At 39.2% G+C, this 57,671-nt stretch carries 53 protein-coding genes (2 of these 53 only partly in view); 7 read left to right on the top strand and 46 right to left on the bottom strand.

Annotation, left to right across the window (positions count from 1 at the left end):
* The 10 genes from hisH to hprK form a co-directional block, all read right to left on the bottom strand.
* Window positions 1-42, bottom strand: partial view of an imidazole glycerol phosphate synthase subunit HisH gene (hisH, locus tag F4694_RS02025; RefSeq protein ID WP_179595227.1) — the start only. 585 nt of this gene lie to the left of the window's left edge; only the first 42 of its 627 coding nucleotides appear in the window; the start codon lies at window positions 40-42; its stop codon lies beyond the left edge, outside the window.
* Window positions 43-630, bottom strand: a complete 588-nt coding sequence (gene hisB, locus F4694_RS02020; protein WP_179595226.1) for an imidazoleglycerol-phosphate dehydratase HisB — start codon at window positions 628-630, stop codon at window positions 43-45.
* A gap of 22 nt (window positions 631-652) precedes the next feature.
* Window positions 653-1,924, bottom strand: a complete 1,272-nt coding sequence (gene hisD, locus F4694_RS02015; RefSeq protein ID WP_179595225.1) for a histidinol dehydrogenase — start codon at window positions 1,922-1,924, stop codon at window positions 653-655.
* Window position 1,925: 1 nt separating this feature from the next.
* Window positions 1,926-2,564, bottom strand: coding sequence for an ATP phosphoribosyltransferase (gene hisG / locus F4694_RS02010; protein WP_179595224.1), 639 nt, complete (start codon window positions 2,562-2,564; stop codon window positions 1,926-1,928).
* 1 nt (window position 2,565) lies between these two features.
* A complete protein-coding gene (locus F4694_RS02005; protein ID WP_179595223.1) occupies window positions 2,566-3,729 on the bottom strand; it encodes an ATP phosphoribosyltransferase regulatory subunit in 1,164 nt (387 codons plus the stop codon).
* Window positions 3,730-3,953: 224 nt separating this feature from the next.
* Complete coding sequence (locus tag F4694_RS02000) at window positions 3,954-4,490, bottom strand: acyltransferase (RefSeq protein ID WP_179595222.1); 537 nt, start codon at window positions 4,488-4,490, stop codon at window positions 3,954-3,956.
* A gap of 2 nt (window positions 4,491-4,492) precedes the next feature.
* Window positions 4,493-5,140 carry a pyrophosphatase PpaX gene (gene ppaX, locus F4694_RS01995; RefSeq protein WP_179595221.1) on the bottom strand — a complete coding sequence of 216 codons (648 nt, stop codon included), beginning with the start codon at window positions 5,138-5,140 and terminating at the stop codon, window positions 4,493-4,495.
* Entirely contained in the window at window positions 5,130-6,083 is a 954-nt protein-coding gene (locus tag F4694_RS01990; protein ID WP_179595220.1) for a nucleoside recognition domain-containing protein, read from the bottom strand. Before F4694_RS01990 ends, ppaX begins: the two co-directional genes overlap by 11 nt.
* 20 nt (window positions 6,084-6,103) lie before the next feature.
* On the bottom strand, window positions 6,104-6,934 hold the full coding sequence (gene lgt / locus F4694_RS01985; RefSeq protein WP_179595219.1) for a prolipoprotein diacylglyceryl transferase: 831 nt from the start codon (window positions 6,932-6,934) through the stop codon (window positions 6,104-6,106).
* A gap of 20 nt (window positions 6,935-6,954) precedes the next feature.
* Window positions 6,955-7,887 carry an HPr(Ser) kinase/phosphatase gene (hprK, locus tag F4694_RS01980; RefSeq protein WP_179595218.1) on the bottom strand — a complete coding sequence of 311 codons (933 nt, stop codon included), beginning with the start codon at window positions 7,885-7,887 and terminating at the stop codon, window positions 6,955-6,957.
* 251 nt (window positions 7,888-8,138) lie between these two features.
* Between hprK and nagA the strand changes: the two genes are divergently transcribed.
* Genes nagA through F4694_RS01965 form a run of 3 tightly spaced genes read left to right on the top strand, consistent with a single transcriptional unit; the run spans window position 8,139 to window position 10,808 of the window.
* Window positions 8,139-9,332, top strand: a complete 1,194-nt coding sequence (gene nagA / locus F4694_RS01975; RefSeq protein ID WP_257029080.1) for an N-acetylglucosamine-6-phosphate deacetylase — start codon at window positions 8,139-8,141, stop codon at window positions 9,330-9,332.
* Window positions 9,333-9,336: 4 nt separating this feature from the next.
* Window positions 9,337-10,062 carry a glucosamine-6-phosphate deaminase gene (gene nagB, locus F4694_RS01970; protein WP_179595216.1) on the top strand — a complete coding sequence of 242 codons (726 nt, stop codon included), beginning with the start codon at window positions 9,337-9,339 and terminating at the stop codon, window positions 10,060-10,062.
* Between the two features lie 23 nt (window positions 10,063-10,085).
* Window positions 10,086-10,808, top strand: coding sequence for a GntR family transcriptional regulator (locus tag F4694_RS01965; RefSeq protein ID WP_179595215.1), 723 nt, complete (start codon window positions 10,086-10,088; stop codon window positions 10,806-10,808).
* Window positions 10,809-10,837: 29 nt separating this feature from the next.
* Here F4694_RS01965 and F4694_RS01960 read toward each other — a convergent pair whose 3' ends face one another.
* The 24 genes from F4694_RS01960 to F4694_RS01845 all read right to left on the bottom strand — a co-directional run bounded on the left by F4694_RS01960 (window position 10,838) and on the right by F4694_RS01845 (window position 38,594).
* Window positions 10,838-11,197 (bottom strand): phage holin family protein, encoded by a 360-nt coding sequence (locus F4694_RS01960; protein ID WP_179595214.1) that lies wholly within the window; start codon window positions 11,195-11,197, stop codon window positions 10,838-10,840.
* 15 nt (window positions 11,198-11,212) lie between these two features.
* Window positions 11,213-12,328 carry a DUF4097 family beta strand repeat-containing protein gene (locus F4694_RS01955; RefSeq protein ID WP_179595213.1) on the bottom strand — a complete coding sequence of 372 codons (1,116 nt, stop codon included), beginning with the start codon at window positions 12,326-12,328 and terminating at the stop codon, window positions 11,213-11,215.
* 35 nt (window positions 12,329-12,363) lie between these two features.
* A complete protein-coding gene (locus tag F4694_RS01950) occupies window positions 12,364-12,684 on the bottom strand; it encodes a DUF4870 domain-containing protein (protein WP_257029079.1) in 321 nt (106 codons plus the stop codon).
* 88 nt (window positions 12,685-12,772) lie between these two features.
* Complete coding sequence (uvrA, locus tag F4694_RS01945; protein WP_179595211.1) at window positions 12,773-15,649, bottom strand: excinuclease ABC subunit UvrA; 2,877 nt, start codon at window positions 15,647-15,649, stop codon at window positions 12,773-12,775.
* A gap of 7 nt (window positions 15,650-15,656) precedes the next feature.
* Complete coding sequence (uvrB, locus tag F4694_RS01940; protein ID WP_179595210.1) at window positions 15,657-17,636, bottom strand: excinuclease ABC subunit UvrB; 1,980 nt, start codon at window positions 17,634-17,636, stop codon at window positions 15,657-15,659.
* 257 nt (window positions 17,637-17,893) lie between these two features.
* The gene (locus F4694_RS01935; RefSeq protein WP_179595209.1) at window positions 17,894-18,127 is read right to left on the bottom strand and encodes a CsbA family protein; all 234 of its coding nucleotides are present in this window, start codon (window positions 18,125-18,127) and stop codon (window positions 17,894-17,896) included.
* An 83-nt stretch (window positions 18,128-18,210) separates the two neighbouring features.
* Window positions 18,211-19,152: a cation diffusion facilitator family transporter gene (locus tag F4694_RS01930; RefSeq protein WP_179595208.1), complete on the bottom strand. Its 942-nt coding sequence runs from the start codon at window positions 19,150-19,152 to the stop codon at window positions 18,211-18,213.
* 71 nt (window positions 19,153-19,223) lie between these two features.
* Window positions 19,224-19,592 carry an ArsR/SmtB family transcription factor gene (locus F4694_RS01925; protein ID WP_179595207.1) on the bottom strand — a complete coding sequence of 123 codons (369 nt, stop codon included), beginning with the start codon at window positions 19,590-19,592 and terminating at the stop codon, window positions 19,224-19,226.
* A 128-nt stretch (window positions 19,593-19,720) separates the two neighbouring features.
* Complete coding sequence (locus F4694_RS01920; protein WP_179595206.1) at window positions 19,721-20,302, bottom strand: putative ABC transporter permease; 582 nt, start codon at window positions 20,300-20,302, stop codon at window positions 19,721-19,723.
* A 139-nt stretch (window positions 20,303-20,441) separates the two neighbouring features.
* Complete coding sequence (locus F4694_RS01915; protein WP_179595205.1) at window positions 20,442-21,635, bottom strand: PDZ domain-containing protein; 1,194 nt, start codon at window positions 21,633-21,635, stop codon at window positions 20,442-20,444.
* Window positions 21,636-21,911: 276 nt separating this feature from the next.
* Window positions 21,912-23,366, bottom strand: coding sequence for a S41 family peptidase (locus F4694_RS01910; protein WP_179595204.1), 1,455 nt, complete (start codon window positions 23,364-23,366; stop codon window positions 21,912-21,914).
* Between the two features lie 170 nt (window positions 23,367-23,536).
* The gene (locus tag F4694_RS01905) at window positions 23,537-24,814 is read right to left on the bottom strand and encodes a murein hydrolase activator EnvC family protein (protein WP_179595203.1); all 1,278 of its coding nucleotides are present in this window, start codon (window positions 24,812-24,814) and stop codon (window positions 23,537-23,539) included.
* Window positions 24,815-24,910: 96 nt separating this feature from the next.
* Window positions 24,911-25,804, bottom strand: a complete 894-nt coding sequence (gene ftsX / locus F4694_RS01900) for a permease-like cell division protein FtsX (RefSeq protein WP_179595202.1) — start codon at window positions 25,802-25,804, stop codon at window positions 24,911-24,913.
* Entirely contained in the window at window positions 25,794-26,480 is a 687-nt protein-coding gene (gene ftsE, locus F4694_RS01895) for a cell division ATP-binding protein FtsE (RefSeq protein WP_179595201.1), read from the bottom strand. The genes ftsX and ftsE overlap by 11 nt, the downstream gene beginning before the upstream one ends.
* 294 nt (window positions 26,481-26,774) lie before the next feature.
* Window positions 26,775-27,098 carry a cytochrome c551 gene (gene cccB / locus F4694_RS01890; protein ID WP_179595200.1) on the bottom strand — a complete coding sequence of 108 codons (324 nt, stop codon included), beginning with the start codon at window positions 27,096-27,098 and terminating at the stop codon, window positions 26,775-26,777.
* Between the two features lie 51 nt (window positions 27,099-27,149).
* Window positions 27,150-28,013, bottom strand: coding sequence for a YitT family protein (locus tag F4694_RS01885; protein ID WP_179595199.1), 864 nt, complete (start codon window positions 28,011-28,013; stop codon window positions 27,150-27,152).
* 218 nt (window positions 28,014-28,231) lie between these two features.
* Window positions 28,232-29,333, bottom strand: a protein-coding gene (gene prfB, locus F4694_RS01880) for a peptide chain release factor 2 (protein WP_179595198.1) whose coding sequence is annotated in 2 segments (ribosomal slippage) — window positions 28,232-29,260 and window positions 29,262-29,333 — 1,101 coding nt in all. Because the reading frame shifts where the segments join, the coding sequence is not laid out codon by codon here.
* Between the two features lie 360 nt (window positions 29,334-29,693).
* On the bottom strand, window positions 29,694-31,472 hold the full coding sequence (locus tag F4694_RS01875; protein ID WP_179595197.1) for a multiheme c-type cytochrome: 1,779 nt from the start codon (window positions 31,470-31,472) through the stop codon (window positions 29,694-29,696).
* Window positions 31,473-31,697: 225 nt separating this feature from the next.
* The gene (locus F4694_RS01870) at window positions 31,698-32,726 is read right to left on the bottom strand and encodes a cytochrome c3 family protein (RefSeq protein WP_179595196.1); all 1,029 of its coding nucleotides are present in this window, start codon (window positions 32,724-32,726) and stop codon (window positions 31,698-31,700) included.
* Window positions 32,727-32,884: 158 nt separating this feature from the next.
* A complete protein-coding gene (locus tag F4694_RS01865; protein ID WP_179595195.1) occupies window positions 32,885-33,979 on the bottom strand; it encodes a cytochrome c3 family protein in 1,095 nt (364 codons plus the stop codon).
* A gap of 212 nt (window positions 33,980-34,191) precedes the next feature.
* Window positions 34,192-35,157 (bottom strand): 6-bladed beta-propeller, encoded by a 966-nt coding sequence (locus tag F4694_RS01860; protein WP_179595194.1) that lies wholly within the window; start codon window positions 35,155-35,157, stop codon window positions 34,192-34,194.
* 16 nt (window positions 35,158-35,173) lie between these two features.
* A complete protein-coding gene (locus F4694_RS01855; RefSeq protein WP_179595193.1) occupies window positions 35,174-35,881 on the bottom strand; it encodes a tetratricopeptide repeat protein in 708 nt (235 codons plus the stop codon).
* A 133-nt stretch (window positions 35,882-36,014) separates the two neighbouring features.
* Complete coding sequence (locus F4694_RS01850) at window positions 36,015-37,166, bottom strand: NapC/NirT family cytochrome c (RefSeq protein WP_179595192.1); 1,152 nt, start codon at window positions 37,164-37,166, stop codon at window positions 36,015-36,017.
* Between the two features lie 24 nt (window positions 37,167-37,190).
* Window positions 37,191-38,594, bottom strand: a complete 1,404-nt coding sequence (locus F4694_RS01845; protein ID WP_218895482.1) for a NapC/NirT family cytochrome c — start codon at window positions 38,592-38,594, stop codon at window positions 37,191-37,193.
* 497 nt (window positions 38,595-39,091) lie between these two features.
* Between F4694_RS01845 and secA the strand changes: the two genes are divergently transcribed.
* On the top strand, window positions 39,092-41,605 hold the full coding sequence (secA, locus tag F4694_RS01840; RefSeq protein WP_179595191.1) for a preprotein translocase subunit SecA: 2,514 nt from the start codon (window positions 39,092-39,094) through the stop codon (window positions 41,603-41,605).
* Between the two features lie 114 nt (window positions 41,606-41,719).
* Here the strand turns inward: secA and F4694_RS01835 are convergent, their stop codons facing one another.
* The 4 genes from F4694_RS01835 to hpf form a co-directional block, all read right to left on the bottom strand.
* On the bottom strand, window positions 41,720-43,672 hold the full coding sequence (locus F4694_RS01835) for an SEC-C metal-binding domain-containing protein (protein WP_179595190.1): 1,953 nt from the start codon (window positions 43,670-43,672) through the stop codon (window positions 41,720-41,722).
* 173 nt (window positions 43,673-43,845) lie between these two features.
* A complete protein-coding gene (locus tag F4694_RS01830; RefSeq protein WP_179595189.1) occupies window positions 43,846-44,247 on the bottom strand; it encodes a cbb3-type cytochrome c oxidase subunit I in 402 nt (133 codons plus the stop codon).
* 414 nt (window positions 44,248-44,661) lie between these two features.
* Window positions 44,662-45,504: a DUF1028 domain-containing protein gene (locus F4694_RS01825; protein ID WP_179595188.1), complete on the bottom strand. Its 843-nt coding sequence runs from the start codon at window positions 45,502-45,504 to the stop codon at window positions 44,662-44,664.
* Between the two features lie 137 nt (window positions 45,505-45,641).
* Entirely contained in the window at window positions 45,642-46,190 is a 549-nt protein-coding gene (hpf, locus tag F4694_RS01820) for a ribosome hibernation-promoting factor, HPF/YfiA family (protein WP_179595187.1), read from the bottom strand.
* Between the two features lie 254 nt (window positions 46,191-46,444).
* Here hpf and F4694_RS01815 point away from each other — a divergent pair, with 254 nt between their 5' ends.
* Window positions 46,445-46,948: a spore coat protein gene (locus F4694_RS01815; protein ID WP_179595186.1), complete on the top strand. Its 504-nt coding sequence runs from the start codon at window positions 46,445-46,447 to the stop codon at window positions 46,946-46,948.
* Window positions 46,949-46,951: 3 nt separating this feature from the next.
* Here the strand turns inward: F4694_RS01815 and F4694_RS01810 are convergent, their stop codons facing one another.
* From F4694_RS01810 to F4694_RS01790, 5 genes are all read right to left on the bottom strand, one after another.
* Window positions 46,952-47,668: a ComF family protein gene (locus F4694_RS01810; RefSeq protein WP_179595185.1), complete on the bottom strand. Its 717-nt coding sequence runs from the start codon at window positions 47,666-47,668 to the stop codon at window positions 46,952-46,954.
* A complete protein-coding gene (locus tag F4694_RS01805; RefSeq protein WP_308806243.1) occupies window positions 47,665-49,152 on the bottom strand; it encodes a DEAD/DEAH box helicase in 1,488 nt (495 codons plus the stop codon). The genes F4694_RS01810 and F4694_RS01805 overlap by 4 nt, the downstream gene beginning before the upstream one ends.
* A gap of 153 nt (window positions 49,153-49,305) precedes the next feature.
* Entirely contained in the window at window positions 49,306-50,145 is an 840-nt protein-coding gene (locus F4694_RS01800; protein ID WP_179595184.1) for a DegV family protein, read from the bottom strand.
* A 103-nt stretch (window positions 50,146-50,248) separates the two neighbouring features.
* Window positions 50,249-50,929: a response regulator gene (locus F4694_RS01795; RefSeq protein ID WP_179595460.1), complete on the bottom strand. Its 681-nt coding sequence runs from the start codon at window positions 50,927-50,929 to the stop codon at window positions 50,249-50,251.
* A 43-nt stretch (window positions 50,930-50,972) separates the two neighbouring features.
* On the bottom strand, window positions 50,973-52,118 hold the full coding sequence (locus F4694_RS01790; RefSeq protein WP_179595183.1) for a sensor histidine kinase: 1,146 nt from the start codon (window positions 52,116-52,118) through the stop codon (window positions 50,973-50,975).
* 261 nt (window positions 52,119-52,379) lie between these two features.
* Here F4694_RS01790 and F4694_RS01785 point away from each other — a divergent pair, with 261 nt between their 5' ends.
* Window positions 52,380-53,024, top strand: a complete 645-nt coding sequence (locus F4694_RS01785; RefSeq protein WP_179595182.1) for a YigZ family protein — start codon at window positions 52,380-52,382, stop codon at window positions 53,022-53,024.
* A gap of 126 nt (window positions 53,025-53,150) precedes the next feature.
* Window positions 53,151-54,203, top strand: a complete 1,053-nt coding sequence (locus tag F4694_RS01780; RefSeq protein WP_179595181.1) for an LCP family protein — start codon at window positions 53,151-53,153, stop codon at window positions 54,201-54,203.
* Between the two features lie 110 nt (window positions 54,204-54,313).
* Here F4694_RS01780 and F4694_RS01775 read toward each other — a convergent pair whose 3' ends face one another.
* The 3 genes from F4694_RS01775 to F4694_RS01765 form a co-directional block, all read right to left on the bottom strand.
* On the bottom strand, window positions 54,314-55,384 hold the full coding sequence (locus F4694_RS01775; protein WP_179595180.1) for a glycosyltransferase family 4 protein: 1,071 nt from the start codon (window positions 55,382-55,384) through the stop codon (window positions 54,314-54,316).
* 154 nt (window positions 55,385-55,538) lie between these two features.
* Window positions 55,539-56,600, bottom strand: coding sequence for a glycosyltransferase family 4 protein (locus F4694_RS01770; protein WP_179595179.1), 1,062 nt, complete (start codon window positions 56,598-56,600; stop codon window positions 55,539-55,541).
* Window positions 56,601-56,703: 103 nt separating this feature from the next.
* On the bottom strand, window positions 56,704-57,671 hold the 3' portion of the coding sequence (locus F4694_RS01765; protein WP_179595178.1) for a glycosyltransferase family 4 protein. It continues 136 nt past the right edge of the window; 968 of the gene's 1,104 nt are visible here — the last part of the coding sequence; the start codon falls outside the window, past its right edge; its stop codon occupies window positions 56,704-56,706.

Genomic DNA, 57,671 nt, shown 5'->3' with positions numbered 1-57,671 from the left:
GCTAAACAGATTGCCCATCCCATAATCGACAATACCAATCATCTATAACATCCCTTTCGTTGACGGAACTCCTTTGATGCGAGGGTCAATCGTTGTCGCTTCGTCAAGTGCTCGGCCAAGTGCTTTAAAAACAGCCTCAATCATGTGGTGTGTATTGTGTCCGTAATGAACAATGACATGCAGGTTCATACGTGCCTCGAGGGCAAGCTTCCATAAAAATTCATGAACGAGCTCGGTATCAAATGTGCCCACCTTAGCGCTTGGGAATTCTGCTCTCATTTCAAGGTGCGGTCGATTGCTTAAGTCGACAACTACCTGTGCTAATGCTTCATCCATTGGTACGAAGGCATTACCATAGCGTTTAATCCCTCTTTTATCACCAAGTGCTTCTCTTAATGCCTGTCCTAAAACAATCCCGATATCCTCAGTGGTATGATGGTCGTCTACCTCAATATCCCCTTTTGCATCAACGGTGAGGTTAAATTGTCCATGTTTCGTGAATAAATCGAGCATATGGCTCATGAATGGAACCCCTGTTTCAAGTTCTGACTTTCCTTCTCCATCTATATCTAGTGATAAACTGATTTGGGTTTCATTTGTTTTTCGTTCAATACTTGCATATCTTTCCACGGAAGGGCCCCCTAGCAATAAATTATCGATTTTTAAGCCTTAACTCTACAGCACGCGCATGGGCTTCAAGACCTTCCATGCGGGCAAATTTTGCGATTTTTTCTCCATTATCTTTTAACGCTTTTTCACTGTATATAATAACGCTTGATTTCTTTTGAAAATCATCGACATTCAACGGACTTGAAAATCGAGCAGTCCCATTGGTTGGCAAGACATGATTAGGTCCGGCAAAATAATCACCAACTGGCTCTGAACTATAACGTCCGATAAATATAGCACCAGCATGTCGGATTTTCCCAAGCAGTTCTATACCATTCTCAGTCAAGATTTCAAGGTGCTCAGGTGCCAGCTGATTAACGGTTTCCACTGCTTCTTCAATAGAAGAAGTCACGTAGATAACGCCAAAATCCTCAATCGACCGAGAGGCTATATCCTTTCGCGGCAGTATAGCCAGTTGCTTTTCGACTTCACCAGCCACTTCTTCTGCTAATTTCATAGAAGGGGTAACTAGCACACTGCACGCACGCGGATCATGTTCTGCCTGTGATAACAAATCGGCTGCAATCTCATCCGGGCGGGCTGTATCATCAGCAATGATTGCTATTTCACTTGGACCTGCAATCATATCAATATCCACATCACCAAAGACCTCACGCTTTGCCAATGCTACAAAGATATTGCCTGGACCAGTAATTTTATCAACTGGTTTAATCGATTCTGTTCCATAGGCTAAGGCACCAATGGCCTGTGCTCCGCCCACTTTATAGATTTCTTCCACTCCAGCTTCTTTAGCCGCAACCAGTACGGCAGCTGGAAGTATTCCCTCACTGTCTGGTGGTGATACCATCACAATTCTTTTCACACCTGCCACTTTTGCAGGGATGACATTCATAAGAACTGATGAAGGATAAGCCGCTGTTCCTCCAGGGACATACACACCTACGGAATCAAGCGGTGTTATTTTTTGCCCGAGTATACTGCCATTTTCCTCGGTCGTCATCCATGAAGGACGCAATTGTTTTTCATGAAAGCTTTTAATATTTTCAGCTGCTTCCCGAACGATCGAGATAAACTCAGAGTCAACTTTCCGATAGGCTTCATTTATTTCACTTTCTGTAACCAAAAACGAATCTAACTTTACACGATCAAATTTTTCCGTGTAATCTCGTAAGGCGTTGTCTCCCGAGCTTCGAATGTCCGAAATGATATTTTTAACGACGGCTAACTGTTCCGTTGTACCAGACTCAATTGACCGCTTTATAGAAATAAGGTCGTTCACTTTTACGATTTTCATACTATTTTACCTCCAATGAGACAACGGTACTTAACCTTGTAACCAATTCATTAATGCGCTCGTCTTTAATCCGGTAACTAACGGGGTTAACAATAAGTCTGGATGTCACATCTTTGATTCGTTCATATTCAACAAGCCCATTTTCAACCAGTGTTCTCCCCGTCGAAACAATGTCAACAATCCGATCAGCTAACCCAATTAATGGCGCAAGCTCAATTGAACCATTTAATTTAATAATTTCAACTTGTTCACCTTGCTCACGGAAATAAGCTGCTGCCACATTCGGATATTTCGTTGCCACTTTTGGCGCGACATCGTTCATCGCTGTCCCAGGCAGACCGGCAACAGCCAAATAGCAGGCACTGATTCTTAAATCTAGTAGTTCATATACATCTCGTTCTTCTTCAAGTAGTACGTCCTTACCAGCAATTCCGACATCCGCAACCCCATGCTCAACGTATGTAGCGACATCCATAGGCTTTGCTAGTATGAAACGCATGTCCTCCGCTTCCACATCAAGAATTAATTTACGCGAATCATCGAATTCAGGAGGAAGGTTATAGCCAGCTTTCAGGAGCAGCTCTAGAGCTTCTTCAAAAATTCTCCCCTTTGGCATCGCAATCGTTAATTTCGTATTCATCTTAAGCTCCCCCGATTAAAAAGGTGGTATTGGCAAACTTCTTTGTAAAAGCATCAAGATTCTTCACACCATTAATATCTTGCAGCACGGTTTGCTTTCCTTCACCCTTCATGGTTTCAGCCAGTTGAAAGGCTTCCTTTCTTCGTTCCTGACTGAAAAAAATACATTCTACAGTATTTGTCACTTCTAGTGAACCCATTGCCTCAAGCAGTTTATCCAGCCTTACCGCGAAACCAGTGGCACTGGCCTTTTTCCCAAACTTTTCGATTAATCCGTAACGGCCGCCATTCCCAATCGGAAAGCCGACATTCCCGGCATAGGCCTCAAATAAAATTCCAGAATAATAACTCATATGGCTGACAATCGTAAAATCAAATTTCACGTAGTCCTTGAGGCCGTAGTCTGAAATCACATCCCACAATTCCTTCAGCTGAATAAGCGATTCTTTTCCATAGCCATCCTCAACGATATCAAGAGCTTTTCCAATTACCTCTTCGCCGCCTCTTAATTCAAGCAGCTGTAATAGCCTTTTTTTATCGATTGAGGATAGGGAATAAGAGTTCACTTGCTCACGATAACCAACAAAGTTTTTTTCATATAAAAACCGTCTAAGAGCGTTCGCACGTCCATTGGTTCCTAAGATTTGCTTAAATAATTCTTGTGCAAAGCCGATATGTCCTACCGATACTTGAAATTGGCTCAACCCGGCTTTTTTTAACGATGAGACCAGCAGAGCGATTACCTCTCCATCGCTTGAAACTGTATCGTCATTAATATACTCCACACCGATCTGCTCAAACTCTGCAGGTCTGCCGCCTTCCCGCTGCTGTGCACGGTATACATTTCCTGCATAGGCTAAGCGAAGCGGAAGATCATTTTCTAATAAACGTGATGCTGCCACCCTGGCAATCGGTGAAGTCATATCCGGCCGAAGTACGAGGGTATGCCCATCTTTATCGAGTAATTTGAAAAGCTCCGAGTCAAGTATCGCGGAGGCTGTTCCAACGGTTTCATAGTATTCTAGGGTAGGTGTATCAATGAATTGATATCCCCATTGTTTAATGGCATCTTCCATCAAAGTACGGACACGATGCTTTTTTTCATATAGTTCCGGAAGTGTATCTCTCATGCCTAAAGGCTTTTCAAACATAAATAAACGGCTCATTTAAATCATCCTTTATTTTCAGAATCCTTTAGTTCGCTAATGTGATAATAAATTAAAGTTTACCTTTTTGGAGAATTTTCGTCAACTGAAAACTGATAATTCCGCGAGTTTTGTGATTTTATGCGTGTACGTGAATGAATCCACGAGAATTGGTTACAAAACTCGCGTTTTGGCAATACATCATTATGTAAAAAAAGCCAGGTTTAAAAGCCCAGCTTCCGTTATTAAATATTTTCTTTTCCATATATCGGGTCTTCTGCCCATCGCTTTCCCATTTCTTCTTTGGAATAGATCACCCGCATAGGGTTGCCGCCGACGAATGCACCGGCAGGGACATCTTTATGGACCAATGTTCCAGCAGAAACGATGGCTCCGTCACCAATCGTTACACCAGGAAGGATGGTTGAATTCGCACCAATCATCACTTCACTGCCAATATGAACTGGACCAAGGCGATACTCTTTTATTAAGTATTCATGAGCAAGGATTGTTGTGTTATAGCCAATAACTGTGTTCCGTCCGACACTGATCTTCTCAGGAAACATTACATCGAGCATGACCATTAAGGCAAAAGAAGTATGTTCACCGACCTTTAACCCTAAAAACGTACGATAAAGCCAATTTTTCATTCCAAGAAATGGAGTGTAACGGGCCAGTTGAATGACAATAAAATTCTTTACAACCTTCCAAAAGGGAACAGTTTTATAGACATGCCACAAGGAATTTGCCCCTTCAACAGGGTAGCGGGTAGTCTTCCTCATCCTTATCTCTCTCCGAGAATACTTAATAAATCCGTCATGTTTTCTAACATGAAATCCGGTTCATATTTTGCTAGATAATCTCTTCCCTTGATCGTCCAAGCAACACCTGCAGTTTTCGTACCTGCATTTTTCCCGGCTAGTACATCGTGAAAATTATCGCCTACCATCAAGGTTTCCTCTGGCTTTGAATCTAACTTTTCAAGCGCCAAAAAAATGGGCTCGGGGTCTGGCTTCACTTTTTTCACATGATCGTAAGCAATCATGACATCAAAAAACGAATCTAGTTTCATCAAGCGAAGTCCTTTAAAAGCCACATCCTCACGCTTCGTTGTCACAATGGCAAGTTTATAGCCTTTTTTCTTTAATGTCTCAATTGTTTCCATCACACCGACAAATTCTTTTACCAATGCGTCGTGATTCGCAAGATTGTAGGTACGATATTCTAACACCATTTCCTCCACTCTCTCGGGGTCCATTGCTCCAAAAACTTCATGAAGAGTTGGACCTAAAAATGGCAGGACATCCTGTCGCTTATACTTGCCTGGAAAGTATTTTTCAAGTGTGTGTAAATAAGTAGAGATGATAAGTTCATTTGTATCGATTAACGTTCCATCTAAATCAAATAAAATGGTATTTATATTATTTTTCATATGTTGGTTCTGCTCCCTTTCTGCTCATGATGCCTGACCGTTTCCAAATGAACCCGACGATCAAAGTTAATATAATGGCTACACCCAGCCGTATTAAAAAGAGCGGCCAGACCGGAATACCCAGTGGGATAAAAATAAGTGTATCCTCCACTACCGCATGGCAGGACATAAGAAAAAGAAAAGCGAGTGTTATATCCTTTTTACTCACTCCATCTTCCTCCACTGCCTGGATGACAACTCCCGCACCATAGGCAAGCCCAAATAATAAGCCTGCAGCCATAGTAGTAGAGGTATTTTCATGCATCCCAAGACTCTTAGTAATCGGAGACATTCCTTGCGAAAATTTCTTCAGCCATTGCAAATCCTTCAAGATTTGAATGACAATCATCAACGGAATGACAATCAGGGCTAATTGCAGAATTCCAAGCCCTGCTTTTTCAATAGCCGCAAGTAAAATAGCACCGATTCCAGTAATTTCTTCATCCGTTCTTGCTTGAATCAGACCATATTGTGCTGTTTCGCCGCCGCCGTGCCAAACAAGGTTAATTACGATTGCTGATGCAAATGCAAGTCCCAGCCGCGTTACCAAAACAAGCCAAAGCTTAATACCAACCTTAAGAGCAACGCCTGATTCAACAATTAAATTATGAGAAAATGAGAGCATTACAGCTAAAATAAAAACTTCCTTCACAGTTAAATCGAGTGTTAAAATCGCACCAATAGCCGCATATAGGTTGAGAAAGTTTCCCAATACCAATGGAATCGCGGCATCTCCTGATAATCCAAACAGTTTCATCATCGGCGCTATTAATTTAATAATCCACGGCAAGATAGGTGTATACTGCAGCACTGCTACAATAAGGGTTACTGGAAAAATAATTTTCCCTAAGGTCCATGTTGTTTTAATCCCCACCTGTAAACCCTTTTTTATTGAGTTAATCATTTCCCCCAAAATCTCCTTCTCTAGTGCGTTAAAGCTTGATTGTTTTTATCTAAATATCTGTCCTCCGCTAGATTCTTTTTTCTGCGGTAGATTAGGATTAACACAGCACCTAGAATCAATGCGATCGAAATCATCTGGGCCATTCGTAGTCCACCTAGCATTAAACTATCTGTTCTTAACCCTTCGATAAAGAAACGACCGACTGAATACCAAATGACATAAGAGAGGAATAATTCACCACGGCGCAGGTTCACACGACGAAGTAAAATCAATAGAATAAAACCTACGATATTCCAGACCGATTCATATAAAAAGGTTGGATGATAGTAAGCGCCATTAATATACATTTGATTAATAATAAACTCAGGCAGCTGCAGATTTTCAAGGAAGGTTCTAGTAACTTCGCCTCCGTGAGCCTCCTGGTTCATAAAGTTCCCCCACCGGCCGATTGCTTGACCTAAAATAATACTAGGTGCGGCAATATCCGCAATCTTCCAAAAAGAAATCCCGCGTTTTTTGGCAAAAACATAGGTTGTTAGGACGGAGCCAATCAAAGCTCCATGGATCGCAATTCCCCCATTCCAAATCTGAATGATTTGACCTGGGTGTTCGGAATAATAGCCCCATTCAAAAATAACGTAATATATACGTGCTGAAAGGATGGCAATCGGAATCGCCCAGAGCATTAAATCCGCAAATGTATCCTTTGGGAGCCCTCTCTTATCTCCTTCCCGAATCGCTAGAAACAGTGCCAATGCTAGACCGCAGCCAATAATAAGGCCATACCAGTGCACTTGAATCGGTCCTAAGCTAAATGCAATTGGATCAAGCGGCTGTATAGTTGAATTCATCCCATTTCTCCTTTATTAAATTATTCATCATGGTCTCCATCTTCAATGACATCAGATAAACGCTCTGTAAATTGCTGCGCTGCATTCACGCCCATTCTTTTTAAGCGATAATTCATTGCAGCTACTTCAATGATAACAGACAGATTTCGCCCAGGACGCACTGGTACGGTAATCTTTGTCACTTCCGTATCAATAATTTTCATTTTTTCCTCATCTAAACCAAGGCGGTCGTATTGCTTACTAGAATCCCAAATTTCGAGGTTAATGACTAGGGTTATTCGTTTATTACTGCGAACGGCACCCGCTCCGAAAAGAGTCATGACATTAATAATACCAAGTCCGCGAATTTCTAATAAATGCTCAATTAAATCAGGGGAGGTTCCCACAAGCGTATCTTGGTCTTCCTGGCGAATCTCGACACAGTCATCCGCCACAAGCCGGTGCCCGCGTTTAACCAGCTCCAATGCAGTTTCACTTTTACCAACGCCGCTTTTTCCAGTAATTAATACTCCAATCCCATAGATATCGACTAAAACTCCATGGACAGCCGTTGTTGGTGCGAGTTTACTTTCTAAGAAGTTGGTTAGACGACTTGAAAAACGTGTAGTCTTCATATTTGACCGCAGTACAGGAACAGATTCACGCTCTGAGGCTTCAATAAGCTCTGGCGGTACATCTAAACCTCTTGTCACGATGATCGCAGGTGTAATGTCTGTACATAAACGCTCCATCCTTGAGATACGTTCATTTTCTGGTAATTCTGCAAAGAAGGAAAGCTCTGTTTTACCTAATAGTTGAATTCGTTCTGCAGGGTAATATTCAAAGTATCCTGCTATTTCAATTCCAGGTCTCGAAATATCACTTGTCGAAATCGGACGATTAATTCCTTCTTCACCGCTAATCATCTCCAAATGGAATCTTTCAAAAATATCCTTCGTGCGTACCTTTGGCAAAAGTTTTCCTCCTTATCCGAAAAGCTAAAAGCACCATAGGACCATCAGCTTGACAGTTAATATGTAATAAATTACTTTAATTTCTTCTTATTTTAGCACTATTTAATTTATTTTCATAACCAAATAGAAGGTTATTCATTTTTTCATACATTCTTTCATTATTGGTAAAATAATAAAGAATCAATATACAACTGGTATAGACAACTATTCCACTTGGAGCTATAATAAACGTATAGAGGTCATACTTTGAAATGGAGATGAAGATGTTGAGCCTAGTGTTAATGGTTCATGGCAATGCTGTCCTAGAAAATGAAGTGGCAGAATCTATTTATGTTTTCATAGAAGATGGAAAAATCCGAGAGATTGGTTCTATTAATACCCTTCCCTCCCATTTAAAAACGGTAAAGAAAATCGAAATTGCGGAGGACCAAACAGTGGTTCCTGGCTTTATAGATGTACACATTCATGGTGCTGCAGGCGCTGATACAATGGATGCGACCATACAAGCATTAGAAACAATATCTAAAGCACTCCCTGCTGAAGGCACCACTAGCTTTTTAGCAACAACCATTACCCAAAAACATGAGAAAATTGAAAACGCCTTACTAAATGCAGCACATTTTCTTAAAGGTCATAATGGCCCAGGTAATGCAGAAGTACTCGGTGTTCATTTAGAAGGACCATTTATTAATAAAAAACGGGCCGGTGCACAGCCGATGGAGTACATTATTGATCCTGATATTGAATTATTTAGGCACTGGCAGGAACTAGCAGAAGGCAGCATTAAATTGGTAACGGTGGCTCCTGAGCTAGAGAACGGGACAGACTTTGTACGCTACTTACATGAAACAGGTGTTATTGCTTCGATTGGTCACAGTGATGCAGTCCACGAGGAAATGGAAAAGGCCGTTCAAGCAGGTGCAAAACAGGTAACACACTTGTTTAATGGCATGCGCGGGATTCACCACCGCGAACCGGGCGTAGCAGGATCCGCCCTTATTTTTAAAGAATTAATGGTTGAATTGATTGCGGACGGGATTCATGTACGTCCCGAGGTAATGAAGCTTGTTATTAATGCAAAAGGTACAGAGGGCATGATTTTGATAACAGACGCTATGAGGGCTAAATGCCTTAAAAACGGGGTCTATGATCTTGGCGGGCAAGATGTATCTGTCGCAGACGGAAAAGCTCTTCTGGCTGATGGAACACTGGCTGGCAGTATTTTAAAAATGAACGATTCTATTAAGAACATCCTAGAAGCAGCAGAGATCACTCTATCAAAAGCTGTTCAAATGGCAAGTGTTAATCCAGCTAAACAATTAAACGTCTATGACCGTAAAGGCAGTATTTCGGTAGGGAAAGATGCCGATATTACAATTTTATCGAATGAATATCAAGTTGAAATGACCTTCTGCCGTGGGGAAATAGCATATAAAAAGGGGTAATGACGTGAAACTAATACGTACTGAAAATTATGCAGAAATGAGCGTAGAGGCTGGAAAAATCATTGTTGATAAAATCCGCTCTAACCCAAGCCTGACGCTGGGATTGGCAACCGGGAGCACCCCAAAGGGTGTTTATAACTATTTAATCCAAGACCATAAGGCGGACGGGACTAGTTATCAACAGATGAAATCTGTCAATTTAGATGAATATATCGGGCTGATGGCACAGGACACGAACAGTTACCATTATTTCATGAGACAAAATTTGTTTAATCATATAGATATCAATGAAAATCAAACGCATATTCCAAATGGAGCGGCAGATGATTTAGAACAGGAATGCGTCCGCTATGAACAGCTAATAAAAGAGCTTGGAGGGGTCGACCTTCAACTTCTGGGAATCGGGCAAAATGGACATATAGGTTTTAATGAACCTGGTACACCCTTTTCCAGCCGGACCCATATTGTCACGCTTGCTGAAAACACAAGAATTGCAAATTCTAGATTTTTCAACTCTCTTGAAGAAGTGCCTACACACGCGCTAACGATGGGAATTGCTTCTATATTAGAAAGCAAGGAAATTCTTCTACTAATTTCAGGAGAAAAAAAGGCAGAAGCACTACTCAAGTTTATGAATGGAGATATAAGCGAAGAATTTCCTGCTTCTGCATTAAAGCACCACCAAAATGTCACTGTAATCGCAGATAGAGATGCGTTAAAATATATCTAGTACTTTTCACAAGGAGTGTTTGGATGATAAAAAAAAATTCACCGGTTCCCATCTATCATCAATTAGAAGAGTACATTAAACAACAAATCGAGAATGGTCTTTTAATGGAAGAGGCTGTCATTCCTTCCGAACGCGAATATGCGCAAACGTTCCAAATAAGCCGCATGACGGTTAGACAAGCAATCAACAATTTGGTCTCGGAAGGCTATCTTAAAAGACAAAAAGGCCGAGGAACATTTGTTAATAAGAAAAAGATAGAACAAGAACTTCAGGGGATGACTAGTTTTACTGAAGACATGCTCTCAAGGGGAATGAGTCCAAGCAGCACGCTTTTATCCTTTCAAATCATCCCTGCAGACAAAAAAACAGCAACTCACCTTAGAATGGAAGAAAATGACTTTGTTTATAAAATCAAACGGATTCGTTTAGCCGATGATGCCCCAATGGCGCTAGAAACGGCATATATTCCCGTTGAGCTTGTTCCCGGACTGACAGAGGAAAACAGCAACCTCTCTCTCTATCGATACATTGAGGAACACCTCTCTCTCTCAATAAGTGAAGCGACGCAAGAGATCGAGGCTTCTATTGCCAGTAGTCCTGACGCAGAAGCACTGGGAATAAATATTGGAGACCCCATCCTCTTGATTGAGCGAATATCTTATCTAGAAAATGAAGTTCCTTTCGAGTTGGTTAAATCTACTTTTCGGGCAGACCGGTATCGATTTGTTCATACGATGAAACGTTAAAAAGCAAATGGTCTGACCATTTGCTTCTACTATTTTTCCTTGGAGGATTTAAGGATTGTTTTATTCAGAACGAGCGTTACAATCGACATAATAACTGCAGCAAGCAGCGCCATACCAAATCCTGCGATTTCAAAGGAATCACCCATTAAGTAATCGGTTATTTCTAAGGTGAATGCATTAATGACAAACAGAAAAAAACCTAATGTTAAAACTGTTGCAGGTAAGGTTAAAATAACTAGAATCGGGCGGACGATGATATTTATGATGGAAAGTAAAAAGCTTGCGCCAATTGCCGCGGCAAAGCCTTCTAGTACAAAACTCTCAGAAAAATAGCCTGCTATTGCCATGAACAATACCGCATTTATTAAGATTCCTATCAACCATTTCATTTATCATGTCTCCTGTTAATTGGTTACCTCATCAGATTTATGAAGTGTAATAGATCCAGTTTTTGTATCGACAAATATCTTTAACATGCCGTCAGGATGATGAACCGATTGAAAGCGAAGCAATTTTTGAACGATTTCACTTTTTTCCTCAAGAACCTGTATTCCATCAAGCTTAATATTGAAGCCGCCAAGATTTGTCTTTAACTCACCGCTTGCCGCCACTCCATCGGGAATAAACAAATCAACCCCTCCGGTAGTTGCTTTTGCTGCAATCAATTCACAACGATTTCCGGTTAGGTTATAGGTAGTATTCCCATTTAATGTCTGTGTTTCAACCTTTCTAAAATCACCATCAAGCTTAATGGCACCGTTGATCGTTTCTACCTCAAGATGATCAATCGTGCTGGTTTGCAATGTAATATGGCCATTCGCTGTTTCGACTTCTGCCTTTTTTCCATTTAAGCGTGAAAGCTCAATTTTTCCATTAGCGGTTTTCATACGAAGATCACTAATTGTTAATTCTTCACCGGATATCGGACCATTAAACAACCTAACTCGAACCCGTTCATATTCTGCCTGAGGAACATAAACCACCGCGTCGACCTTCATCCATTTTTGCTGTGTCATGAACCGTAATTTTTGACCATCTATCGCAAACATAACATCCTTCAAAAAGTTCTCCCGGGCTTGCTCAGCGTTTTCTACACGGTAAACTTTTGCCTGACACTCGATCCTCACATCATTTTGGTCCCAAGGAACCAGTTTAAGCGACCCGTTTGCAAGGTCAATATCCATATCACGTAAGTATACATCGCCTTGATGAAAGATGTGTGAAATCTCTACGGAATGACCGAAATTCAAATCAAAATCAAGATCCTTAATTTTTTTCAAGGCTGTGTCGACAAAATCAAATATCTTTTCCTTTGTGGAGTGAACTTTGTTATGCACCGACTCTTCTTTTTTTGCCTCTTCAAATTTGAATGCAGTTGAAATTTCTTGAGCAATTGGTTCCTGTTTTTGTTCCATCGTTTGACCCGCTTTTTCAAGCTCCTCTAATAAAGTCAACGCTTCGTCAACATTCAGCTTTCCTTCTTCCACCATCTTTAATATCCTTTTACGCTCTTCCTTCATTAATACTCACCCCAATAAATGTATTCTTTAAAATCCTATTCCATCATCAATGCTTTTACGCCTTTTATCACATTCCAGATAGTGACAGTTAGACTAACTAAAACCATAATCCCAGCTGTCACAAGTGTAAAAACAGGTATTCCTTCAGTGTTAATGGTATTTATATCACTAAAGATAGCGAAGAGTAGCAGTGGTGCTGGAATTAGCGGTATTAAATGAGAGATAAATGCTTTTTTCGCATGGCTTTTTGTTACATTATCCCCAGAAGCTAACATGACAACCAATGGAAAAAGAATTCCTGCAAAGAAAATACTAAAGTAACTTAATCCTGAAAGAACTTTTCTTGTATCCATCATTCATCACTCCCCTTACTCGTTATTTACGTATAGAAGTAGAGAAAGATTCAAATTTTTTACAATAAAAAAAGCTAAAACTCAAATCGTTTTAGCTTTTTCCGATGGTTTCTTTTTCGTGTATTTGTTCTTTCATTCGTAACCGGTCACGCTCTAGGATTGGTTTTAAGTATCTGCCTGTATAAGATGCAGGTACTTCCGCCACTTTTTCTGGTGTTCCTGTAGCGACAATAGTTCCGCCTTTGTCTCCACCTTCTGGCCCGAGATCAATAATATGATCTGTTGCTTTAATGACATCTAGGTTGTGCTCAATAACCAAAACGGTGTCACCATTTTCAACAAGACGCTGGAGGACGACTAATAATCTAGAAATATCGTCGACATGAAGTCCTGTTGTTGGTTCGTCTAAGATGTAGAACGACTTTCCGTTAGAACGTTTATGAAGCTCAGAAGCCAGCTTCACACGCTGTGCTTCCCCACCGGATAAAGTGGTAGCAGGTTGACCGAGAGTAATATAACCTAAACCAACATCTTTAATGGTTTGCAGCTTTCGGCTAATCTTAGGAACATTCTCAAAAAACTCTACCGCCGCTTCGACTGTCATATCAAGAATTTCAGAGATACTCTTTCCTTTATACTTCACTTCCAGCGTTTCACGATTATAGCGTTTGCCATGGCAGACCTCACATGGCACATAAACGTCAGGCAGAAAATGCATTTCAATTTTGATAATTCCATCACCGCGGCATGCCTCGCAGCGGCCGCCCTTCACATTAAAGCTAAATCGTCCTTTTTTATAACCTCGGACCTTTGCTTCGTTCGTGGTAGAAAACAAATCACGGATATCATCAAATACTCCCGTGTAGGTTGCCGGATTAGAACGAGGTGTTCTGCCAATTGGTGATTGGTCAATATCAATTACCTTGTCTAAATACTCCATCCCCACGATGTCCTTATGTTCACCGGGCTTTGTTTTAGCGCGGTTAAGCTTTTGGGATAGTGATTTAAGAAGGATTTCATTGATTAAGGTACTTTTCCCTGATCCAGAAACACCCGTTACAGCGATAAACATCCCTAGTGGAATCTTCACATTGACATTTCGTAAATTGTTTTCAGCGGCACCCTTTATTTCGATATACCTTCCATCAGGCTTACGACGTTCGATTGGCAGCGGAATAAACTTTTTACCCGATAGATACTGGCCCGTTAATGAATTAGGGTCGGTCATTACTTCTTGAGGTGAACCTGCTGAAATGATTTGCCCTCCGTGCACCCCGGCTCCTGGTCCAATATCGATTAAATAATCGGCCGCAAGCATGGTGTCTTCATCGTGTTCCACCACAATCAACGTGTTGCCAATATCACGCATATTTTGAAGTGTTCCAATTAAGCGGTCATTGTCACGCTGATGAAGTCCAATGGATGGTTCATCTAAAATGTAAAGAACTCCCGTTAACTTTGAACCGATTTGAGTTGCCAAACGAATCCGTTGTGCTTCTCCGCCGGAAAGTGTCCCAGCGGCACGACCTAGACTTAAATAATCCAGTCCAACATTCATTAGAAAGCCGAGGCGCTCGTTAATTTCATTTAAAATTAATTTAGCAATTTGCGTTTCCTTCTCGGTTAACGTTAGTTGACTGAAAAAGCTATTCGCTTCTTCGATTGATAACTCTGTTACATGAGAAATATGGCGGCCAGAAATTAACACTGCTAAAGTTTCCTTCTTCAGACGATGACCTTTACAGACTTGGCAAGGCTGCTCACCCATGTATTTCTCCATTTGCTCTCGAATCCAATCAGAGCTGGTCTCTTTATAACGGCGTTCTACGTTACGAATGACCCCCTCAAACTCAATATGTCCCTCGCGGATCTGCCCAAAATCATTTTCATAACGGAAATAGATTTTGTCACCCTTAGAGCCATAAAGAACTTTTTCGATAAGGTGTTGAGGAATATCTTTAAATGGCATGTCCATATCAATACCATAATGATTGCAAACTGCTTCAAGTAGGTGCGGATAATATTGCGAGCTAGTTGGCTCCCATGGAGCAATGGCATGCTGTTTCAATGTTAATTCCTTATTTGGAATTACAAGGTCAACATCTACCTCAAGCTTCGACCCAAGCCCATCACATTCAGGACATGCACCAAAAGGGCTATTGAATGAAAACATCCGTGGTTCTAACTCTCCTATTGAAAACCCACAAAGAGGACATGCATGATTTTCACTGAAAAGAAGTTCTTCTTCACCAATGACATCGACAATTACCTTACCTTCTCCAAGCCGTAATGCGGTTTCAAGAGAGTCAGCAACTCTTGCAGTAATGCCCTCTTTCACGACAATACGATCGATAACAACTTCAATGGAATGCTTTTTGTTCTTATCGAGAACAATTTCATCACCAAGATCAAGCATTTCACCGTTAACCCGAACACGAACGAATCCTTGTTTTTTTATATCCTCCAAAACTTTAACATGCATTCCTTTTCGTCCAGAAACGACTGGTGCAAGAATTTGCATTTTTGTCCGCTCAGAATATTCCATGATTCGGTCTACCATTTGTTCAATCGTTTGAGAGGAGATTTCGATATTATGGATGGGACAAGTTGGTCTGCCTACACGGGCAAAAAGTAATCGCAAATAATCATAAATTTCCGTCACCGTCCCTACCGTTGAACGGGGGTTCCGGCTTGTTGTTTTCTGATCGATTGAAATCGCTGGCGATAATCCTTCAATGGAATCAACATCTGGCTTATCCATCTGCCCTAAGAATTGTCTTGCGTAGGCAGACAGTGATTCAACATAGCGCCGCTGCCCTTCTGCGTAAATCGTATCAAAAGCAAGTGAGGACTTTCCAGAACCAGAAAGTCCCGTTAAAACAACAAGCTTATCTCTCGGAATGGTGACATCTATATTTTTTAAGTTATGGGCTCTGGCGCCTTTAACAATCAATTTATCCATCGCCATGGTTACGTCATCCTTCCGCTTTTAACTCTAATAATAAATCACGAAGCTCAGCAGCACGCTCAAAATTAAGCGCTTTTGCTTCTTCCTTCATTTCTTTTTCCATGGTTGCAATTAACTTATCTCTTTCCTTCTTCGACATCTTACCGAAAGAAGCTGCAGGTTTGTATTCTTCCTGTTCTTCGGCAGCATGCGTAGCACGAATGGCCTCACGAATTCCTTTTTGAATGGTCATAGGCGTAATCCCGTGCTTTTTATTGTATTCTTCCTGTATTTTACGGCGCTCTCTTGTTACATTTATCGCGATTTCCATCGAATTGGTTATTTTGTCCGCATACAAGATGACATGCCCATTGGCATTACGGGCAGCACGTCCGATGGTTTGAATTAATGAACGTTCTGAACGAAGAAAGCCTTCTTTATCGGCATCGAGAATTGTAATCAATGAAACCTCAGGAATATCCAGCCCTTCTCTAAGCAGGTTTATTCCGACGAGAACATCATACTTACCGAGCCGCAGTTCGCGAATAATTTCAATCCGTTCAAGTGTTTTCACTTCTGAATGCAAATATTGGACTTTAATACCTATTTCTTTTAAATAGTCCGTTAAGTCTTCTGACATTTTCTTTGTCAGCGTTGTAATAAGCACCCGTTCATTTTTCTTGATTCGCTCCTGAATTTCTCCAATAATGTCATCGATTTGTCCCTCTATCGGACGGACTTCTATCGTTGGGTCCAATAACCCTGTTGGTCGGATGATTTGTTGAATCATTTCCGGAGTATGCTCAAGCTCAAACGGACCTGGTGTTGCCGAGACAAAGATGGCATTGTGAATATGTTTTTCAAATTCATCAAAGGTCAATGGCCGGTTATCAAGCGCGGATGGCAGACGAAAGCCGTGGTCAACCAGCACCTGTTTCCGGGCCCTATCACCATTAAACATACCCCTTACTTGTGGCAGGGTAACATGTGATTCATCCACGACCAAGAGAAAATCTTTTGGAAAATAATCGAGAAGCGTATACGGTGTGGAACCAGCAGGTCTCAATGTCAAATGACGTGAGTAGTTTTCAATCCCTGAACAGAAGCCCATCTCACGCATCATTTCAAGATCATAACGTGTCCTTTGTTCGATGCGCTGTGCTTCAAGCAATTTATTATCTTCACGAAGCTCCTCTAAGCGTTCCTCGAGTTCTTTTTCAATGTTCTCAATGGCAACTCTCATTTTTTCTTCTCTCGTAACGAAGTGGGATGCTGGAAAAATTGCGATATGCTCACGTTCGCCGATGATTTCCCCTGTTAAGGCGTCGACTTCACGAATACGATCTACTTCATCGCCAAAAAATTCTACGCGAACACAATGCTCATCCCGTGATACTGGGAATATTTCGACCACGTCACCACGAACGCGGAACGTACCACGTTTAAAATCAATATCATTTCTTTCATATTGAATATCAACCAAACGATGCAGCAGCTGGTTACGTTCAATCTCCATACCTGTCCTTAGTGACAGCACCATTTCTCGGTATTCTTCAGGTGATCCGAGACCGTATATACATGATACACTGGCGATGATAATAACATCTTTCCGCTCAAATAAGGCGGATGTTGCAGAGTGCCGAAGTTTATCAATTTCATCATTGATACTTGAGTCTTTTTCAATAAATGTATCTGTCGAAGGCACATAGGCTTCTGGTTGAAAGTAATCGTAGTAACTAACAAAATACTCAACAGCGTTATTTGGAAAAAATTCCTTAAACTCGCTGTATAGCTGACCTGCTAATGTTTTATTATGAGCGATAACGAGTGTCGGCTTGTTTACTTCCTTTATCACGTTTGAAACAGTAAACGTCTTACCTGTTCCAGTGGCACCCAATAATGTTTGATAGCGCTTATTATCATTTATTCCTTGAACTAACTGTCGAATCGCTTCAGGCTGGTCTCCCTGAGGTGAGTATTTCGAAACTAATTCAAATTGATCTTTCACTGATTTCCCTCCCGAAAAATAATCATTTTCTAACTTATGGACTTGCTTCTGGCCGGGATGGTGCTAGAAAATGTATCCTGAATTTCTAATAGTATCATTCTAACACAATTCCCCCAAAACAAACCACTAATATGCGAACGAACATTCGATTTCGTTATAGAATTTAGATTTCACACATATTAAACTGCTATTTTACTACGCAAAAGACAAAAAAAGCCTGCCATTGATTGACAGACTTAAACATCTAAGTTGAGTGTTTACGTTTTTTTAAAAACTCGTGGTTTCATTTTTGCAGCCAGCCAAAATCCAGCTGTAAGCGAAAAAGCATCGACCACAATCAGCAGGAAATTGTTCGTATAGCCTTTATACACAGAAGCAGCAATGAGTCCAACGGTTAAGGCAAGGCCAATGATCCGATTGTATGTGACCCGAGTAAATAGCAATACGAGTAAACCAGGCAATATAAATGCCGATATATATTCAATAGCCAATGGGTCCACCTCATTCATACATTACTGTGTATATATTTTAGAAATTAATTCACAAAATTGCAACAAAAACTTATCGAATATCTTTAGTTACATGTTCCATGCGGGCTAGGGCAGCCAACTTCCGCCTTTTCAACTTGAATTGTACTATGTTCAATGTGAAATTCATCATGAAGTATTTTTTGTGATCGAGCGAGAATGTCGTCATGGATTGCGTCATTTAAAATGGTAATATGGCAGCTCAATACTGGATATCCGGAAGTTATTGTCCAAATGTGTAAATCATGAACTTCCTTTACTAATGGGATTTTACTAAGTGCCTCTTTAACCTGATGAATATCGATTTGTGTCGGTGCACCCTCCATTAGAATATGGAAAGAATCCTTTGTAACACGGAAACCACTAATAATGATTAATACAGCGACAATGACACTCGCTATTGGATCCGCAATCGTCCAGCCGAAAAACATAATCAGCAAGGCAGCGACTATGGCTCCGACCGATCCGAGCATATCCCCCAGCACATGTAAGAAGGCACTTCGAACATTGAGATTATCATCCCTATCACCGCTCATTAAAATACAAGCGGCGATAATGTTCACTACTAATCCTGTAATCGAGATCATTAACATTCCCGTACTTTGAACTTCAGGCGGAGCAAAGAATCGTTGTAATGCTTCATAAAAAATATATAAGGAAATGACGATTAGGGTAATCCCATTTAAAGCCGCCGCAATAATTTCAAAACGCTTGTATCCGTACGTTTTTTCCTGTGACACCTGTTTTTCCCCAAGCTTGATGGCGAAAAAACTCAGTCCAAGCGCTGCAGCGTCACTTAACATATGCCCGGCATCAGATAATAAGGCTAAGCTATTGGTTAAAAATCCACCGATAACTTCAACAATCATAAAAACCGAAATCAAAATAAATGAACTTAACAGTGCTTTTTTATTACTTGTATGTGAATGACCGTGTCCATGACCATGTGAGTGCCCATGCGAATGTCCATGATGATGATGGTGTCCCATAAATATCTCTCCCAACTATAGTTGACTCTAGTTTAATCTTATCTGTTTTTTGTGATACGTTTTGAAAACCTTTACTCTCGTCCTGCCACCTCTTGTTGATGTTCAAAGGCAATATGAATAAGCTGTTTCACATGATCATCATCAAGAGAATAATAGACTAACTTTCCTTCCTTCCGGTATTTTGCAAGCCCCATGCTTTTTAAGTGACGTAAATGATGGGAAGCTGTTGCCGTTGTAGCTCCGACAATATTCGCCACATCACATACACAAAGCTCATCTTCAAGTGTAAGTGCATAGGCTATTTTCATTCGCGTTTCATCGGACAGGGCTTTAAATATCTTGGTTACCTCAAAAATATTGCTTATTTCTACTAAAGGCTGGAGCCTTGTAGTTTTATGGTCATCAACACAAGTTACCTCGCAAATATCTCGATCCTTCATTTCATCACCTCATACATTCAAATCTTTATTTGATTATATGATATTCAAATCATCATTTGAATGTCAAACATTAATATTTTTTTAAAAAAAATAACTCCTTCTTAATTTTGCTGAAGGAGTTGGATTTATTATTGAATTGGATTAGGTGATTCTGTATTATCGAGAGCTCGGGTAGAGTGTCTGCGAATGGACAAAGCCAGTTCTGCAATGAAATATAAAATAATCCCTGGCCATATCCATGTCCAAAACATTTGTGCTATACCGTAAAGAGAAACGATCGAAGGATGAACCCACTTTAAACAGGAGAAGGATAGCAGAATCCAGCATAGTGAGAATGGCAGACAAATATGTCCTTGTATTTGCATAGGCATATTTGAATAGTCCCACCATTGCCGTTGAAAAAACTTCTGAAGTAATGCACCACTTATGTATTCTATCAAGGTTGGAATAAAGAAACATAACAAAAGGACAATACCCCAATTTGTTTCAGGACCTATTAAATAAACCAAGGTTAAAGGGGCAAAACCATACATCGGCTTAAATGGTCCGTGAAAAAAATTCGGCTTAAAAAATTGACGCCTTGTAACGTAACTATAGCTGTTTTCCAACAGCCACCCAAACAAGGAATAGATAGTGAAATAAAATACAACGGATGAAACTGCTTCAAAGTTCAAATTTGCAGGAGTGTAAAAGTCTAAGAAACTAATCATATGGCTACCACCTTTCTTGGATATGAATTTCCCATTTTAGGTTTAGCTGGCTAGCTTCCAAATATACCGAAAAATATTGATTTAAAATCCGATTTATAAAGAAAAAAAGCCAAAGGAAATAGTCCCTTGACTTTGTACTTTATCCTATTTTTTCATCATATTTATTTTGGTCCTGTACAAAAAGTATGCCTAACTCGTAATGGTCCCCCTCATACAAAGCACGTTGAACGAAACGGACCTCACCATTTATATCTAAAACCTCAAGCTTACAATGGGCTCGATTTTTTTGTAACGCTTCATAAAAAACGTGCTCATCACGAATCATAACGCCATTAACCTTTGAAATGATCTCTCCTACTTGGAGGCCCATTTTATCAGCAGGTGATTGTGGAATAATCCCAATAATCATTAAGCCGTTGTTTTTCTTAGAAAAGTAAAAAGGTAAATTATCATCCTTCAACCGCTGCATTAGGGAAATGAGCTCACGTCCGATAATGGCCAGGGCTGCCACCACAATAGATATAAGCGGATACCAATAACCAATAACAGACAGTACGAATGTCAAAATCCCCAATGATAGTACTTTACGGCCATGCAACTGAATTGACTGTTTTGGCAGCATACCTTGGATTTGCTGATTAAAACCGACAGCAAACGGAACAAGGAGTAGCGAGTAGGACTCCGCTCCAATATGGAAAACTGGCCACCAGTCAAATGGCAGCGTCAGAACATCCCCAGGAATTAGGAGAAACACAGGCAGCAGCCAGAGTCGTTTCACTTCATGAGCACCGACACTCTGCCCTCGCTTACTTTTTACAAGTTTGGGAGAGGATCCAATATTTGCATTTCTACTAATAAGAATCCCTTCAGAAATTAATAGGAGTGCCATCAAAATCACCACAGAAGGGTAGACCTTTTCGTCTATACTTTGAAATGCCTCTTTAAAGAATGGAATATTCCAGTCATATTCAGCGATTAAAATAACTCCGAAAAATGCTGCCCCCACCGTGTAGACTGGCGACATTAACCGTATATTAGTTGTTAAACTCCATAATAGCGTAAAGACCACGATTAGAAGGATGGCTGCAAATGGAACGCTTAGACCCGCGGTGACTGTGAGAATGGAAATCACAAGACCCAAAATCAAACCTAATGGGAATAACTGTCGAAGTTCAAAATAAGCATCAAAAGTCCGGGTGTGGAAGTTTTTTCGTTCTCTTTTTACTCTTGAAACTCCCAGAATTCCGGATAGGAAAATGAGATAGTAAAAAACAGGCTGAAGAAAGAGTCTTCCTGTCCCTTTTAACAGCTCATAAAGCCATAATTGCACCAATTTTCTGCCACCTGCCTCTATCATAAATTCTACTAATCTTGCTCTAAAGATTATTTTACCAAAATTGAGGAGTAAAACCTATTGCTAGTTTCTTGAAAAAATAAAAAAATGTCGAATTATCAGGGGAAACAGATGCACATTAGTAAATGTTTATCTTGGTTATCTGTTAATTCTTTGGTATTCAACAATATTTCCAAGGAAATTCACGACATAACTAACTATTTCTGATTTTTTTGTCGCAAATAAAAACAGAGACAGATGTCTCTGTTTTCGTGTTTATTTTAAAATTAGTCTCAATGCCGTTTGCAGCTGGATGTCGTTTTTCTCTTTTTTCATTTCTTTTAGTGCCTCTTCTTCAAGCTTAGCAGCCGTTTTTGCATCAATTTTTCCAGTTGGCTCAAGATTGTGGTTTTGCTGGAAGGCTTTAACTGCTGTACTTGTTTCAGAACTAAAATAACCATCTGTACGTCCTGGTGCAAACCCTAAACCACCCAATATTTCTTGTGCATTTTTGACCTGTTCATTATTCATATCCTCTTTAAGCGGTTCTTCAACTTGAAGCGGATGCGTATCAAAAATGGCTGGTTGTTTGACTTCTACGTCCGGTTGAATCCCTTTTTTGTGGATCCAATTACCATCCGGTGTCAGCCACTTATATAGTGTCAGCTTAATATTGCTGCCATCCCCCATCGGAACAGCCTGCTGTACCGTTCCCTTACCAAAAGTGGTTTCTCCGACCAATTGGTAACCAGCAGCTTCTTTTAAGGCCCCTGCCAATATTTCTGAGGCTGATGCACTGCCTTTATTAATGAGGACCGCAACTGGATATTCTTTTTTCTCTGTAAGAGTGGAGAAATGACGTTCTTTATCCCCATTCCTTTGTTCAATTTGAATAATCGGCTTATCCTTTGTAACGAATTCTTTTAGGATATCCTCAACACTTACTAGCAAACCTCCAGGGTTTCCACGGACATCTATGATTAGGCCTTCAATATCTTTTTTCTCTAAGGAAGTTAGTTCCTCTTTAAAATCGGCCGCAGTATCTTGGGAGAAAGAGGTAATTTCAATATAACCGATATTTTTTCCATCTTGTTTTTTAACAGCGGAATGAATGGTTTCCAGTGGAATTTCATCACGAGTTACTTTAATCGTAAGAGGTTCCTTCAGGCCCTTCCGTCCGATTTCCAACGTTACCTTTGTTCCTTTTTTTCCGCGTATCTTTAACGTCGCTTTATTAAGGTCAAGACCTTCAACACTCTTGCCATCTACTTTCAATATTTCATCATTTGGCTTCAGGCCTGCTTTTTCAGCCGGAGAATTTTTAAATGGTGATATAATGACAATTTTCCCGTCGACCATCCCCACTTCTGCACCAATACCTTCAAAGGAAGATTCTAAAGCTTGATTGAATTGCTGTGCTGTTTCCTTATTCATATAAACAGAATAGGGATCATCTAAGACGGTTAGCATTCCTTGAATGGCTCCCTCCACCAGGGTGTCACTGTCTACCTTTTCAACATAACGGCTCAAGATTAACTCATAGGCCTGATTAACCTTTGCAAGGTTCTCTGTATCAGGCTGGCCTGTTACAACTGTTTCTGTTTGGGTTAATGTCTGTTCAAGCTCCGTGTTTTCCTCTGTTCTATCAAACCATTGCATTCCAGCATATGTGCCCCCCGCTCCCGTTAGAAGCGATCCAACCATCATTAGGGCAATCCATTTTCTGTTCATCCCGTTCCCCCTCATGTGCAGCATCTATTGACGATCATTATTGAAAAATAGCGTCTCTTTCCTGCCCGTTTATTAACTATTATGTAAGGTTTGGACGAGTTATGCCTTAAAGTTCAGGTTCAGTTTTGGGGACAAAAAAAGGAAGAAGCATGGCTTCTCCCTTAATCTTATTATGGCATTGGTACAATACCGACTGGATTGATTGCGTTACTCTTACTTGCATTCCATTCCCCTCTATGAAGTTCAAAATGCAAATGTTTGCCGGTAGAGTCACCGGTATTGCCCATAATTCCAATTTGCTGACCCTTTCTCACAACTGCTCCGGAGCTAACGGAACGAGTTTCCATATGAGCATATACCGTAGTATACGTCTGACCATTTATCGAATGGGCAATAAAAACGACGTTTCCATAGCTGCTAGATAAATAGGATTGAATGACGACACCGTCAGCCGCAGCCCAAATTGGTACACCTGCAGCACGATTTGCTATATCAATTCCAAAATGCGTTGCACCCCATCGACCGCCAAAACCTGATGTAAAGGTTCCATTCGCTGGCATGGTGAATGCTCCACTTGATACTGGTGCAGTTGGTTGTGGAGAGGTACTTTCTCCTCCACCGTTCCCTGAGCCTGAATTATTATTTGCGGCGGCAGCGGCAGCAGCTGCTTCCTCTTGACGTTTCTGTTCAAGTGCAATGGCCTTTTGGATGGCTGCAGATTGTGCAGCAAGTAATTGAGCCTCTTCTTGAAGTTCCATTTTATGCTCATGAATTTCTTCTTCTTGCTGTTCAAGAGTAGCTAATAACTGATCCTGTTCCGCCCTTTGGGCATTCAATTGTTGATTCAACTTTTCTAAATCAGCAAGCATGGTCTGGACACTCGCAAGCTCTTCTTCTAGCTTGGCCTGATTTTCCTCTAGACTCTTTTTATCCGCTTCATGCTGTTTTAAAATATCCTGGTCTGCCTGCATGATTGTTGCCACCGCATTGGCACGGTCAATAAAGTCACTGAAGTTATGTGAGCCCATTAATACATCAAGGTAACTAACCATTCCGCCTGTTTCTTGATAGTTACGGGCGCGCTCCTTCAAAAGCTCATTTCGCTTTTCAATTCTCTCTTTTGTAACTTTTATTTCTTCTTGGAGTCTAGTAATTTCTGCCTTGGTCTCCTCCAATTCAGCTGTTTTATCGCTAATTTTCTTATGCGTATCACCGATGGCCATATCAATGCGTGTCATTTGTTCTTTCACATCAGACTGCTGTTCATTTAAACTATTAATCTGTTTATCAGCATCATTTATAGTTGATGATATTTCCGACTTTTCTTTTTCAATTTGATTTTGCTGATCCTTTAAACTTGAAATCGAAGCCGCTTCAGCAAATCCACCAAAAAAGTTGCTCATCAAAATTGTTCCTGCAACAGCCGTAGTTAGTATTTGTTTTTTCAAAGTCCAATTTCTCCTCCCTATTTCTATTTATGTACGAGTGAATCTATAACAGTAATCAGGAAGGACATCTTTCACTGCCCTTCCTGAAAAATTCTTTTATACCTTTAAGAACTTTCTAACTGACATTACACTGCCCCAAACTCCGATTAAGGCGCCCATTAAAATTAAAACCCCTGACACCTGGTAAACAAACGGATTAAAGGGAAGAATTTGTATAAAGTTCCCTACTAATTTTGGCGCTAGATATTCATAAGCGTTATAGTATGCAATTGAGATTAAGATAATTGGCAGGATTGCACCAAGAATACCAAGCCATAATCCTTCAAGGAAGAATGGCCACCTAATAAAATTGTTCGTTGCTCCTACCAGTCTCATAATCTTAATTTCTCTACGTCTAGCAATAATGGTAATTTTTATTGTGTTCGAAATTAAAAAGACTGCCGTAAAGAATAAACCTGCAATTAATACAATACCGACATTTCGGCTTGCTTTTATAAAGTTAAATAGTTTTTCAACGGTTCCCTTACCGTAAACAGCCTTCGTGACATACTGGAGTTTTCCAATTTGATTCGCTGCCTTCATTGTATCCTGTGGATTTTTCGTTTTTACGATAAATACATCGTTAAGTGGATTATCTTGTTCAAATAGTTTGAATGCTTGTCCATCCTCACCCATACTCTTAATTAACTCTTCAAGCTCCTGCTCCTTGGATGAAAACTTAACACTCTGAACTTCTGAAATATTTTCTATCTCACTTTTTAACTTCTGCTGGTCCTCTGCATTCGCAGCAACATCGATATGAACGCGAATTTGTACGTCCTCTTCAATGGTTTCGGCCACTTTATTAAGATTCATCATAATCACGAAAAAGACACCGACTAAAATGAGCGTTACCGTTACCGCACTAACTGAGGCAAACGTCATCCAGCCATTCCTACCGATACTCTTAAAGCTTTCAGTCGCATGACGGCCAAGAGTTCTAATTTTCATAACCGTAATCACCTCTTTGTTCATCACGCGCGATTTTTCCTGCCTCAATCGCAATTACACGATGTTTAATTGTGTTGACGATTTCCCGATTATGGGTTGCCATGACGATGGTGGTACCCCTGTTATTAATTTCTTCAAAGATATTCATAATTTCCCATGATGTCTCGGGGTCAAGGTTACCTGTAGGCTCGTCAGCTATGACTATCTTAGGTGAGTTAACGATGGAGCGTGCAATCGAAACACGTTGCTGCTCTCCTCCCGATAACTCTGTCGGAAGCATTCTTGCTTTATGTTTTAGATTAACGAGATCAAGGACTTCCATCACGCGCTTCTTAATAAACTTAGGCTGAGCTTCAATAACCTCAAGTGCAAAGGCTACATTCTCATAAACGGTTTTCGTTGGCAGTAGTTTAAAATCTTGAAAGACTACACCAAGATTGCGTCGGAAAATCGGAACTTTTTTGTTCTTTATTTTTGCAACGTTAACACCATTCATTGTAATAGTACCAGAGGTCGGAACTTCCTCTCGATACATCATTTTAATAAAAGTAGATTTACCTGCACCACTTGGACCAACCACATAAACAAATTCGCCTTGATTAATCCGTACGTCTATTCCATTTATGGCTGTAACCCCATTTGGGTATTTTTTAAATACATCTTGCATTTCTATCATTTAGATCACCTTTGTAAGTTAGTTTCGAAACAATAAGATTCGACAACAACCTCTTATTTTCTTGCATAAAAACAAAATCCTAGACAAAATACTGCAGGATTTCGCACAATTTCATTATAACACTCTATAGGCTTAAAAAAAGCGGTAAAAATATTACAGTTTCTTTTCAAAACCTACATTAATTGTTATTTACATCCAATATTTTTCGACAAAATTTAACAATATCTTAATAAAGTAACATAGATCCCCAAAAAATAAAAAACGTCCTGTAAAATCACAGAACGTTTATGTAAATTACTTTTTAGCTGCCAACCAGTCAGCAACCTTGTCTAGATCGTCGCCTTCGATAAGGCCAGCTGGCATTCCGCCATCCGTACCATTTTTAATGATGCCGGCAATTTCATCCTTTGATTTGCTTGCTCCTACTGCTGTAAGGTCAGGTCCCATACCACCCTTTAAGTCACCGCCATGACAGCTTGAGCATTTTTGTGAATAAATTTTTTCAGCATCCCCGCCAGCAGCAGTGTCGCCTCCAGCTTCGTCATCCCCGCCGCCACAGGCAGCCAGACCCATAACTAAAGCTGTTCCCAATACCATTTTTAGCAGCTTTTTCTTCATCGCTACTCCCCCTTCAGAAAAAATTACCATACAAGGAATAGTATAGCAGTATTAAGCCCTTTTGAAACCTTCCCCCAACACTTCAGAAGCATCCATAACAACAACAAACGCAGATGGGTCAAGGGATTTAACCAATTGTTTCAATTTTGTGAACTCCCGTTGATCGACTACACACATAAGTACCGGCCGCTCATTATCTGTAAATCCACCATAAGCCGATAGTTTTGTCACACCTCGATCGATCTTATTTAAAATCCCCTCACGTACTTCTTCTTGCCTGTTTGTAATAATCATTGCGGTTTTCGATCTGCCAAACCCAACCTGAACTAAATCTATCGTTTTGCTTGTTACATATAAGGCTATTAATGCATATAATCCTCGTTCGATATCGAAGACAAGAGCCGCAGAGAGGACGATGAGTCCATCAATTAGAACAACGCTTGTACCAAGGGTTAGCCCTGTGTACTTTGTTATGATTTGTGCCGCTAAATCCGTACCGCCCGTTGAACCATTTCCCCTAAATACAATTCCTAATCCGAGCCCTACAACAATTCCACCGAACAGTGCTCCAAGCAAGGCATCATTTGTCCAAGGATCAATATTCTTTGTTAGGAAAACCACAAAAGGCAAGAATATCGTTCCTACGAGCGTTTTAACTCCAAATTGTTTTCCTAAAAAAATTACCCCTGCAATAAACAATGGAATATTAAAAGCCCATTGGACATAGGCCGGCTCCCAGCCGAATACGCTTAATAAAATCGTACTAATACCGCTTACGCCTCCCGACGCAATTTGATTTGGCAAGAGAAATACATTAAAGGCGAGCGCAATAATCGCGGATCCGATTAAAACATTTATGTATTCTAAGGCACTTACAAATTTTGGTGCAGGCTGATTGTTTCTTCTTTTATTCATAGTGCAATTCCCCTCTATATTACCATTTTGCTATAATTTTCTTACTTAACCGAAGTGAGTATAGCATGGCAATAATTTGCTGTAAATGGTATTCAGATAACGCATTAAAGGGATAAATTTTTATATAGTATTTGTTATTATAAGCATTTAATGAAAGAATAATGATTTACTGCAAAAATAATGCCCTCGCCACTTTGGTGGCAAAGGCAATTGTTTTATTATGAAATTCTTGATCGCAGGTAAGCGTCAATAAATGGATCTAAGTCTCCATCCATAACTCCCTGAACGTTTCCGCTTTCGGTATTTGTACGATGATCCTTAACCATTGAATAAGGATGAAAAACGTACGAACGGATTTGACTTCCCCAGCCAATTTCCTTCTGTTCCCCGCGGATTTCGAGTAATTCTTTTTCTTGTTGTTCTATTTCTCGTTGATAAAGCTTTGCTTTCAGCATTTTCATTGCTGCTTCACGGTTCTTAATCTGCGAACGTTCTGATTGACAGGTTACCACAACGCCGGTTGGTGTGTGGGTAATCCTCACGGCAGAATCAGTTGTATTGATATGCTGTCCTCCAGCACCACTGGCACGATACGTATCTATTTTAAGATCCTCTGTACGGATATCAATTTGAATCTCATCATTAAATTCCGGCATAACTTCACACGATACAAACGATGTGTGGCGGCGTCCTGAAGCATCAAAGGGTGAAATTCGCACTAATCTGTGTACACCTTTTTCCGCCTTTAAATAACCGTAGGCATTGTGACCTCTTATAGCCAAGGTTACGCTTTTAATTCCCGCTTCATCACCTGGAAGATAGTCAAGAGTTTCCACCTTAAATCCCTTTTTCTCAGCCCAACGTGTATACATGCGCAGTAACATAGAGCCCCAGTCCTGTGACTCGGTCCCGCCAGCACCTGGGTGCAGCTCTAAAATGGCATTGTGTTTATCGTATTCTTCACTTAGAAGCAGCTGGAGTTCAAAATCATTTAGTCTAGATGTTAGATTTGTTAATTCATCTTCAAGCTCTGCCTGTAATTCCGCATCGCTTTCTTCTTTCACAAGCTCGTAGCTCACTTCTAGATTCTCAAATGTTTCAAACATTTGGGTAAACTCATTAACCTGATCCTTTAGTGCATTGGCTTCACCTATGACAGTTTGGGCTGCCTGCTGGTCATTCCAGAAATCAGGATGAAGCATTTGATCATCCAGTTCAGCTATACGCGCTTCCTTATTTTCAAGGTCAAAGAGACCCCCTAAAGTCCGCTAAACGTTTAGCTGTTTTTTCAAGTTCATTTCGAATTTCTGCTAATTCCATTTTCTTCACCTCTATAAAAAATACGTTCAGTTTCTAGCATATGTCATGGGCGTTCGTATGTTCCTTTTACATTATAGCCTGTTATGCGGGGAAATTTCAAAAATGAATACATTTAAAGGATCTGGAATCTGTGGATAACATTACTTATCAACAATTAAACCATCCAAAGATAATAAGTTCTCCCATGCTACTGTGGATAAGTATACATATTTGTTTTTTTGTTTTTGAATAATCAAAAAACTTATCCACATATCTACAAATTCACAGTACTTATAAACAATCCTATCGTTAAAATAAAATAATATTACTACTTATCAACACAACAAAAAAACGAGAGGATTTTCCCCTCGTTTTTCACTATTAATTTTCTTGTATAGAAACAGGGTCGATTTTTTTAGGTCCATGAGCAGCTTCTATCATCGATTTATTGGCACCACCATGACAAGTTGAACACCCCTCTATATCTGTTGCCTGATGACCTAAAATAAGCTGATCTGCACCATTTCTTTCTTTAAATGTACTTGTACTTCCATAAAGCTCAGTGGTATTGTTATGACACTTCAGACAGAATTGCCGCTCATTGACGGCATCCCATACAGTGCCTATTGATTTAAATTTATCATTCTCTGCAACTTTTACATTACCAAGTGATTCTCGGAGTAGCATAATATTGTTAGATCCATGTGTTTCATGACAATCTGCACATGTGATTTGACCATCTAATCCACTGCCATCTTTAGCCGTAATATTATGACCGGATTCCGCTATTATGGCTTCATCCTCGTAATATTGTTTAATATTAGAAGCTTTCTTACCATCATGGCAATTCAAGCATAACGTAAAATCTTCCGCCTTACCCGTTGCTGTACCTGCCTTTTTATAAGTGAGAGTCTGGAAGTGACTCACACCCGTAGGTTGAACACTTTGCAGTCTCGCTGGATTTTCTGCCGTCCAAGAAGCATGTGGGTTATGACAGCTTGTGCAAGATTCAGAGTTTTTAGCATCTGCAGCTACATGTTGATTATGCTTGTTTGTACTATTATATTTATCGGGCATTGGAGAACCATTCGTTCCATCATGGCAGACCATACAGAAATTGTCTTCGGACGCCCCATATTTACCGCCTTCTAGAGTCGGAGTTTCTCCGTTATGAGTACTATGGCAATACGCACATGCATTTGTGTTGTTTGCATAGTTTCCGTGAATATCTCCTATATGATATACATTCGTAGTTGTAAATTTAAAGAATTTAGGATATATTCTATTTCCAAGTTCATTGGTAATTGACGGATTTACATAAACATAATAGGTAGTACTTGGATCCAGTTGGACTAATGGAGTGAAAGTAACGACGTAATCTCCATCTTTATTTCTTTTAGGAATCATTCCTTCTAGATCTTCTTTACTCTTAATTTCTCCCTTATTCGATGAGATCAACAAAGGTTGAGTATAGGTTAAAGTTCCAGTTTCTCTAATTATCACCATAATTTTTGAGTTAAGAGCTACTTGGGTCATATCTTCCGCAGATAAGTATCCACTTTCATCCGTGATGCCGTCAGGGATAATTTTCACATCTACAACCGTTGGCCTAGGAACGACTTCATCATTAATTTCAGTGGGGGTTCCAACTGAAACCGAAGCACTGACAGGAGCTTCCTCCACAATCGTATTTTGTTTTTCAACAACCGTTTTCTGCTCTTTATTTACTTCTTTTGTAACGATAATGGTCATTGGCTTTTCGACAGAGTTCCCTTCTGCATCCATAAGAACAAAGGAGATTGGATGGATTCCATCATTGAATTGTTTTGAATAAACCCAATTACCCTTTTGAGCATCAATTGAAATCCTTAATTGGCCCTCGCTCGTTATTTCAATTGGATCACTATTTGAATCGAGCTTCTCATATACTCTTAGCGAAAGCTGCTCTGGCGGTGTGCTATCGTCAGATATATTACCTGTAATTTCAACCATTGCATTATCAAACACCGTCACTTCACTTGGGCTTAACATTTCTAAATAAGGATCACCCTGAGCTGAAAGCACAATGTCAGCAGGAGAATAAAGAAGGAAAGAACTAAGGAAAACGCTCGAAATGACAATATATGAAAATAACCTTCGTCTATAGTTCGTCCTCTTCATAAAATCCACCTTTTTCTCTTTACAATTTTTATAGTTAATACCTTCAAAATAATTATATCAACTGATTTAACATTAATTATCATAGTTAAGTAATACTTTTTGACAATTTCGTAACAGACTGAAATAATAAAACAAGGCAGTAATAAAACTATTACTACCTTGTTTACGCACCTAACGGAAACACCAAATGGTTAACAAATAGTGAGGCTATTTGTTAGCCTTTTTTTATCTAGTTGGTTTTCCTTGGTAGTTTCCACCTGCTACAGGAGGTGTATCAATCTTAGCTGTGGATTGGTGACATGACCAGCATACAGCCATGTTCGTATACTTCTTAATAGCAGAGCCGCCAGCACTGATATCTTTCATGTATGCCTCTGCTTGTTCTTGACTCCAGCCTTGCTTCCTATAATCAGCCACTGTTTTTCCAGCAGTATCTTTTAGAAGCGTAATATCTGTACCGTGAGCGTAGTGACAGCTTGCACAGTTACGTCCAGCCTTGTAACTGCTTGTTGTATGTGTATAATGACCATCAACTCTTGCTGTTGTTCTTGATTTCAAGTAATCTTCATGACAAGTTGAACAGAAGTTTGAATAAACTCGTTGCGGTACGTCAGGCAGATCTTGGTTTACAAAAACAGGACCTTTTGATTGATAGATCTTTAATCCAGTAGGACCCGTACTCGCATTAATGGCACTATAAGCAGGGTCTTCGACTAATTCAAGATCAATCGCCTTAGTTGAATATGTTTTTCCATTTACAGTTGTTTTTAATAAACGATCATTTACTGATCCGTGTGGATTGTGACAGCTAGAACATTGTAATTCTTCCTCGTTCGCAGTTAAAGAGCCAGGTGCTGAATCAATTGCTACTGTACCTACATTGTGCATAGATGAACTATTGTGTGAACTATTGAAAACTCCTGCACCGGAGCTTTTTTCTACGTTATAAAAGCCCAATGTACCATCGTGGCAAGTTAAACAAAGATCAGACTCAGTTTCTTCAAATTTTAATAATGTTGCACTATCCCCGTTGTGGGTACTATGACAGTTGCCACAAGAGTTTGTGTTGTTTTGGAAATTTCCGTGTGTTCTGTGTGTGGCTTCATTTCCATTGTTATCGATTGTTCCGACATTAATACCAGGTGCAGGATTACTTGGAGTGGGAACAAACTCCGCTGCAGATGCAAATGCGGCAAACATGCTAAATAAAATTAGCGTGAACAATGCCGTAAAGCCAATTTTCATCTTGCTCATATCTTTAAACCTCCCAAATTACTTTCTCTCTTTTTCTCTCTCTAGTTAAAAGCTAGTATAATATCGATAGAGAACAAGGTAGTAAATATTGATTACTACCTTGTTTTCCAAAACTCTTTTTTAGGAGCTAACAAATAGTAGGGCTATTTGTTGGCTTTTTATCTAATATTGGCCTTTTCATTAAATGTAGGAATCATTTTGTTATATCTTGAGCTCCATACATAGTTCCAAAGTTCCCCAGTACCATTGTTTGGATCTCCAACTTGAGCAGGCATTGGTGTATCAAGTGGATGACTTGAAGTATGACAAGTCCAACATACAGACATGTTTGTATACTTCTTGTTAGCAGAACCGCCAGCACTTACATCTTTCATATACTTAATAGCAGTTTCTTTTTCCCAACCTGCTGCCACGTAATCAGCAATGGTCTTACCAGCTGTGTCTTTTAAAAGAGTAATATCGGTACCGTGCGCATAGTGACAGCTTGCACAGTTACGTCCAGCAGAAGAGCTATTTGTAGTATGTGAGTAATGTCCACTCTTCGCACTTTGTGTTCCACTGCCAGCTAGATACGAATCATGACAAGTTGAACAGAATGCAGCATAAGTCACTTTATCAGCATTCTCTTTTGGACCAATTGATTTTGTAATCTTTAATCCAGAATTTGTAGAGCTGCTATTGATAGCGGCAAATGCAGGATCCTCAGTCAACGCAAGTTTGATTGGCGTTGTGGAATATGTTACACCAGCAACTGTTTGTTTTAATAAACGGTCGTTAGTTGATCCGTGTGGATTGTGACAGCTAGAACATTGTAATTCGTCTTCTACTTTATTATCGTAAGCACCAGGTGCTGAATTGATTGCAACAGTCCCTACGTTATGCATTGAAGAACTTTCATGAGATGAATTGAATGTTCCTCCACCTGCACCTTGACCTAAGACGTTATAGAAACCTAATGTGCCATCATGACAGGATAAACATAAATCAGATTCAGTTTTTTCAAACTTCAATAATGTTGCACTTTCACCATTGTGAGTACTGTGACAGTTCCCACAAGAGTTTGTATTGTTTTGGAAATTACCGTGTGTTTTGTGTTGGTTCACATTACCATTGTTATCAATGGTTCCTACATGTATATCTGGTGCCGGGTTGCTAGGTGTTGGAGTAAACTCCGCAGCAGAGGCAAAGGCAGCAAACATGCTTAGTAGAATAAGCGTGAACAATGCAGTAAATCCTAATTTGACCTTGCTCATTACTAAAACCTCCCAAATTTCTTTTCTCTCTCTCTTTTTTTCTCTACTATTTCTTGACCTATAAAAGAAATATTACTTATTTTCCTCGCATCACCACCTTAATGAAACCACCCCTGTAAACTACGACACATTGTAGGGAGGAAATTTAATGTGACGTATTTCACAAGATTGCTAGATTAATTGTGCAAATATCCCTTTGATAAAAGTCTATTTTAATAGAAGATTGAAATTCTTTGGTTAATCGTATCCGTTACGTAAATTGCATTCCTATCATCAATATAAAGACCGTTTGGAAGATAAAGCTGGCCATTTTCTGTTCCCATACCACCTAAAACTAATACTTCATTTCCATCCTTGTCATATGCATATACGTTGTGAGATAAATTACTAACTACGTACACCGTTCCATTAGAATCAACACCCACGCCCCTTGGATTTACAAATAAAGGGGTTCCTTTTCCATCCTTTGAACCATTAATAATTCTGACAAACTTGCCCTCTTTATCAAAAATTTGCACTCGGTTGTTTCCAGAGTCTGTAACATAGATCTGGTCATCCTTATCCACCGCTACTGCGTTCGGCGCAATGAACTTTCCTTCATCCTGTCCTGAACCACCGATTTCCATTAGCTTTTTTCCCTCTAGATTCAATACGTAGACTTTATTTTCTTTGATATCTGTCACGTACAATTTTTCATCATATATACGTAACCCGCCAGGAGACTGGATAACCTTGTCTTGATCTGGGAAGTACTTAATAAACTCACCCTTAGTATTAAAAATAGAAATCTTCCCATTATACATATCAGCTACATAAATATTTTCATCCTTATCTCCGGCAATTCCGTACGGGAACTGAAATTGTCCTTCGTCTGCTCCCTCTTTACCGAATTTAAAAACGTTATTTCCTGATTGATCAAATACTTGGACCTGTTTATTTTTAGTGTCCGTAACATAGATAAGTTCACCAATTTTTGTTACATCCATCGGCTTATTAAGCGGTTCTTCAAAGCTGCCGTAAAATGATTGTCTAAATTCTGGATCACCGCTAGTGGGGTTAGCCGCAGCAACGATAGGTTTCAGCGATGGCCCTAAATCTAAAAGGGTGATGGCCGAGAATAAAGCTACAGAAAGTACAACCATTGCACTCATCCAGATATATGTTGTTACCTTTTTCAATTCTAGTCATCTCCTTTTATTTGCTGTCCTTATCTTTTCCAGCTAGTTTGGTAAGAGCTTCAGAGGCTGGCTTATATAGTGGATCATAACTTAATGCTTTCTTATATAACTCCTCAGCGTCTGTTACATTCCCTTGGTCTTCTGCTACTCTGCCCATTTCAAAGATAATATCATTATTAACAGGCATTAATTTATCTGCTTCTTGAAGAGATACCAATGCTTCTTTATACATCTTTAGTTTTCTATAAACCATACCTTCTAAAAGGTGCCCCTTATAATCTCTTGGAGCTAGTTCGACTACCTTATTAGATTGCTTAAGTGCATCGTCATAACGTTCCTGGTCATTATATACAAGCCCTAAGTTAAAATAGGCTCCAACATTTTTCTTATCTAAATCTATTGCGGTCTGTAATTGCTTAATTGCTTCCTCATTATTACCATTTAAATGATAGGAGTAACCTAGATTCACACGATGGTCTGGTTTGTTCGGCTCTTTACTTACTAGTTCTTCATAATAGGCTACTTGCTGCTCTATTCTGCTCTGATCTTCATTGGACCAAAAGAATTTATCACTGATAAAGTAACCGCCAATTAAGCTAATAAATAAAGAAGCAAGAATTAAAGAGATTCCCTGCACTTTCGTAAAACGATCATTTTTCTTAGTAATTCTTGTTTCCTTTGATGTTTCTGGTTTTTCTAAAATTGGGAGTTCATGGGCCTCCATAAGAATCCTCCTCATGGTTCATCTATTTTTCTTAGAAAATCTTGAAAATTATTTACGAAGATTGAAACCTACAAAAGCTCAAACTCTTTATTTTCAAAATTACTATAAAGCCCAAGCGTACTTGGGCTTTTACTTATTTGTGACAATTACTGCATGTCTTTTTGACATGGCATGTGTAACAGCTTTCTTGTGGTTTCGTATTATTACCAACTGATACAGGGTGATTTTCCATCCATTTGTTCAGGTGTTTCTTTTGGTGACATGATGAACAGTTAACAGTATTGTTACTAGCTGTGCCTGTTTTATTTTCTTCGTGGCAAGTGAAACAAGTTTCTTGATTCTTGCTCGCTTCTGTTCCATGACTGCTAAAGAAAGAATTGTTATGACTTGCTGGGCGTGCTTTATGACAATCAATGCAGAAAGTGTTTTCTTTTGCATAGGTGTTTGCGTTCTTGTTCAACCCTTTGTTCTCAGAACTCAAATATTTCGCCAGGACAGAAGTTTCCTCATACCCTACAATCTCTTTTGTTGACATATACTTATGACACGAATTACAGTCATTTAATTCTGCTTTCGCTTGTTTTCCATGTGAGCTTGTTTTAAAATTAGCTTTTTCATGGCTCTCTGGAATCATGCCCGTCGTATGGCAGGCACTACATTCTGTTGTTATTTGTCTAGATTCATGACATTCCATACATGTGTCCATCGTAGGACGTGTCCATTTAAGGTCAGCCATTGCAGCTACCCCTAAATCCTTATCCCATTTATCGTAATCCGTTTTAAAGGTCATTTCCCGATCTGCAATTTCTCCATGCGCTACTCCACTATGACATTGAATACAAGTAACATCTTCATCTTTGTGTTTATCATGCGGAATAATGATATCTCCAGAAACTGTGAATTCGCGTTGCAACACATTATGGCAGCTTTCACAATTACTATCTGGAATCTCTTCTGGCATTCGGATTGGTGCTACATTTTGATTATCACTTTTGTTTACAGCTTTAGTAATTAATGCAACTTTTTCCTTCGCTGTCTGCTTAAACCCTGGTTCGATATGACAGTTAACACAATCCACTTCACTATGCGATGATGCCTTCCACGTGTAGTACTCAGGTTTCATCTCATGACATGATGAGCAGAATTTTGAACTAGAAGTTGCTTCCAGCCCAAATACTCCGGCGAAGAGGAAGAGAGCTAGAAACAACACTGTTAGAGTCATAATTTTGTAAAATCTAAGACGAATGCGGGGAGGGCCCGACAGCTGTTTTTGTTCTTCATCCATAAAAGCGTCCCTCCAGAGTAGTTTTTAATTCTTAATATCGTCTTTAAAGCCAGTTCTGTGGCAGTATTGACAATAAACATCTGTTGGTGCTTTTACATCTATTGAGTCAGCCTTTGGTTCTTCACGGTCATGACAGACAAAGCATTCTGCTTTTTGTTCTGCTGTTTTCGCATTATTTGCATGTGAAGTTAAGTATTGATCACTTTCACCGTGACTATTAGGACGGTCTGAGTGACAGGCACTACAGAATTTATTGATTCTTGCCTGCTCTCTTACAACTGTAATGTTTGGTTGATATTTATGTTCTTTGTCTCCTTCCTCAACCTCAGCCATTTTTAATAGGGAGATAAGGTCTTCCTCAGGAATATCTCTAAACCATTTAGAATCCTGATGGCAATCTACACATTTATCTAATTGATTAAGTGCCGTTCCACCATGATTTTGGTTCCAATCCGCAACTTTGTGATCTTCAGGTATATTTACTTCTTCGTGGCATGTTGCGCATGCCATAGAAATTTTGACATCCTTCTGCTGTTTTCCAAGAGCTTCTAGGATAATTTTTTGTGTCTTTTCATCATGTTGAGCAACGGCTTCTTTTGCCTCTTCCTCAGTATTTGCCTCATGCTTTACTGCATTCGATGTTTCTTTAGCTGCTTCTTCAAGGTGCTCTGGATTAGGCGGTACAAGGTACGCTACATCCTTCCAAGGTTTTTCACCGTTGTTTACTTTATCGTGACAGTCAATACAAGTTCCCATATTAGGGGCTAAATATTTCTTTTCCATCATTTTTTGCGCTACGTCTTCTGTCCAATGCCCTCGTACTTCTTCAGTATTGATTCCGCGGGCTGCAATCTTAGCATGAGCAATTCCAGCATGGCAGCTAATACAAGGCACGCCTTCTTCTATATGTCCTTTATGATTAACAATTAAGTCCCCAGACGCTGATACCAGTCGATTTTTCGAGTGGCACTGTAAGCAGTTTTCATCAGACACCGCTTCATGCTCAGTTTGAACAATCTGTTCAGGAATACCCATTACGTGATGATAAACTTCTTTTAATGAAATGACTTTGTGTGTCATCATGTTGACGAAACCTGGTTTAATATGACACTGAACACAGGAGATTTCACTATGTGAACTTGCAGTAAAAGTGGTATATTCTGGTGCCATCTCATGACAGCTAGAACAGAATGATGGAGAGTTGGTGAAAGATATAACTCCATATCCTCCTCCAAAAATAACAATAGACCCAATTAAGGCGACGAATAATGCTTTCCACCTTGTAACCGGATCCTTCCAGTCTATATTTCTCACTTTCTGCCAGAGTCTGCGAAATAGCCCAGGCTTCATCTTATTTTCTCTTGTTTCGGGATCTATATCTTTATTCTTTTTCTTCCCCCAGAAAGCCACTTGACTCACCCTTCCCATTTTTATTTTTCTCTCTCTAATTTTTCTAAGTTAACCTCTCTAATGGTAGTATCTAACATTGCAAAAGTATTTTCCAATGTACAATTTGTGAATATTTTTTCATACTAGCTTCACGTGACCTTCTTCCTAAAAACAACATGTAAACATTGATAATTAAAGGTTTATTTAACAATACAACCGAGTTGTAAACCTCCAATAAAACTAATAATTATACATAAAAATGTATAATAATATAACTTCAACACTTGTTTATCATGAATCTTGAATGATAGTTGCATACATAAAATTGACAATTTTGAAATAATAGAATCAGCAAAACCATTGAACTCGGGAGACTCCTTTTTTGTAAATGTGGCTAAAACGGTAACAATGTTGTCACTCAATTATGGAAGTGGTAAGATATAAAGGATATTTATTGATATTTTTGATAGGATTTTTATGAATATAAAGCGAATTTCTTAAGGTAGAAAATCAGACATAAAGGAGCGTTTCATCATATGATGGGGATTTTAAATAAAGTATTCGATCTAAATAAACGCGAGCTGAAGCGGCTGGATAAAATGGCAAATCAAATTGAGGCTCTAGCACAAGAAACCGAAAAATTAAGCGATGACCAGCTCCGTGAAAAAACAGAAGAGTTTAAGCTTCGCTTTCAAAAAGGTGAAACACTTGATGATTTGCTAATTGAAGCCTTTGCAGTGGTTCGTGAAGGAGCACGCAGGGTTCTTGGTTTATATCCATACCATGTTCAATTAATGGGAGGGATTTCTCTCCATGAAGGAAATATCTCAGAGATGAAAACCGGGGAAGGTAAAACACTTACCGCTACTATGCCGGTTTACTTAAATGCAATCTCTGGAAAAGGTGTACACGTTATTACAGTCAATGAATACTTGGCTAGCCGTGATGCCAACGAAATGGGACAATTATATCAATTTCTCGGACTTACTGTTGGTTTAAATTTAAACAGCATGTCTAAAGAAGAAAAACAGGAAGCATATGCCTGTGACATCACATATGGTACAAACAATGAGTTTGGCTTCGATTATTTACGGGATAACATGGTGCTTTATAAGGAACAAAAAGTACAGCGTCCCCTGTTTTATGCGGTTATTGACGAGGTTGACTCCATTCTAATCGACGAAGCGCGTACACCGTTGATTATCTCTGGTTCTGCTCAAAAGTCTGCCGTACTTTATATTCAAGCGAACGCATTCGTACGGACGCTGACAAGAGATCAAGATTATACCTATGATGAAAAAACAAAAGGTGTTATGTTGACGGAAGATGGTATCAACAAAGCAGAACGTGCTTTTGGGATAGAGAATCTTTTTGATATGTCGCACGTAACTCTAAACCATCATATTAACCAAGCCTTGAAGGCAAATGTCAGCATGCACCTAGATGTTGATTATGTTGTGCAAGATGGTGAAATCGTAATTGTTGACCAGTTTACGGGCCGTTTAATGAAGGGCCGTCGTTATAGTGAAGGCCTGCATCAAGCGATTGAAGCAAAAGAAGGTTTGGAAGTTCAAAATGAAAGCATGACCATGGCAACAATCACCTTCCAAAACTACTTCCGTATGTACGAAAAGCTTGCTGGTATGACAGGTACTGCGAAAACGGAAGAAGAAGAATTCCGAAACATTTATAATATGAACGTTATCGTAATTCCAACCAATAGACCGATTGCACGTGATGACCGCCCAGATTTAATTTATGCTTCCATGGATGGCAAGTTCCGTGCAGTTGTCGAGGATATTGCCGCGCGTAATCAAAAAGGTCAGCCTGTACTTGTTGGTACGGTAGCAATTGAAACATCTGAACTTATATCTAAGTATTTGTTGAAAAAAGGCATCAAACACAACGTATTGAATGCGAAAAACCATGAACGGGAAGCAGAAATTATTGCGGAAGCAGGTCATAAAGGCTCTGTTACCATCGCAACTAACATGGCAGGACGAGGTACGGACATTAAGCTTGGCGAAGGTGTCATTGAATTAGGCGGTCTTGCCGTTATTGGTACAGAGCGACACGAAAGCCGACGGATTGATAACCAGCTTCGCGGTCGTTCCGGACGTCAAGGTGACCCAGGGGTAACGCAATTCTACCTATCAATGGAAGACGAACTGATGCGCCGCTTCGGTTCTGACAACATGAAAGCGATGATGGAACGCCTTGGCATGGACGACACTCAGCCAATTCAAAGTAAAATGGTTTCAAGAGCCGTTGAATCGGCACAAAAACGTGTTGAGGGCAATAACTTTGATGCCCGTAAACAGCTTTTACAATATGATGACGTTCTACGTCAACAGCGTGAGATTATCTACACGCAGCGTGACGAAGTATTAGAATCAGAAAACCTTCGTGAAATTGTAGAAAAAATGATTCATTCTACCATCCAGCGAAATGTTGAAGCACATGCAAACAAGCATGAGGATGAAGAAGAATGGAACCTTCAGGGCATTATCGATTATGTGAATGCCAACTTGCTGCATGAAGGTGACATTAGTTTCGAGCAATTAAAAGGAAAAGACCCAGAGGAAATGACAGAAGCTATATTTGCAAAGGTGAAAGAGCGTTATGATGAAAAAGAACAAATTCTTTCTCCAGAGCAAATGCGCGAATTTGAAAAAGTAGTTACGCTTCGTGCGGTTGATAGCAAGTGGATTGACCATATCGACCAAATGGACCAACTTCGCCAAGGTATCCATCTTCGCGCGTATGGACAAATTGACCCGCTTCGTGAATACCAGCATGAAGGCTTCGCGATGTTTGAGGCAATGGTGCTTTCAATTGAAGAAGAAGCTTCTATGTATATTATGAAGGCTGAAATCCGTAACAACCTAGAGCGCCAAGAGGTTGCAAAAGGACAGGCTGTTAATCCGAAAGAAGACGGAGAAGCAGTTAAAAAGAAACCAAAAGTAAACCAAATCGACATCGGCCGCAATGATCCATGCTATTGCGGCAGTGGAAAGAAATATAAGAACTGCCATGGTGCAGGGAAATAAAGCCATGAAAAAGGACAGCAATTTTTGCTGTCCCTTTTCATTTGTCTGTATTAGTACCGAAATAAATGCCTTTTTGCAATATGCAAAAAAAATCGAGAGGATGATCCTCTCGATTTAATGCTTTTCAAGCCATTCCTGTAATCCCTCTATCTTCTTCCATAAGTGAAGATGAGCATCAACATAGATAATAGCTTCGTTTACATCACCCCAGCTGTGATATTCTGGCATATGTTTTGGTAGACGTTTTTTACCGGTTAGGAATGGAATCACATTTGGATTTTGCTTTTTAGCTTCCTTCAGGATTCTAGCCGCTTTTGCACTCAAACCATTCTTCAATAATTCGAGCAATACCTTGTTGTAAAGCCCATAGGCGGTTTCCTCCTCATATTGTTTCAAAAGTTTCTCTGCTTTAGACAACTCCGCCTTGTCCAAATAAAGTGCAAATAACATATAACGAGCACCGAGGTTATCATTTGTATTTAACACAAGGATTTCCTCATATTGCTGTATGGCTTCCGATAATTTCCCTAGTTGATACAAAGCATCGGCATATTGAGCTTTAGCACGCATGTAAGGTCTAGTTTCTAACAAACCCCAAAAATGCCCTTTATTTTCTACAAAGAATGCTTTTCCAAGTTCCTTTTCCCCGATTTTCATTGCTTTTTCAGAGAGCATTAATGCTTCTTGCAGGCTTGTTGAATTTTCAAAGAGTATAACATAGGCATCCACACAGTTCGGATTTATGCTTATGGCTTCCTCAGCAAGTTTATATCGTTTAGGACCTTGGACTTTCATTGCATCATAGACCAATTGTTGTGCACGCTCTTTATTTGTTCTGGCTGCTTTCTTTGGAGATTGATTCATTAACTTCTTATTCAAAAAGTCACTTATTTCTTCAACACTTTCAAAATTATGACCCTGAATCTCTGCTAGTGCTTCGTCCATGGCTTGTTCTGTGGGCATTGGCCCCTGTAACGGATTTATTGGTGGAGTATTGTGATTATCAAGTTCATCTTCCTCATATGATAGTTCAATAATACTTTTTATATCTTCCTCTAATTCATCATCCATTTCTATATAAGTAGAAGAAAGGGATCCTACCGGTACACCATACAACTTAGCGATTTCCTTTTGAGTCATCGGTGAAACCATATCGTTGAACAGAGTCATTAAATAATGTAGAGAAGCTGCATATAGATTCGGCTTTTTAATCCTTTTCGGCTTTTTCTGGCAAAATTGAAACCAGAGAATTATCCCAATATCCACGGTTGACGGCATTTCTCCAAGTGACTCCATACTTTTCTTGAAAAGCTCTGCCACCTCTTTATAAACAGGAGACTGCCACTCCATATTATCAATATCAACCATACCGCCAATCTTAGTAAGATCCACCATAATCTCCATAAAGAACTCTGTTAAAAATTCCTGCGGAGACTCATAAGCAGCAATAAGACTTTTTTGTTTTATATAGTCAATCGCATGATAGACCGGTAAATCGGGCAATTCAAATGGCGCTGGAAAAAAGACATATTTTTTATTAAATGGCAGAAGGATTCCCATAAAAAATGACCCTATATCAAACGATCTTTGGGCATTTGTGACATTCGCTTCAAATCGTTCAGATGAAAACCCATCAACCACGATAAGTTTATTATTTTCAACTTCTAAAATTTCGCCCACAATCACTCTTGCTTCTGTCCAAGATTGAAGAATTTGTTTCAATTTAGTTCTTTTAATTCTTCCAGCCTCTGAGGAGATAAAGTTTTCTAGAATGGTTCCCCCAGCCTCCAATTCATTAAACAGCGAAAACCAGACTGTGTAAACAAATTCGTAAAACTGCCTCTCTTCATCCTCAATCTCAAAGTATTCTTCATATTCATCAAGACCCTGATATATTTCCTCTTCAAAGTGATCGAGGGCAAAATGAAGCAATTTCTTTTGTAAATCGTCTATTTCATTTTCAATAACCTGTGTAATCGACACGGCTTCTTTTGCCCCGCAGCACTTTTTATATTTCTTCCCGCTCCCACATGGACAAGGTTCGTTCCGACCTATGTTTTCAGCCATCAGTACTAGCCCCTCCCTTTTCTATGTATCTAATTTGTATCAATTAAATAGTACCATTTTTGACAGATTAGTATCGAATATACCTACTATTTTTTTATCGGGACTCTTTATTTGAATGAATGGAATATATAAAAAGACACACATGATGTCGATTCATGTGTGCAAGTTGTATTTTATAGCGATACATTTTTATCAGAATTGTACTTTGAGTCTTTTCCAACATATTTAAACACATTGACCATAAATAATATAACACCAATCACCACCGCTAATGATCCAATAATGGTTGGTGCAAGAGCTGCGGAAACACCCAATACTTGAAGTGCTATACCACCGAGCATAACCGGAACCCCAATATTGTGTAACCAGAATTGTGTTTTAGCAAGCTTTGAATTTGCAGCATTTGGATAAAAGTGATAAATAAGTCCGAATAATGCCATGGATACCCAGCCTAGTAAATTTACATGCGCGTGAACAGATGTAAAACGGAAATCATGGATAATTCCCATAGTCAGCCCTGCCAAAACTCCAATCGTAAAATAAACAGTTGCTACCTTTAAATACGTTTTCCCCACTTAATACCTACCTCCTTAGAATAAAATCTAGAACTATTATACTATATTTCAATAAAATAACAATATTACCATTATATAAATAGTGTTATTAATATAAAGGCTCTGTTATAATTGAATGTTGATTTATTTGTGTTTGTAAAATAAGCGGAGAATTTCCGTTTAAATTGGGAAATACCCATTTTTCCTTAAAAATTAGCGGAGTTTTTCCGCTTATTGTATCCAAATCCTTGGATTTTGTCTTATTTAAAGCTGTTAACCGGAATATCTCCGCTTATATCTGCTTCTTAGGGTTCCTCAATATACAATAGCAGGAAATTCTCCGCCTATGAATTCTCTACCCTTTACGAAAATCAACAATAGATAATAACAGAGCCAAAATAAAAAACTCCTAATGGGTATTAGGAGGAAAAAGTGTTATGATTTTTTCATAAAATCAAGAATCTCCAGGTCAATATACCCTGAACTCTGTTCTCTCATTTCAAAGTTTTCTGTATGAATATAAGCAGTTAGGGCCCTATAAATGTCATCATTGCTTTTTGGTTCATCGCTAAGGTAGGATAACCTTTTTAAATGGTGAAGTAACTGGACCTTGATTTCTCCTTCAATCGCAGCGATTCGCTCAGGATTCGATGGTGCAAAATACAATTGCTGCAGCTGATAAATTCGGATTAATTCTTTAATGGGGTCTGGATGATCATCAACCCTTAAATCAATGTAGCGGTCATTAAAACCACCATACCCTCCACTATCTTTCACGATATACAGAGCAGCAGACTGCTTTCCTCTGCTGTCTCCGCCAACTTCCTGACCGGCATCTAATGCAGCCAAGAGTCTGTCTGCAAGTGGTCCTTCGGTTTCCGTAAATACTTGTGCCATGGCTTGTACTGTTTTTTCATCCACTAAAATATTCCCTTGCGCAGCAAAGTGGGTGCCTGTCACCCCGCCAGCCCAATCATAACACTCACTACCTGTGAATGTCGCTGGATTTCCAAAAGAGTCAATAAGTCCAACCTGGCGCATTTCTTTTTCAGGGTCTTCAGCTAACAGTAGTTCAAGGGTTTCCTGTGCAGACTTCCCCTGCTCCATTAATTCAAGTGCTTTTGGACCATAAGCTGTGTTGGCATATGATTGAGTCGCTACTGCCCCAGCACCAGCCTTTGCCCAAGGTACCACAGCACCTACTCCTAAAAATTTTGATTGAACGGCAATTCCCCATTCTTTTTCAATTGGATCATACCCTACGATTGAAAATGTCATGAATAAAGCCTCCTGTGAAAATTGATTTTGATCGTAATCCGGCTATTGTCGTATATTCTAATTATATAAAATATTAGAATAATAGAACATCAAGAAAAACGCAGTTCCAACGGCTCGGAACTGCGTCATGTTTCTAATTAATGTGTTTCGATTAAGCCATAACGGCCATCTTTACGCTTATAAACTACGTTTGTACGATTAGTCTCAGAATTGTTGAATACATAGAAGCTGTGTCCTAATAGATTCATTTGAAGAATCGCTTCTTCACTGTCCATTGGCTTTAGATCAAAACGCTTGGTACGAACAAGTTCTAAGTCCTCTTCATCGTGATCTACAGTTTCAGTGTTTTCAGAAGTTGAAAATGTAACCGGGAAATCACCTTTTTCTCGGAATTTACGATTAACCTTTGTTTTATGCTTGCGAATTTGGCGCTCTAACTTGTCTGAGATCAAGTCAATGCCGGCATACATATCGACATTTGTTTCTTCTGCTCGAAGAACCAAATTTGGAAGCGGGATGGTAACCTCTACTTTTGAACTTTTATCTTGATTGAATCTTAGATTCACATTTACCTTAGCTTCAGGTGCTTCTGTGAAATACCTTTCCAATTTAGAAATTTTCTTTTCAACGTAATCTCTAATTGCTGGAGTTACCTCAATGTTTTCACCACGAACGTTATAATTCATTTGTGGACTCCTCCTTTATATTCCTATGTATTACATTTCTATTTTACCCTTTGATAATCCTGCTAAATCAGAATTAAAATTTTGTCGAAATTTTGACAAAATCACAGGGAAAATAGTGACAACCAAACCAAGATACCGGTAAAAGCTTTTTAAAGGATCCTACATCTTTAGTCTATTATTATCAGGGACAATTTACCACCTTTATGTCTTAGGAATAAAGTACTGAGATGAATAATGACTGGAGGAGAGTATGCATGGAACAACAAGAAAGAAAAACACTCGCATGGCATGAAACATTAGAACTTCATGAACTGGTTGCATTTCAATCTGTAGGCTTAATGAAGTTAAAATTATCGTATAGAAAGGTTCCTGACCAAGAGCTAAAGGAAATCTATAATAAATCTATTCACGAGCTTGAAAATAACCTTGGTGAGCTATTAAGGTTTTATCCTTCCGCTCCTGGTTACCAAGGCAGGGATGACGAAGATGACTTTCGTGAGGATGTTGGTTTCTATGCCGGTGACCTTCTAAGTCTCTCCAAAGCCTTAGTCCGGAATTTGTCTGTGGCTATTACGGAAACGGCGACTCCAGCTTTACGAAATGTGTTAACGAAGCAATTAAACGCGGGTATCAAGGGACATGAACGAATTTATAATTACATGTATAGACATGGCCTTTATCCTTCGTATGACTTAGGCCGCCTGCTTGGACTTGATATCGAAAATGCCCAAAAAGCCTTAAGGATGAAGTATAAATAATGTTTATCGTGCGAGCGTAAGTGATTGAATCCCTTTCGCTCCCGATTTTTTCAACAGCTTTGCAGCATGCCTAAGTGTTGAACCAGTGGTATAAATATCATCAATCAGCAGAATTTTTTTTCCTATTACTTCAGTTTGACCATCGACCTTAAAAACCTGTGGAATATGAATTCGTTCCAATCGTGATTTTTTCGATTGTTTTTCTGAATGTATTCGGGTTAGCAGCATTGTAGGGGGTAAGCCTGACTCATTCAACAGCGCTTCTGCCTGATTAAATCCCCGCTCATACAGACGCTCACTACTTAAAGGAATTGGTACAAGTAAATCCGGCTGTAACTTGCTAATTAAATCCTTTATTTTTTCAGCAAAAATTATCGCCAATATATAATCACCACGATATTTAAATGTAGCCATTACTTCCTTAAAAAAATCGTTATAGAGATATATGGAGTGATTAGAATCAAGATAGCCCTTCCAATCTTCATCCTCCTCCCAGCGTTTACAGTCAAAGCACAGCTCACCGTGGCGAAACTTTTCATCTAAGAATTGAAATGGGCGGCTGCATACCCTGCATTGTTCTCCTTTAATTAAGTGAAATTTCCCCTCACAAGTTGGACATAGATTCATCCCCTTTTCTGCTGAAAAAATGGTTTTCCATCCTATTTTAGGCTGGATGATTTCATGGCATATTAGACATTGAGCTTGAGAGAATAAAATCATCCGTCAATTAGCCCCTTTCTCACTCCTTCACGATTCATTTCAGTAATTTGTTTTTGTGCCTTTAGCATTGCTTCCGTTTTTCCATAATGAAAAAATGTAACTACTCCATTAGGGAACTCCTTACTCCTTCCTGCCCTGCCGGCAATTTGAACAAGTGCGCTTTCAGTAAATATGTCATCCTCCGCACCAACAACGGCTACATCGATGTTGGGAAATGTTACACCACGTTCTAAAATCGTGGTGGTTAGTAATAAAGGAATCTCCTTATTTCGCATTTTTTGAACCTTATTTTTACGGTCTGGATCCTCCGCATGGACAGACTCAATCTCGGGAGCTAATTTTCGGAGGATCGGGAGGGCTTTTTCCATTAAGAGGATATGCGGAAAAAACAATAAAGCCTGTTTATTATTCTCTAGCCGTTCTTTTATCCAGTGTAGAACATTTGCAGGCAGCTTCTCTTTTTTTAATTGCTTTTGCCAATTGCCACACCACGTGAAGGAAGGAATGGGAAGAGGATGACGGTGGAATCTGGCTGGGATTGTGGTAAAGGCTCTTTTTCCTGTTTGGCACTCTCTTTGCCATCTTTCATTGGGTGTGGCAGTTAGGTAGATCATGGCTGATACTGGCTTCCGGGCATGAACTGCAGCATACTGGAGAGTTTCCTCCGCTGTATACGGAAACGCATCGACTTCATCCAAAATAATCGTATCAAAGGCGTGGTGAAACCGTAGCAGCTGATGGGTAGTGGCAATTGTAAGCGGGGCATAAAGGTGGCGGTCCTCACTTCCGCCATATAGAGAAGCAACACTAATGTCAGGAAAGGCTGTTTTCAGCCGTGGTGTAAGCTCCAGGACTACATCTGTTCGCGGCGTAGCAATACACACTCTTCTTTCGGCTCTGAGGGCAGTTTCTATTCCAGCAAAAAGAACCTCGGTTTTTCCAGCACCACAAACAGCCCACACAAGCAGTTCTTTCATGTTCCTCACTGTCTCTACTACTCTATATGATGCCGTTTGCTGACCAACCGATAACTTGCCTTTCCACCCTAGAATATTTTCAGGCAAATGATGATTTGGAGCTGGACCGTTCCAGCCAAGTAAAGGGGTACATGCACTAATTCGCCCCATCATCAAGCACTTACGGCAGTATAAGCAAATTTCCCCGCATCTGGCACATGGAAACCTTGCAAACCAATGCTCTGCCATGTTACCACAACGAGAACAAATTGGGTGATTTCTTCTATAATCAATCCCTTTTCGATAAGTAATATAGCCATTTTCATAATGTTTTTGTATTACTTCAAGAGAGAAAGGAACGTCATCCATCAGGAGTTGTTTGCCTGTGAGAAGCAGCTGTAGATGAAGATTGTAGGGAAATGCAGGGTTTAAAGGAGGCTGTGGAATGACTGGGATTTGTGAGATGGGAAGTGAGTTTTCACTATCTCTTAGGGGAATCAATAAATTGTTCTTTACAAGAAAACGCACGAGAAGCACCCTTTCTTTATTCTTTTTGACTTACACTTTAAAAAAATTCAACAAGGCGCATCAAATTACCTGCCCTTGTCGAATAATAGTTAGAAATTACCCAGAGCATAGGCGAAAAGCCAGGCTGATCTTAGCCTAGCTTCTCCATACAAACTATTTTTTCATCCAGCCAAGGCCCATGGCACCTTCTCCTAAGTGAGTTCCAATCACAGGGCCAAAGTAGCTTACCATGAATTCAACGTTTGGATACAATGCTTCGAGCTCTAACTTCCATTCTTGCGCTTCTTCTTCACGGTTAGCATGGATAACCGCAGCTTGGTAGTGCTCACCGCTGGCAGCATCTTCTCCTAACAGATCAACAATACGTTTCATCGCTTTTTTCCGGGTGCGGATTTTCTCAAATGGGACGATGACCTTATCTTCAAAGTGAAGAAGGGGTTTTACTTGAAGCAGACTGCCGATAATCGCCTGTGCGCTAGAAAGGCGTCCACCACGCTGTAAATGGGACAGGTCGTCCGCCATAAAATAGGCACGTGCTGTTTTTTTCAATTCCTCAAGACGGGACATAATTTTATCACTGTCTTCACCATTTAAAGCCATTTTTGCAGCTTCAATCGCATATAATCCTTGTGGCATACAGCTTACTTCCGAATCGAAGGGATACACCTTAATATGTTCCACCATTGTACTGGCTGTTACAGCTCCAGCAAAAGTCCCGCTAATCCCACTGGAAAGGTGGATACTTATGACAGCGTCATATTCTTTAGCTAATCGCTCAAACAACTCGACAAACTGTCCGATTGGAGGCTGTGAGGTGGTTGGAAGATCTTTCACCTTCACTTCTTGATAAAATTGTTCTGCTGTAATATCCACTTCTTCCTGATATACCTCGCTGCCGAAGATAACATGTAACGGGATCATGTGAATATTCCATTTATCGCGTAATTCTTTGGGTATGTAAGCGGTACTATCCGTAACAACTGCCGTCTTCATAATGAAACCATCCTTAAATATATGTTTTGTTCTATTCTATCTAAAAAACAATTAAAAAAACAGAGGGCACGCCCATTTCTAGAGCGTGCCCTCCCTATAAAAATTATCGAACCTCAACCCAGCCGTTTTTAATCGCTACTACAACAGCTTGTGTACGATCGTTGACGTTCATTTTTTGTAGAATATTACTTACATGGTTTTTTACCGTTTTTTCACTGATAAATAAAGCTTCCCCAATTCCACGGTTACTCTTACCATCAGCCAGCATTTGCAGTACTTCGCATTCACGGCGCGTTAATAGGTGAAGCGGGCGTCTTAATTCAAGCGTTTGAACAAAGGCACCGCCGCCAGAACGTCCTGCTGTCAGCTTGCGATATTCATTTACTAAATTATGAGTCACCTTTGGATGTAAGTAGCACCCGCCTTCAGCTACAACCTTGACCGCCTCAATTAGAGCGTCGGCATCCATTTCCTTTAGTAAGTACCCTCTTGCCCCGGTTTGCAGTGCATGAGTCACATAATTCTCATCATCATGAATCGATAAGATAATAATTTTGGTGTCAGGAAATTTCTCAGATAGTTCACGTGTAGCTTCAATTCCATTCACGTTTGGCATATTTATATCCATAATCACTACATCAGGATTATAAGCATTTACAATCGTTATCGCATCACTTCCGTCATCACCTTCGGCAACAACCTGGAATGCTTTTTCAAATTCTAGTATTCGTTTAACCCCTTCTCTAAATAGCTGATGGTCATCGATAATCGCAATCTTCGTCATCATTTATTTCCCCTCCTGCTCCAATGTATTGCATACTTTTAGTTTAAGACGGTAATGGAACGACAATAAAAACGGCTGTTCCTTTTCCTATTTTTGATTCAAACGTAATATTTCCTTCAAGAAGTTCTACTCGTTCTCTCATTCCTATAATTCCAAATGACTCAGGCTTTTTTTGATTGGTATCAAACCCAGAGCCGTTATCTTTAATTAAAACCGTTAATTCATTCTTGGTCATTTCCAGTCTGACTTTTATTTCACAAGCATTGGCATGCTTTAATGCATTTTGTACCGATTCTTGAATCAATCGGAATAGACCCACTTCATATTTAGGAGGAAGCCTGCGTTCTATACCAACGGGAATAAACTCAATTTTAGACTTGTTATGATATTCTTCGATGGTTTGTAAGTATTTTCTGAGGGTGGGAACTAGGCCTAAATCATCAAGCGCCATCGGTCGAAGATCATAGATAATTCTTCTAACCTCATATAGGGCAGCTCGAACCATTTTTTTGAAGCTTCCAATCTCTTTAAATGCTTCCTCTGGCCCTTGCTCTCGATAAACACGGTCAACCAAATCAGATCTCATAATAACATTAGCTAGCATTTGCGCCGGACCATCATGAATATCTCTAGACAGTCGCTTTCGCTCTTCTTCTTGGGCTTCGATAATCTTCAAACCAAAGTCCTGTTTTGCTTTTGCATTCTGTAATTCTTCACCCATAAGTTTTAAATCACTCATGAGATAATTCATGACCACTGAGATTTGCGAGATTAGCTGGTCTGCACGATCAATCGTTTCATCCAGCCCCAGCAGCCTGCGTTCGAGGTCCGCTCGTTTATCCAATAGTTGTTTTTTATATTGCCAATTGATTGACAGGTCCATTTGGAGTTGATGTGCTTTTTCATAGGATTCCCTGACCTCAGCTTCAGTGTATGCTTTAAAATTCATACTAAGCTCTGATAAAGTTAATCTAGCCTTAAGTACTAGTTCTTCTAAGCGTTCCTCTTCGGCATTCAATTTCACCATCATTTCTTTAATGGTGCGTAATTCAGATGTCATATCTTCATAGTCTTTTCGGCATTGCTCACTTATTTGAAAGATATCACTTTTACTGCTCGTGACCGTTTCAATCATCTCTTTACGTATTTCATCAATCGATTTCACATTAATCTTCTGAATTTTCGCCATGCTCTCCTCCAGAGACCTTTTTTCTAGTTTAACGCGAATTGTAAGTTTTTACTATCTCTAAGCATTAAACCAAAAAATTTCCCAACTGTATAGTGCCTAAGTAGTATAATGTATATTAACAAAACTACTATTTTACGAAAGTGGATTTTCACTATTTGAACATTATTTATTATAACACGGGAAAGTTATTTCTATATTAAAGTTATATTACACCGGTGTTTTTTTTATATTATGTCAAAAAGATTATGGAGGGAGAGTACCATGCTATCTCGGTATTTTACGGTTAGGCAGGAAGTATCTGAACATGAAATTATCATTCAAAAGTCGCGTTTTATTGCCCATATTAAAAGAGCAGAAAATGAAGGGGAAGCTCAAGAATTTATCCAAACTCTTAAGAAAAAATATTGGGACGCTAATCATAATTGTTCAGCATATTTAATAGGTGAAAATGACCAAATTCAAAAAGCGAATGATGACGGTGAACCCAGTGGTACTGCCGGCGTACCCATTCTTGAAGTATTGAAAAAAAAGAATCTTAAAGATACGGTGGTCGTCATTACCCGCTACTTTGGAGGGATTAAATTAGGAGCAGGCGGATTGATTCGTGCGTATGGGAAAGCAACATCTGAAGGTTTAGAAACCGCAGGTATTGTTGAAAGAAGACTTGTTCAAGTTATTCACGTAAAGATTGATTATACGTGGCTTGGGAAAGTGGAAAAGGAACTCAGGTTATCTACATTCATTATTAAAGAGATTAATTACCTTGATCATGTTGTCATTGAAGTATATGTGGACACTGAACAAGGTCAAGCTTTCATAGATTGGATGGTTGATTTAACAAATGGGAGTTGTAACTTTACGAAAGGCGAAAACGTCTATTTAGAGGAAGAAAAATCAACTAATTAAGGATTTATGAAATGGTATGTCATAAAACTACAAAAAATTACAATTTACTTAACCTAAAAAAAATAGTAAAATGTTACTCAGCCATAAATAGAACTTTAATGTTGATATTAAAAGGAGATTACCTTTATGTCTCAAGAGATTAGAACAATAAGAAAGCAAAACAAAAGAAAAAAAAGGAAAAAACGAATCCTTACTTGGATTTTAGTCCCTTTAGTTGTAATTGCTTTAAGTACAGTTGCTTATGGTAGCTTTTTATATAAAAAAGCTGAGTCGGTTGTAAATAACTCATATAAACCGCTTGAAAGTGTTACACAAAAGAGGGAAGAAAAGGTTGACCCAATCATGGATAATGTCTCACTTTTATTAATCGGAGTGGATGACAGTGAAACCCGTAAATTTGGGACGGGTACAAGATCCGACGCATTAATGGTGGTCACATTTAATAAAGATCAAAACTCTGTTAAGTTAGTGAGCATCCCTCGGGACTCGTACGTGAAAATTCCTGGCAAAAAAAATAAAACGAGAATTAACGCTGCACATGCAATCGGAGGAACAGAACTTGCTGTAGAAACGGTTCAAGAGATGTTAGAAATTCCGATCGATTATTATGTAAAGATGAATTTCAACGCATTCATTGATGTCGTAGATGCTATAGATGGTATAAAAGTGGAAGTGCCTTATCTAATTACTGAACAGGACTCTAAAGATCAAGCAGATGCCATTACATTGCAGCCTGGACTTCAAACGTTAAATGGTGAAGAAACATTAGCATTAGCAAGGACACGTCACCAGGATAGTGATATTTACAGAGGCCTTCGCCAACAAGAAATTTTAAAAGCAATCATAAAAAAAGGAACATCTATCAATTCCCTGCCAAAACTATCTGGTATTATTAATGCTGTTGGCAGTAACATGGAGACAAATCTTACTTTTAATAATATGAAATCATTTATTAACTATGTAATTAATGATAAGAGCCTTAACTTTGAAACATTAGCTCTTGAAGGAAGCGACTCCACAATTAATGAGGCTTATTATTATCAACTTGACCCACAATCATTAGCAGATGTTCAGACGCAGCTTCAAACTCATCTAAGTGGTACCACTAGTGATTTAACCGCTTCTGAAACTGAATCTGGGTTAGTTAATACGGATTCCATAGAAACTGGAACCGAATGATAAATGGATAACCACTTGACCTATATAGGATTCTATATAGGTTTTTTTTCATTTAAAATGCAAAATGGGAAATGATTAACCTGCATCATTCCCATTTCCAACAATCCTCGTTAGACCTTTTTACGGTTCTTATCGACTGAAAAACGAAAAGTCCTCAGTAATTTTAATAAAGGGTTAAACTCTCTTCCGAATAAACCGATCTTTTCTGCAATTAGTTCAATAAAAAACAGTAAAACAGCCCCTAGTAACATTGCCCCCCAAAGCTTAGCCTGCGAGAAAACAACAGCCACTACAGCAAATAATGCAGCCATCGCATATATGAGGAGCACTGTTTCTCTGTGTGAAAAACCTATCCGAAGTAAACAGTGATGTAGATGAGATTTATCAGGTGATGACAGTGGCTGCTTGTTAATTATTCTACGGAGTATAGCAAAAATGGTATCCGATATAGGTACTCCCAGGATGATAATCGGGACAATAAAGGAGACAAAGGTTATATTTTTGAATCCTAAGAGTGATAATACCGATATCATAAATCCTAAAAATAAGGCCCCGGTATCACCCATAAAAATTTTTGCAGGATAAAAATTATGGTAAAGGAATCCGAGTGTACTAATCAAAAGGATGGACCCAACTGTTACAACATATAGATTTCCCATAATAAACGCCATACCTGAGATGGCGACTAAGGCAATAGAGGATACACCTGCAGCCAGCCCGTCTAACCCATCTATTAGGTTAATCGCATTCGTTATACCGATAATCCAAAGGAAAGTAAAAGGAATACTTAAAAAACCAAACTCAAAAAGACCGCCAAATGGCAAATTAATAAATGTAATCTGCAATCCTCCGTAAAGAACGATAATAGCTGCAGCAACCACCTGAGCCAGGAGTTTGAATTTTGCAGATAACTCAAACATATCATCCAGAATTCCGGAAATAACGATAATCCCACTGCCAATCAAAATGGAAGCAGAATATTGATTGACAGGCTGGAGAATAAAGACCCCTGCTAAAAAAGCTATATAAATGGCTAAACCGCCAAGACGAGGCATTAACTTCTGATGGACCTTTCTCGTATTCGGTCTATCTGTTGCCCGAATTTTGTAAGCTAATTTTTTCACCAGAGGTGTTATAAAAATTGAAATCAAAAAGCACATTAGTAAGGTAAGAAATATCATGAACATCCTCCTTACTAACTATCTTGTCCAAGATATTCGAAACAAAAACAGAATGATGATAGTAATATCCGGAAATTCATATTAATAAACTTTTCAATACAATAAAAAAGTCTAAGAAACATTTGATAGTTTCTTAGACTTTTAGAATCGTAAATTATCTATTTTTAGCATTAACCGGTTTTATACCCTTTAAGAACTTAATCAATGGCTGGTAATCATCACGAATTAAGCCAATCTTCTCAACGATAATTTCAATAATCACGATTAAAGTTAATACCATAATTAGTGATCCCCAAACAGTAGCCTGTGAGAAAATAAAGGCAGCGAGACCAAAGATTGCACTCATTAAGTAGATTAATATAACCGTCTGACGATGTGAAAAACCTGATTTTAATAGACAGTGATGCAAATGAGATTTATCTGGCGCAGACAAAGGCTGCTTATTTACTAATCTTCTAATAATCGCAAAGAACGTATCAGAAATCGGAACTCCCAAAATGATAATTGGAATGATTAAAGAGATAAACGTAACACCTTTGAAACCTAAGAGCGATAATACCCCGATAAGATATCCAAGGAACAATGCTCCCGTATCACCCATAAATATTTTTGCTGGGTAGAAATTGAATATCAGGAATCCAAGTGTAGATACTGCCGCAATTAGTGCTACCATGGTGACATATGGATTCCCCATAACCGCCGCCATTCCAGCAATGGTTAACAATGCAATCGTTGAAACACCCCCGGCAAGTCCGTCTAATCCATCAATTAAGTTAATTGCATTGGTAATCCCAATAATCCAAATCATAGTGAGTGGGATACTAAAGAATCCAAAGTTAATTTGCCCTCCGAAAGGCAAGTTGATAAATTCAACATTTAAATCACCCAATACAACTACGATGAGTGCCGCAAGTATCTGTCCAGATAATTTAAGCTTAGGCGAAATTTCCTTGATATCATCAATGATTCCAGTAAGTATAATAATCAAGCACCCAAGGATAATTTCCCAATGGAACTCATAGTGTGGCTGTAGGATTAGTATTCCTATTAAGAAGCTTAAAAATATGGCTAAACCACCCAATCTAGGCATGATTTTTTGATGAACTTTTCGGGTATTTGGTTTATCTGTAGCACCAATTTTAAATGCTAATCTCTTCACAAGTGGTGTTAGGAGTATTGCCGCTATGAAACTAATAATCAATGAAAAATACAACATACAGGCCCTCCGTAAACTCGTTTTATGTCTATATTAGTAGATTTTTGATAAAAAATATACCATATTGGATTATAGCACACACTTTTATTTAAAGAAACAATAATTAGTGAACAAACTTCGTATAGGTCTGATAAATACTATCAGCCGTAGATTGAATGGAGAAATTTCGGGATGTATAGGTAAAGAGTTTTTCTCCCATTTCTTTTAATTTATCTTGCTCTTTTAATTCAATCGCAGCCTTAATTGCATTACTGATATCTTCTACTTTATCATTTTCAAGAACAAAGCCGTATGATTGATCAGGTATCATATCATTAACACCGCCAACATCAGTGGTAATGACAGGTGTTTTTTCCTTTGAGGACTCTAACAGCACTAATGGGAAACTTTCTGTTTTAGATGTCAGCAGAGTAATATCCGCAAGCTTAAAATAGGCATCCACGTTTTCTCTATGTCCTAAGAATTTTACCTTACCAGTAAGATTAACTTTTTTAACCAGCTCTTCCATCCGTTGACGTATAGGTCCATCACCTACAAAGATGAGTTTTGCAAAAGGATATTTCTTTATGACATTCTCCATTGCAAAAATCGCCAATTCATGTCTTTTTACTGGGTCAAAGCGTGCTACCATTAATATGACGAAATCTTGAGGATTTAGTTTCAAATCTTCATAAGAAATTTGATTTGTGCTTTTTTTATCAAAATCAATTCCATTTAGAATGGTGGTAATTTTATTCGGCTGCACTCCAAAATCACCCATCATTTTAGCAAACCGCTTAGAAATGGCAAAATAATGGTCGGGTTTCTTTAGAACGGCAAGATTTAACTTAGTAAAAAGGTCACCCTTCATTCCGCGCCCAAGGAAGTCATTTCTCGGGTCACTGTGAACGGTAGTCATCCAAACTACCTTGGAGAACATTCGAATAAAATAACCATATAAGTTAGCCCTTGCACCATGAGTGTGAACAATATCGACATGATTCGTCTTTATAAACTGGATAATTTTAAATAACACAGACAAATCATAGCGTGAAGTTTGTTTGAAAACGAGAGTATTTATTCCTAGTTCCG

It is taken from the genome of Neobacillus driksii (assembly GCF_013409995.1).
Lineage (GTDB): Bacteria > Bacillota > Bacilli > Bacillales > Cytobacillaceae > Neobacillus > Neobacillus driksii.
The sequence above is the reverse complement of the archived record's forward strand: the minus strand, read 5'-3'. Positions and strand labels throughout refer to the sequence as shown.

Bases quoted from the DNA above. Each gene is read 5' to 3' on its own strand.
- F4694_RS02000 (WP_179595222.1), bottom strand. From the start codon at position 4,490: ATGAGGAAGACTACCCGCTACCCTGTTGAAGGGGCAAATTCCTTGTGG.
- F4694_RS01855 (WP_179595193.1), bottom strand. From the start codon at position 35,881: ATGGAGGCCCATGAACTCCCAATTTTAGAAAAACCAGAAACATCAAAG.
- hisG (WP_179595224.1), bottom strand. From the start codon at position 2,564: ATGAATACGAAATTAACGATTGCGATGCCAAAGGGGAGAATTTTTGAA.
- F4694_RS01960 (WP_179595214.1), bottom strand. From the start codon at position 11,197: ATGAAATGGTTGATAGGAATCTTAATAAATGCGGTATTGTTCATGGCA.
- F4694_RS01885 (WP_179595199.1), bottom strand. From the start codon at position 28,013: ATGAATAAAAGAAGAAACAATCAGCCTGCACCAAAATTTGTAAGTGCC.
- F4694_RS01795 (WP_179595460.1), bottom strand. From the start codon at position 50,929: ATGACGAAGATTGCGATTATCGATGACCATCAGCTATTTAGAGAAGGG.
- F4694_RS01775 (WP_179595180.1), bottom strand. From the start codon at position 55,384: ATGATATTTCTTACCTTACTAATGTGCTTTTTGATTTCAATTTTTATA.
- F4694_RS01815 (WP_179595186.1), top strand. From the start codon at position 46,445: ATGGAACAACAAGAAAGAAAAACACTCGCATGGCATGAAACATTAGAA.
- lgt (WP_179595219.1), bottom strand. From the start codon at position 6,934: ATGAATTCAACTATACAGCCGCTTGATCCAATTGCATTTAGCTTAGGA.
- F4694_RS01825 (WP_179595188.1), bottom strand. From the start codon at position 45,504: ATGACATTTTCAATCGTAGGGTATGATCCAATTGAAAAAGAATGGGGA.
- ftsX (WP_179595202.1), bottom strand. From the start codon at position 25,804: ATGAAAATTAGAACTCTTGGCCGTCATGCGACTGAAAGCTTTAAGAGT.
- cccB (WP_179595200.1), bottom strand. From the start codon at position 27,098: ATGAAGAAAAAGCTGCTAAAAATGGTATTGGGAACAGCTTTAGTTATG.
- F4694_RS01950 (WP_257029079.1), bottom strand. From the start codon at position 12,684: ATGATGGATACAAGAAAAGTTCTTTCAGGATTAAGTTACTTTAGTATT.
- hpf (WP_179595187.1), bottom strand. From the start codon at position 46,190: ATGAATTATAACGTTCGTGGTGAAAACATTGAGGTAACTCCAGCAATT.
- F4694_RS01835 (WP_179595190.1), bottom strand. From the start codon at position 43,672: ATGGCTGAAAACATAGGTCGGAACGAACCTTGTCCATGTGGGAGCGGG.
- F4694_RS01965 (WP_179595215.1), top strand. From the start codon at position 10,086: ATGATAAAAAAAAATTCACCGGTTCCCATCTATCATCAATTAGAAGAG.
- F4694_RS01800 (WP_179595184.1), bottom strand. From the start codon at position 50,145: ATGAAGACGGCAGTTGTTACGGATAGTACCGCTTACATACCCAAAGAA.
- F4694_RS01925 (WP_179595207.1), bottom strand. From the start codon at position 19,592: ATGAAGGATCGAGATATTTGCGAGGTAACTTGTGTTGATGACCATAAA.
- uvrA (WP_179595211.1), bottom strand. From the start codon at position 15,649: ATGGCGATGGATAAATTGATTGTTAAAGGCGCCAGAGCCCATAACTTA.
- ftsE (WP_179595201.1), bottom strand. From the start codon at position 26,480: ATGATAGAAATGCAAGATGTATTTAAAAAATACCCAAATGGGGTTACA.
- F4694_RS01870 (WP_179595196.1), bottom strand. From the start codon at position 32,726: ATGAGCAAGATGAAAATTGGCTTTACGGCATTGTTCACGCTAATTTTA.
- F4694_RS01770 (WP_179595179.1), bottom strand. From the start codon at position 56,600: ATGTTGTATTTTTCATTGATTATTAGTTTCATAGCGGCAATACTCCTA.
- F4694_RS01920 (WP_179595206.1), bottom strand. From the start codon at position 20,302: ATGATTAGTTTCTTAGACTTTTACACTCCTGCAAATTTGAACTTTGAA.
- F4694_RS01810 (WP_179595185.1), bottom strand. From the start codon at position 47,668: ATGATTTTATTCTCTCAAGCTCAATGTCTAATATGCCATGAAATCATC.
- ppaX (WP_179595221.1), bottom strand. From the start codon at position 5,140: ATGAAAAATAATATAAATACCATTTTATTTGATTTAGATGGAACGTTA.
- F4694_RS01955 (WP_179595213.1), bottom strand. From the start codon at position 12,328: ATGAAGGAAGAGCGTAAAAGGATATTAAAGATGGTGGAAGAAGGAAAG.
- secA (WP_179595191.1), top strand. From the start codon at position 39,092: ATGATGGGGATTTTAAATAAAGTATTCGATCTAAATAAACGCGAGCTG.
- hisD (WP_179595225.1), bottom strand. From the start codon at position 1,924: ATGAAAATCGTAAAAGTGAACGACCTTATTTCTATAAAGCGGTCAATT.
- nagA (WP_257029080.1), top strand. From the start codon at position 8,139: ATGGAGATGAAGATGTTGAGCCTAGTGTTAATGGTTCATGGCAATGCT.
- F4694_RS02005 (WP_179595223.1), bottom strand. From the start codon at position 3,729: ATGAGCCGTTTATTTATGTTTGAAAAGCCTTTAGGCATGAGAGATACA.
- F4694_RS01875 (WP_179595197.1), bottom strand. From the start codon at position 31,472: ATGAAGAGGACGAACTATAGACGAAGGTTATTTTCATATATTGTCATT.
- F4694_RS01910 (WP_179595204.1), bottom strand. From the start codon at position 23,366: ATGAACAGAAAATGGATTGCCCTAATGATGGTTGGATCGCTTCTAACG.
- F4694_RS01845 (WP_218895482.1), bottom strand. From the start codon at position 38,594: ATGGGAAGGGTGAGTCAAGTGGCTTTCTGGGGGAAGAAAAAGAATAAA.
- F4694_RS01850 (WP_179595192.1), bottom strand. From the start codon at position 37,166: ATGGATGAAGAACAAAAACAGCTGTCGGGCCCTCCCCGCATTCGTCTT.
- F4694_RS01930 (WP_179595208.1), bottom strand. From the start codon at position 19,152: ATGGGACACCATCATCATCATGGACATTCGCATGGGCACTCACATGGT.
- F4694_RS01780 (WP_179595181.1), top strand. From the start codon at position 53,151: ATGTCTCAAGAGATTAGAACAATAAGAAAGCAAAACAAAAGAAAAAAA.
- F4694_RS01990 (WP_179595220.1), bottom strand. From the start codon at position 6,083: ATGATTAACTCAATAAAAAAGGGTTTACAGGTGGGGATTAAAACAACA.
- F4694_RS01865 (WP_179595195.1), bottom strand. From the start codon at position 33,979: ATGAGCAAGGTCAAATTAGGATTTACTGCATTGTTCACGCTTATTCTA.
- F4694_RS01790 (WP_179595183.1), bottom strand. From the start codon at position 52,118: ATGGCGAAAATTCAGAAGATTAATGTGAAATCGATTGATGAAATACGT.
- F4694_RS01785 (WP_179595182.1), top strand. From the start codon at position 52,380: ATGCTATCTCGGTATTTTACGGTTAGGCAGGAAGTATCTGAACATGAA.